Origin of the sequence: Streptomyces sp. NPDC047841 (genome assembly GCF_040704085.1) — a bacterium.
Classification (GTDB): Bacteria; Actinomycetota; Actinomycetes; order Streptomycetales; family Streptomycetaceae; genus Streptomyces; species Streptomyces argyrophylli.
In genome coordinates this window covers 451,507-508,067 of the sequence record NZ_JBEYRP010000001.1, presented here as the reverse complement: position 1 = coordinate 508,067, position 56,561 = coordinate 451,507, and the positions used below count along the sequence as shown (strand labels likewise).

Annotated in this window: 50 protein-coding genes, 1 pseudogene and 1 riboswitch (2 of these 52 only partly in view); of the genes and pseudogenes, 35 read left to right on the top strand and 16 right to left on the bottom strand. The window is 72.0% G+C overall.

Annotation, left to right across the window (positions count from 1 at the left end; all coding sequences use genetic code 11):
* Both AB0947_RS02090 and AB0947_RS02085 read left to right on the top strand, forming a co-directional pair.
* Positions 1-453, top strand: the 3' portion of a protein-coding gene (locus tag AB0947_RS02090) for a DUF485 domain-containing protein (RefSeq protein ID WP_366748351.1). The gene continues 96 nt to the left of window position 1, outside the view; the window shows 453 of its 549 coding nt (coding positions 97-549); the start codon falls outside the window, past its left edge; it ends in the stop codon at positions 451-453.
* Positions 450-2,042 carry a cation acetate symporter gene (locus AB0947_RS02085; RefSeq protein WP_366748350.1) on the top strand — a complete coding sequence of 531 codons (1,593 nt, stop codon included), beginning with the start codon at positions 450-452 and terminating at the stop codon, positions 2,040-2,042. Before AB0947_RS02090 ends, AB0947_RS02085 begins: the two co-directional genes overlap by 4 nt.
* 16 nt (positions 2,043-2,058) lie before the next feature.
* Here AB0947_RS02085 and AB0947_RS02080 read toward each other — a convergent pair whose 3' ends face one another.
* Positions 2,059-2,751: a response regulator gene (locus tag AB0947_RS02080; RefSeq protein WP_366748349.1), complete on the bottom strand. Its 693-nt coding sequence runs from the start codon at positions 2,749-2,751 to the stop codon at positions 2,059-2,061.
* 159 nt (positions 2,752-2,910) lie between these two features.
* On the opposite strand from AB0947_RS02080, the gene AB0947_RS02075 reads away from it, so the two are divergent.
* From AB0947_RS02075 to AB0947_RS02065, 3 genes are all read left to right on the top strand, one after another.
* Entirely contained in the window at positions 2,911-3,726 is an 816-nt protein-coding gene (locus AB0947_RS02075) for an ABC transporter ATP-binding protein (protein ID WP_366748348.1), read from the top strand.
* Positions 3,716-4,579, top strand: a complete 864-nt coding sequence (locus AB0947_RS02070) for an ABC transporter permease (protein WP_366748347.1) — start codon at positions 3,716-3,718, stop codon at positions 4,577-4,579. Before AB0947_RS02075 ends, AB0947_RS02070 begins: the two co-directional genes overlap by 11 nt.
* A 61-nt stretch (positions 4,580-4,640) precedes the next feature.
* Positions 4,641-5,699 (top strand): ABC transporter substrate-binding protein, encoded by a 1,059-nt coding sequence (locus AB0947_RS02065; RefSeq protein WP_366748346.1) that lies wholly within the window; start codon positions 4,641-4,643, stop codon positions 5,697-5,699.
* Between the two features lie 26 nt (positions 5,700-5,725).
* On the opposite strand, the gene AB0947_RS02060 is transcribed toward AB0947_RS02065, so the two are convergent.
* From AB0947_RS02060 to AB0947_RS02045, 4 genes are all read right to left on the bottom strand, one after another.
* Entirely contained in the window at positions 5,726-6,406 is a 681-nt protein-coding gene (locus AB0947_RS02060) for a response regulator (protein ID WP_366748345.1), read from the bottom strand.
* Positions 6,403-8,082: a sensor histidine kinase gene (locus tag AB0947_RS02055; protein WP_366748344.1), complete on the bottom strand. Its 1,680-nt coding sequence runs from the start codon at positions 8,080-8,082 to the stop codon at positions 6,403-6,405. The genes AB0947_RS02060 and AB0947_RS02055 overlap by 4 nt, the downstream gene beginning before the upstream one ends.
* 100 nt (positions 8,083-8,182) lie before the next feature.
* Entirely contained in the window at positions 8,183-9,124 is a 942-nt protein-coding gene (locus AB0947_RS02050) for a sucrase ferredoxin (RefSeq protein WP_366748343.1), read from the bottom strand.
* Positions 9,125-9,177: 53 nt separating this feature from the next.
* Positions 9,178-10,434, bottom strand: coding sequence for a citrate synthase (locus AB0947_RS02045; RefSeq protein WP_366748342.1), 1,257 nt, complete (start codon positions 10,432-10,434; stop codon positions 9,178-9,180).
* A gap of 122 nt (positions 10,435-10,556) precedes the next feature.
* Between AB0947_RS02045 and AB0947_RS02040 the strand changes: the two genes are divergently transcribed.
* Together AB0947_RS02040 and AB0947_RS02035 are read left to right on the top strand one after the other, a co-directional pair.
* Complete coding sequence (locus tag AB0947_RS02040) at positions 10,557-11,753, top strand: citrate synthase/methylcitrate synthase (RefSeq protein WP_366748341.1); 1,197 nt, start codon at positions 10,557-10,559, stop codon at positions 11,751-11,753.
* 172 nt (positions 11,754-11,925) lie between these two features.
* Entirely contained in the window at positions 11,926-13,035 is a 1,110-nt protein-coding gene (locus tag AB0947_RS02035; protein WP_366748340.1) for a GTP-binding protein, read from the top strand.
* 52 nt (positions 13,036-13,087) lie between these two features.
* Here the strand turns inward: AB0947_RS02035 and AB0947_RS02030 are convergent, their stop codons facing one another.
* On the bottom strand, positions 13,088-15,547 hold the full coding sequence (locus AB0947_RS02030) for a DNA topoisomerase IV subunit A (RefSeq protein WP_366748339.1): 2,460 nt from the start codon (positions 15,545-15,547) through the stop codon (positions 13,088-13,090).
* A 259-nt stretch (positions 15,548-15,806) separates the two neighbouring features.
* Here AB0947_RS02030 and AB0947_RS02025 point away from each other — a divergent pair, with 259 nt between their 5' ends.
* The 4 genes from AB0947_RS02025 to AB0947_RS02010 all read left to right on the top strand — a co-directional run bounded on the left by AB0947_RS02025 (position 15,807) and on the right by AB0947_RS02010 (position 20,642).
* Positions 15,807-17,210 carry a pitrilysin family protein gene (locus AB0947_RS02025; RefSeq protein ID WP_366748338.1) on the top strand — a complete coding sequence of 468 codons (1,404 nt, stop codon included), beginning with the start codon at positions 15,807-15,809 and terminating at the stop codon, positions 17,208-17,210.
* Complete coding sequence (locus AB0947_RS02020) at positions 17,207-18,595, top strand: pitrilysin family protein (protein WP_366748337.1); 1,389 nt, start codon at positions 17,207-17,209, stop codon at positions 18,593-18,595. Before AB0947_RS02025 ends, AB0947_RS02020 begins: the two co-directional genes overlap by 4 nt.
* A 234-nt stretch (positions 18,596-18,829) precedes the next feature.
* A riboswitch (cyclic di-AMP (ydaO/yuaA leader) is annotated at positions 18,830-18,990 on the top strand.
* A gap of 12 nt (positions 18,991-19,002) precedes the next feature.
* Positions 19,003-19,758: a M23 family metallopeptidase gene (locus AB0947_RS02015; protein WP_366748336.1), complete on the top strand. Its 756-nt coding sequence runs from the start codon at positions 19,003-19,005 to the stop codon at positions 19,756-19,758.
* A gap of 197 nt (positions 19,759-19,955) precedes the next feature.
* Positions 19,956-20,642, top strand: a complete 687-nt coding sequence (locus AB0947_RS02010; RefSeq protein ID WP_366748335.1) for a GntR family transcriptional regulator — start codon at positions 19,956-19,958, stop codon at positions 20,640-20,642.
* A gap of 205 nt (positions 20,643-20,847) precedes the next feature.
* On the opposite strand, the gene AB0947_RS02005 is transcribed toward AB0947_RS02010, so the two are convergent.
* Entirely contained in the window at positions 20,848-21,129 is a 282-nt protein-coding gene (locus tag AB0947_RS02005) for an HPr family phosphocarrier protein (RefSeq protein ID WP_030342958.1), read from the bottom strand.
* Between the two features lie 176 nt (positions 21,130-21,305).
* On the opposite strand from AB0947_RS02005, the gene AB0947_RS02000 reads away from it, so the two are divergent.
* The 4 genes from AB0947_RS02000 to AB0947_RS01985 all read left to right on the top strand — a co-directional run bounded on the left by AB0947_RS02000 (position 21,306) and on the right by AB0947_RS01985 (position 26,865).
* Positions 21,306-24,116: a GNAT family N-acetyltransferase gene (locus AB0947_RS02000; protein WP_366748334.1), complete on the top strand. Its 2,811-nt coding sequence runs from the start codon at positions 21,306-21,308 to the stop codon at positions 24,114-24,116.
* Positions 24,117-24,360: 244 nt separating this feature from the next.
* The gene (locus AB0947_RS01995) at positions 24,361-24,957 is read left to right on the top strand and encodes a DUF5998 family protein (protein ID WP_014675503.1); all 597 of its coding nucleotides are present in this window, start codon (positions 24,361-24,363) and stop codon (positions 24,955-24,957) included.
* Complete coding sequence (locus AB0947_RS01990; protein WP_366748333.1) at positions 24,957-26,153, top strand: nucleotide pyrophosphatase/phosphodiesterase family protein; 1,197 nt, start codon at positions 24,957-24,959, stop codon at positions 26,151-26,153. The genes AB0947_RS01995 and AB0947_RS01990 overlap by 1 nt, the downstream gene beginning before the upstream one ends.
* A 52-nt stretch (positions 26,154-26,205) precedes the next feature.
* Entirely contained in the window at positions 26,206-26,865 is a 660-nt protein-coding gene (locus AB0947_RS01985; protein WP_366748332.1) for a thymidine kinase, read from the top strand.
* Between the two features lie 4 nt (positions 26,866-26,869).
* Here the strand turns inward: AB0947_RS01985 and AB0947_RS01980 are convergent, their stop codons facing one another.
* The gene (locus tag AB0947_RS01980; protein WP_366748331.1) at positions 26,870-27,661 is read right to left on the bottom strand and encodes a VOC family protein; all 792 of its coding nucleotides are present in this window, start codon (positions 27,659-27,661) and stop codon (positions 26,870-26,872) included.
* 318 nt (positions 27,662-27,979) lie between these two features.
* On the opposite strand from AB0947_RS01980, the gene AB0947_RS01975 reads away from it, so the two are divergent.
* On the top strand, positions 27,980-28,828 hold the full coding sequence (locus AB0947_RS01975) for a sulfurtransferase (RefSeq protein WP_366748330.1): 849 nt from the start codon (positions 27,980-27,982) through the stop codon (positions 28,826-28,828).
* Between the two features lie 55 nt (positions 28,829-28,883).
* Here AB0947_RS01975 and sepH read toward each other — a convergent pair whose 3' ends face one another.
* Complete coding sequence (gene sepH, locus AB0947_RS01970) at positions 28,884-29,924, bottom strand: septation protein SepH (RefSeq protein ID WP_366748329.1); 1,041 nt, start codon at positions 29,922-29,924, stop codon at positions 28,884-28,886.
* Positions 29,925-30,424: 500 nt separating this feature from the next.
* On the opposite strand from sepH, the gene AB0947_RS01965 reads away from it, so the two are divergent.
* Entirely contained in the window at positions 30,425-31,204 is a 780-nt protein-coding gene (locus AB0947_RS01965; protein ID WP_366748328.1) for a hypothetical protein, read from the top strand.
* Here AB0947_RS01965 and AB0947_RS01960 read toward each other — a convergent pair.
* A complete protein-coding gene (locus AB0947_RS01960) occupies positions 31,128-32,447 on the bottom strand; it encodes a D-arabinono-1,4-lactone oxidase (protein ID WP_366748327.1) in 1,320 nt (439 codons plus the stop codon). The genes AB0947_RS01965 and AB0947_RS01960 overlap by 77 nt on opposite strands.
* On the bottom strand, positions 32,407-33,645 hold the full coding sequence (locus AB0947_RS01955) for an MFS transporter (RefSeq protein ID WP_366748326.1): 1,239 nt from the start codon (positions 33,643-33,645) through the stop codon (positions 32,407-32,409). Before AB0947_RS01955 ends, AB0947_RS01960 begins: the two co-directional genes overlap by 41 nt.
* Positions 33,646-33,818: 173 nt before the next feature.
* Between AB0947_RS01955 and AB0947_RS01950 the strand changes: the two genes are divergently transcribed.
* On the top strand, positions 33,819-34,946 hold the full coding sequence (locus AB0947_RS01950; protein ID WP_366748325.1) for a ferrochelatase: 1,128 nt from the start codon (positions 33,819-33,821) through the stop codon (positions 34,944-34,946).
* Positions 34,947-34,954: 8 nt separating this feature from the next.
* Entirely contained in the window at positions 34,955-35,770 is an 816-nt protein-coding gene (locus AB0947_RS01945) for an inositol monophosphatase family protein (RefSeq protein WP_366748324.1), read from the top strand.
* A 76-nt stretch (positions 35,771-35,846) separates the two neighbouring features.
* On the opposite strand, the gene AB0947_RS01940 is transcribed toward AB0947_RS01945, so the two are convergent.
* The gene (locus tag AB0947_RS01940) at positions 35,847-36,020 is read right to left on the bottom strand and encodes a hypothetical protein (RefSeq protein WP_366748323.1); all 174 of its coding nucleotides are present in this window, start codon (positions 36,018-36,020) and stop codon (positions 35,847-35,849) included.
* Between the two features lie 425 nt (positions 36,021-36,445).
* Here AB0947_RS01940 and AB0947_RS01935 point away from each other — a divergent pair, with 425 nt between their 5' ends.
* From AB0947_RS01935 to AB0947_RS01920, 4 genes are all read left to right on the top strand, one after another.
* Complete coding sequence (locus tag AB0947_RS01935; RefSeq protein ID WP_130438183.1) at positions 36,446-37,099, top strand: response regulator transcription factor; 654 nt, start codon at positions 36,446-36,448, stop codon at positions 37,097-37,099.
* A 5-nt stretch (positions 37,100-37,104) separates the two neighbouring features.
* Positions 37,105-38,361, top strand: a complete 1,257-nt coding sequence (locus AB0947_RS01930; protein ID WP_366748322.1) for a HAMP domain-containing sensor histidine kinase — start codon at positions 37,105-37,107, stop codon at positions 38,359-38,361.
* A gap of 393 nt (positions 38,362-38,754) precedes the next feature.
* Positions 38,755-39,051, top strand: a complete 297-nt coding sequence (locus AB0947_RS01925) for a DUF4193 domain-containing protein (protein WP_171152140.1) — start codon at positions 38,755-38,757, stop codon at positions 39,049-39,051.
* 13 nt (positions 39,052-39,064) lie between these two features.
* The gene (locus tag AB0947_RS01920) at positions 39,065-39,979 is read left to right on the top strand and encodes a hypothetical protein (RefSeq protein ID WP_366748321.1); all 915 of its coding nucleotides are present in this window, start codon (positions 39,065-39,067) and stop codon (positions 39,977-39,979) included.
* A 71-nt stretch (positions 39,980-40,050) separates the two neighbouring features.
* Here AB0947_RS01920 and AB0947_RS01915 read toward each other — a convergent pair whose 3' ends face one another.
* A complete protein-coding gene (locus tag AB0947_RS01915; protein WP_366748320.1) occupies positions 40,051-40,515 on the bottom strand; it encodes a DUF3093 domain-containing protein in 465 nt (154 codons plus the stop codon).
* 112 nt (positions 40,516-40,627) lie between these two features.
* Here AB0947_RS01915 and AB0947_RS01910 point away from each other — a divergent pair, with 112 nt between their 5' ends.
* The 8 genes from AB0947_RS01910 to AB0947_RS01875 all read left to right on the top strand — a co-directional run bounded on the left by AB0947_RS01910 (position 40,628) and on the right by AB0947_RS01875 (position 48,045).
* Positions 40,628-41,212: a PaaI family thioesterase gene (locus tag AB0947_RS01910; protein ID WP_366748319.1), complete on the top strand. Its 585-nt coding sequence runs from the start codon at positions 40,628-40,630 to the stop codon at positions 41,210-41,212.
* Positions 41,209-41,760, top strand: a complete 552-nt coding sequence (gene dut, locus AB0947_RS01905; protein WP_189814050.1) for a dUTP diphosphatase — start codon at positions 41,209-41,211, stop codon at positions 41,758-41,760. The genes AB0947_RS01910 and dut overlap by 4 nt, the downstream gene beginning before the upstream one ends.
* A 1-nt stretch (position 41,761) precedes the next feature.
* Entirely contained in the window at positions 41,762-42,523 is a 762-nt protein-coding gene (locus tag AB0947_RS01900; protein WP_366748318.1) for a DUF3710 domain-containing protein, read from the top strand.
* Between the two features lie 188 nt (positions 42,524-42,711).
* Positions 42,712-43,407 carry an ABC transporter ATP-binding protein gene (locus AB0947_RS01895; protein WP_366748317.1) on the top strand — a complete coding sequence of 232 codons (696 nt, stop codon included), beginning with the start codon at positions 42,712-42,714 and terminating at the stop codon, positions 43,405-43,407.
* Positions 43,408-43,541: 134 nt separating this feature from the next.
* A complete protein-coding gene (locus AB0947_RS01890) occupies positions 43,542-46,100 on the top strand; it encodes a sensor histidine kinase KdpD (protein ID WP_366748316.1) in 2,559 nt (852 codons plus the stop codon).
* Positions 46,094-46,813, top strand: a complete 720-nt coding sequence (locus AB0947_RS01885) for a response regulator (RefSeq protein ID WP_366748315.1) — start codon at positions 46,094-46,096, stop codon at positions 46,811-46,813. The genes AB0947_RS01890 and AB0947_RS01885 overlap by 7 nt, the downstream gene beginning before the upstream one ends.
* A gap of 80 nt (positions 46,814-46,893) precedes the next feature.
* Positions 46,894-47,292, top strand: a complete 399-nt coding sequence (locus AB0947_RS01880) for an OB-fold nucleic acid binding domain-containing protein (protein WP_171152122.1) — start codon at positions 46,894-46,896, stop codon at positions 47,290-47,292.
* A gap of 3 nt (positions 47,293-47,295) precedes the next feature.
* The gene (locus AB0947_RS01875; protein WP_366748314.1) at positions 47,296-48,045 is read left to right on the top strand and encodes a DUF3159 domain-containing protein; all 750 of its coding nucleotides are present in this window, start codon (positions 47,296-47,298) and stop codon (positions 48,043-48,045) included.
* Positions 48,046-48,147: 102 nt separating this feature from the next.
* Here the strand turns inward: AB0947_RS01875 and AB0947_RS01870 are convergent, their stop codons facing one another.
* Positions 48,148-48,816, bottom strand: coding sequence for a TrkA family potassium uptake protein (locus AB0947_RS01870; RefSeq protein ID WP_014675525.1), 669 nt, complete (start codon positions 48,814-48,816; stop codon positions 48,148-48,150).
* Positions 48,816-49,487 carry a TrkA family potassium uptake protein gene (locus tag AB0947_RS01865; protein ID WP_196943819.1) on the bottom strand — a complete coding sequence of 224 codons (672 nt, stop codon included), beginning with the start codon at positions 49,485-49,487 and terminating at the stop codon, positions 48,816-48,818. Before AB0947_RS01865 ends, AB0947_RS01870 begins: the two co-directional genes overlap by 1 nt.
* A 374-nt stretch (positions 49,488-49,861) precedes the next feature.
* On the opposite strand from AB0947_RS01865, the gene AB0947_RS01860 reads away from it, so the two are divergent.
* Both AB0947_RS01860 and AB0947_RS01855 read left to right on the top strand, forming a co-directional pair.
* Positions 49,862-51,910, top strand: coding sequence for an APC family permease (locus AB0947_RS01860; RefSeq protein ID WP_366748313.1), 2,049 nt, complete (start codon positions 49,862-49,864; stop codon positions 51,908-51,910).
* Between the two features lie 256 nt (positions 51,911-52,166).
* Positions 52,167-53,495, top strand: coding sequence for a TRAM domain-containing protein (locus AB0947_RS01855; RefSeq protein WP_366748312.1), 1,329 nt, complete (start codon positions 52,167-52,169; stop codon positions 53,493-53,495).
* Between the two features lie 245 nt (positions 53,496-53,740).
* On the opposite strand, the pseudogene AB0947_RS01850 reads toward AB0947_RS01855, so the two are convergent.
* A pseudogene (locus tag AB0947_RS01850) lies at positions 53,741-54,085 on the bottom strand (IS5/IS1182 family transposase); the annotation flags it as partial.
* A 316-nt stretch (positions 54,086-54,401) separates the two neighbouring features.
* Between AB0947_RS01850 and AB0947_RS01845 the strand changes: the two are divergent.
* Together AB0947_RS01845 and AB0947_RS01840 are read left to right on the top strand one after the other, a co-directional pair.
* Positions 54,402-54,830, top strand: a complete 429-nt coding sequence (locus tag AB0947_RS01845; protein WP_366748311.1) for a hypothetical protein — start codon at positions 54,402-54,404, stop codon at positions 54,828-54,830.
* Between the two features lie 19 nt (positions 54,831-54,849).
* On the top strand, positions 54,850-56,561 hold the 5' portion of the coding sequence (locus AB0947_RS01840; protein WP_366748310.1) for a hypothetical protein. 637 nt of this gene lie beyond the right edge of the window; 1,712 of the gene's 2,349 nt are visible here — the first part of the coding sequence; the start codon lies at positions 54,850-54,852; its stop codon lies beyond the right edge, outside the window.

The window sequence follows — 56,561 nt, the reverse complement described above, 5'->3', positions numbered from 1 at the left end:
GCGTACGAGGACCCATGGCATGGCACATCGGCCTCGGGCTGGGGCGAGCTGGACGGCGCGGGCATGCCGGCGCCTGCCGTGCCGTCCGCGCGCGCTGAGCCCGGCGCGGCGGCGGCGCGTGCCCGCGACGTGTACGTCGAGGTGCAGCACAGCGAGGCGTTCCAGGAGGTGCGCGGCAGGTACCGGCGGTTCGTGGTGCCGGGGGTCACGGCCTTCCTGGCGTGGTACGTGGCCTATGTGGTGGCCGCGACGACCGCGCCGGGACTCATGGCGCGGCCGGTGGTGGGGGCGGTGAACGTGGGGATGCTCGCGGGGCTCGGGCAGTTCGTCACCACGTTCGTGTTCACCTGGGCGTATGCGCGGCACGCGCGACTGCGCCGGGACCGGGCCGCGCTGGAGTTGCGCTGGGACACCCAGGAACTGGCCCGCGGAGCGCAGGGAGGGAACCCGTGACCGGTGATCATCAGACGCTGGCCCTGCTGCTGTTCAGCGGGTTCGTGGCGGTCACTCTCGCGATCACGACGTGGGTGAGCCGCAGGCGGCACGGTTCGGCGGAGGAGTTCTACGCGGGCGGGCGGCTGTTCTCCCCGATGGAGAATGGTTTTGCCATCGCGGGGGACTACATGTCGGCGGCCTCCTTCCTGGGGATCAGCGGGCTCATCGCGCTGTACGGGTACGACGGGCTGCTGTACGGGGTGGGGTTCCTTGTGGCGTGGCTGGTCGTGCTGTTCCTGGTGGCCGAACTGGTGCGCAACTGCGGGCGGTTCACGCTGGCCGACGTGGTGGCCGCCCGGATGAGCGAGCGGCCGGTGCGGATCGCCGCGGGAACGTCCTCGGTCACGGTGTCCGTGCTGTACCTGGTGGCGCAGATGGTCGGCGCGGGCAGTCTGGTGGCGTTGCTGCTGGGGCGGACGAGCGGCGCGGCCCAGGCATGGACGGTCATCGGTGTCGGCGCGCTCATGGTGATCTACGTGTCGTTGGGAGGGATGCGGGCCACCACCTGGATCCAGATCGTGAAGGCGGTCCTGCTGCTGAGCGGGACGGTCGTGCTGACCGTCCTGGTCCTGCTGCGCTTCCACGGCGACGTCGACCGGCTGCTGCTCACGGCGGCGGAGCGCAGCGGCCGGGGCAGGGCGTTCCTGGCGCCCGGGCTGAAGTACGGCGGGGACTGGAACTCCCGGTTGGACTTCATCAGCCTGGGGCTCGCCCTGGTGCTGGGCACGGCCGGGCTGCCGCACATCCTGTCCCGCTTCTACACCGTGCCGACCGCGCGGGCCGCCCGCCGCTCGGTGGTGTGGTCCATCGGCCTGATCGGCGGCTTCTACCTGATGACGATCGTCCTCGGCTTCGGGGCGGCGGCGGTGGTCGGGCCGCAGGCCGTACGCGGATCCAACGCGGCCGGGAACACGGCGGTGCCCCTCCTCGCCCTCGACCTGGGCGGCGGAGCGGGCTCGACCGGGGGCACCGTGCTGTTCGCGGTGGTCGCCGCCGTAGCCTTCGCCACGATCCTCGCGGTGGTCGCGGGCATCACGCTCGCCTCCTCCGCCTCGGTGGCCCACGACCTGTACGCGTCACTGCGCCGCCCAAGCGGCACGCCCCGCAGCGAGGTGGCCGTGGCCCGGTGCGCGGCGGTCGGCATCGGCGCCGTGGCGATCGGACTCGGCCTGCTGGCCCGCGATCTCAATGTCGCCTTCCTCGTCGGCCTCGCTTTCGCGGTCGCCGCCTCGGCGAACCTGCCGGTCCTGCTCTACTCGCTGTTCTGGTGCGGCTTCACCACGCGGGGCGCGGTGTGGGCGGTGTACGGCGGGCTGCTCCCGGCGGTCGGGCTGGTGCTGCTCTCCCCGGTGGTGTCCGGCAGCCCGGACTCCCTGTTCCCCGGCGTCGACTTCCAGTACTTCCCGCTGGAGAACCCGGGCATCGTCTCCATCCCGCTCGGCTTCCTCGCCGGCTGGCTGGGCACGGTGACCTCGGACGAGGTCCCGGACGAGGCCAAGTACGCCGAGACGGAGGTGCGTTCGCTGACCGGGGCGGGAGCCGTGTAACCGGACCGTGGGCGGGTCATGGCGCCACCCAGGCGTACCGGTGTTCCGGGCGGCCGGTGTCGCCGTACTTCAGCGAGAGGCGCAGACGGCCCGCCTGTTCGAGGTGGCGGAGGTAGCGCTGGGCGGTGGAGCGGCTCAGGCCCGTGCGGGCGGCCACCTCGTGGGCCGAGAGCGGATGGCCGGCGCGGTGCAGGACACCGCAGATGAGGTCGGTGGTGGGCTCGGAGTGGCCGGTCGGCAGGCCGGGTGCGGAAGGGGCGGGGGCGGTGCGCAGGGCGCCGAAGATCCGGTCGACCTGTTCCTGGCCCGTCAGGCCCCGCCCGCCCACCCGGTCGACGGTGCGGCGCAGGGCGGCGTAGGAGTCCAGGCGGGTGCGCAGCGCGGCGAAGGTGAAGGGCTTGACCAGATAGTGCAGGGCGCCCAGGCGCATCGCCTGCTGGACGGTCGTCACATCGCTGGCCGCCGTGATCATGATGACGTCGGTGCCATGGCCCTGCTCGCGCATGCGGTGCACGAGTTCGAGGCCGGTCTGGTCCGGCAGATAGTGGTCGAGCAGCACCAGGTCGATGGGACCGCGTTCCACCGCGGCCAGGGCCTGAGCGGCACTGTGCGCGCGGGCGGCCACCCGGAAGCCGGGAACCTTCCCCACGTACTTGGCGTTGATCTCAGCGACACGGAAGTCGTCGTCGACCACCAGGACGTCAATCATCAGGCCTCTCCTAACAAGGCCGGCGAGCGTTAAGCCCGTGTTTCGGCTCCGCAGTTGTAGCGCGAGCAAAAAGAGCACAACAGGTGCTTGCGAGCAAAAGAACGGCTTGTGCTCACAAGACTCCTGCTGGGCCCGGGGCCACACCTACCGTCCCGGCCCATGAGCGCACACACCAGCCCCGCCATCGAGCTGCGGGGCGCGAGCAAGACCTTCAGAACCCCGTCCGGGGGACTGCACACGGCGGTGCGCGGCCTGGACCTCACCGTGGAGCGCGGCGAGTTCGTGGCCGTCGTAGGACCGACCGGATGCGGCAAGTCCACGACGCTGACCCTGGTCAGCGGCCTGGAGGAGCCCACCGAGGGCGAGGTGCTGGTGGCCGGGGAACCGGTCGACGGCGTCGGCGACAAGGTCGGCTTCGTCTTCCAGCAGGACGCCACCTTTCCCTGGCGGACCGTGCTGTCGAACGTCATGGCCGGCCCGCGGTTCCGGGGCGTGCCCAAGGCGGAGGCCAAGCAGAGGGCCCGCGACTGGCTGGCCCGGGTCGGGCTCGCCGCCTTCGAGGACCGCTATCCGCACCAGCTCTCCGGTGGTCAGCGCAAGCGGGTCGCCCTGGCGGCCACGTTCGTCAACGACCCCGAGATCCTGCTGATGGACGAGCCGTTCTCGGCGCTCGACGTGCAGACCCGCGCGCTGATGTCGGACGAGCTGCTGGAACTGTGGGAAGGCACCGGCGCCTCCGTCGTCTTCGTCACCCACGACCTGGAGGAGTCCATCGCGCTGGCCGACAAGGTCGTCGTGATGACCGCCGGGCCCGCGACCGTGAAGCAGGTCTTCGACATCGACCTGCCCCGCCCGCGCAAGGTCGAGTCGGTGCGGCTGGAGCCGCGGTTCATCGAGATCTACCGCGAGATCTGGGAGTCCCTCGGCGAAGAGGTCCGCATCACCCGCGAGAGGGGCGCCGCCAATGTCGCCTGAGGTCCTCAGCACCCCGGTCGTGGACACCGTCAAGACACCCGATCGCGCGCGGAGCCGCGCCAAAGCCGCACGCCGGCGCAGGCTCCTCGTCAACGTCGTGCGCGTGGTGCTCCTGGTGGCCGTCCTCGGACTGTGGGAGGTGTTCTCCCGCGCCAAGGTCATCGACCCGTTCAACTTCTCGATGCCCTCGAAGATCTGGGACCAGATCTGGACCTGGGTGACCCACGGGACGGCGCTCGGCTCCCTGGGCGAGCAGATCTGGTACACGCTGTACGAGGCACTGCTCGGCTGGATCCTCGGCGTGGTCGCCGGTGTGCTGCTCGGCATCGCGCTCGGGCGGATCAGGTTGCTCGCCGAGGTTCTTGGTCCCTACATCAAGGTGCTCAACTCGATCCCCAGGATCGTGCTGGCGCCCATCTTCCTGATCTGGTTCGGTCTCGGACCGTCCTCCAAGGTGGCATCCGCCGTGGTGCTCGTCTTCTTCCCGGTGTTCTTCAACGCCTTCCAGGGCGCCCGCGAAGTGGACCGCAACCTGGTGGCCAACGCCCGCATCCTGGGCGCGAGCGACCGCAGGGTGACCCTCCAGGTGGTCATCCCGTCGGCCACCTCCTGGATCTTCACCAGCCTGCACGTCAGCTTCGGCTTCGCGCTCATCGGCGCCATCGTCGGCGAGTACATCGGCGCCACCAAGGGCATCGGGTTGCTCGTCTCGCAGTCGCAGAACACCTTCAATGCCGCCGGCGTGTACGCCGCGATGGTCATCCTCGCCGTCGTCGCCCTCGTCGCGGAGGGGCTGCTGACCTTCGCCGAGCGCCGCATCTTCCGCTGGAAGCCCACCGGTTCCGACAGCTGACCGGCTTCCCCGCCACTCCCCGCCCTTCCCGCACCGCCCACTCACAAGGACGTGAACCCGCATGCGCAAGACCGCCAGACACGCCTCCCTGGCAGCCGCCGGACTGCTCGCCCTCTCCTCGCTCACCGCCTGCGCCAACGACGCGGCAAGCTCCACGGCCGACACCGGCAGCGGCGGGGGCGGCGGAAAGGGGGAGAGCGTCAAGATCATGGTCGGCGGCCTGGACAAGGTCATCTACCTGCCCGCGATGCTCACCCAGCGCCTCGGCTACTTCCAGGCGGAGGGGCTGAACGTCCAGCTCCTCAGCGAGCCCGCCGGGGTACAGGCCGAGACCGCGCTCGTCTCCGGCCAGGTGCAGGGGGCGGTCGGGTTCTACGACCACACCCTGGACCTTCAGGTGAAGGGCAAGTCGGTGGAGTCGGTCGTGCAGTTCTCGCACGCGCCCGGCGAGGTCGAGGTCGTCTCGAACAAGGCCGCCGGCGACCTCGCCTCGCCCAAGGACTTCAAGGGCCGCAAGCTGGGCGTGACCGGGCTCGGTTCCTCGACCGACTTCCTCACCAAGTACCTGGCGGTCAAGAACGGAGTGAAGGTCAGCGACTTCACGCCGGTCGCGGTGGGGGCCGGACCCACGTTCATCGCGGCGCTCCAGAAGGGCGCGATCGACGGCGGCATGACCACCGACCCGACCGTCGCGACGATCCTGGACAAGAAGGCCGGCAAGATCCTCATCGACATGCGCACCCCCGAGGGTTCGCAGGAGGCACTGGGCGGGCCGTACCCCTCGTCAAGTCTGTACATGCAGACGGACTGGGTGAACGGACACAAGGAGACCGTTCAGAAGTTGGTCAACGCATTCGTCAAGACGCTCAAGTGGATGTCCACGCACAGCGCCGACGAGATCGCCGCCAAGATGCCCGCCGACTACTCCCAGGGCAACAAGGCGCTGTACGCGCAGGGCATCAAGAGCACCCTTCCGATGTTCACCGACGACGGCGTGATGCCCCAGAACGGTCCCGAGACCGTAGAGAAGGTCCTCAAGGCGTTCAACCCCAACATCAAGAACGCGAAGGTCGACTTGAGCAAGACGTACACGACGGAGTTCGTCAACGCGGTCAAGTGACCATTGCCGCGTCAATGTGAACGCGCTCAGGCGCGGGTCGCCCACACGTAACGGTGTTCCGGGCGGCCCGCGTCGCCGTACTTCAGGGTCAGCCGCGCCCGGCCCGTGCGCTCCAGGAGCTTCAGATACCGCTGGGCGGTCTGCCGGCTCACCCCCGTCCGCTCGGCGATCTCCTGGGCGGACAGGGGCTGTTCCGCGTTCAGCAGCGCCCGGCGCACCAGCTCGGCCGTCGTGGGGGAGTGCCCCTTGGGCAGCCCGGGCTCCGACGAGGCGGACAGGGCGCCGAAGATGCGGTCCACCTCCGCCTGCTCGGCCTCGCCGCCGCCGTCCAGGGTGCGCCGCAGCTCGGCGTACGCCTCCAGCTTCGCCCGCAGACCGGCGAAGGCGAACGGCTTCACCAGGTACTGCAGCGCGCCGTGCCGCATGGCGGCCTGCACGGTCGACACGTCCCGCGCGGCCGTCACCATGATCACGTCGGTCTGGTGGCCGCGCCTGCGCATCTCCTGGACCACCGACAGACCCGTGTCGTCGGGCAGGTAGTGGTCCATCAGGACGAGATCCAGCCGGGGCAGCGCCTCGACCTGGCGCAGCGCCTCCGCCGCGTTGTGCGCCTCGCCGGCGACGCGGAAGCCGGGCACCTTCTCCACGTAGGCGGCGTTGACCCGGGCCACGCGGGTGTCGTCGTCCACGACCAGGACCTCGATCATCGGGCTTCCTCCTCGGCGGCGGCAGCGGTCCCGACGGACCCCCCGGGCAGCGCCAGTTCCAGGTCCGGCTCGGTCAGCGCCTCCGGCAGCACCACGGTGAACTCCGCGCCACCGCCGGCCGCCGCGCCTACGGCCGCGCTCCCGCCCTGCCGTTCGGCGAGCCGGCGCACCAGGGAGAGCCCGATGCCCCGCTTGCCGTGCGCGGGCGGCTTCTTGGTGGACCAGCCCTCCGTGAAGACCAGCTCCCGCTGGTCCTCGGGGATCCCGGGACCCGTGTCGCACACCCGGAGGACGACCGTACGGCCCTCCGCGCGCAACTCGACCTCCACGCGCGCGTGCGGTGTGCCCGCGACCGCGTCGAGGGCGTTGTCCACGAGGTTGCCCACCACCGTGACCAGCCCCCGGGGATCGATCAGCCGGTCCGGGAGCCGGGTGCGCTCCGACACCCACAGGGCGACCCCGCGCTCGGCCGCCACGGTCGCCTTGCCCACCAGCAGCGCCGCCAGCAGCGGGTCCTGGATCTTCTCCGTGACCTGCTCGGCGGTGGCCCGGTGGTCCCCGACCACCTCGCCGACGAACTCCACGGCGTCGTCGTACATCTCCAGCTCCAGCAGCCCCAGCAGGGTGTGCATGCGGTTGGCGTGTTCGTGGTCCTGGGCGCGCAGGGCGTCGATCAGCCCGCGCGTGGAGTCGAGTTCGCGTCCCAGCTGTTCCAGTTCGGTGCGGTCGCGCAGGGTCGCCACCGCGCCGCCGTCGTCGGTGGGCATGCGGTTGGCGACCAGGACGCGATGGCCGCGCACGGTGAGCAGATCGGTGCCGGTCACCCGGCCGGCCAGCACGTCCGTCGTGCGGCCCGCGCCGAGCGCTGCGTCCGGGGTGCGCCCGACGGCCTCGTCGCCGATGCCCAGCAGCCGCCGTGCCTCGTCGTTCAGCAGGCGGATACGGCCGCCCCGGTCGAGCGCGACCACACCCTCCCGGATGCCGTGCAGCATCGCCTCGCGCTCCGCTAGCAGCGCCGAGATGTCGGAGAAGGCCAGGTCCCGGGTCTGCCGCTGCACCCGGCGCGAGATCAGCCAGGCGGCCAGCGCGCCCACCGCGAGCGCACCGCCGGCGTACGCGAACAGGCCCGGGATCGCGCTGATCAGCCGCGCCCGCACGCTGTCGTAGGCGATGCCGACGGAGACCGCGCCGACGATGCGGTGGTCGGTGTCGTACAGCGGCACCTTGCCGCGCGCCGAACGTCCCAGGGTGCCCCTGTCGATCTCCATGACCTCCTGGCCGCCCAGGGCGTCGGTCGGGTCGGTGGAGACGCGCCGGCCGATCTCCGAGACGGTGGGGTGCGACCAGCGCACCCAGTTCCGGTCCAGCACCACGATGTACTCGGCGTGCGTTGCCCGCCGGATCCGCTCGGCCTCCTCCTGCACGGGGCCGTCCCTGGTCGGCGGGGTGGTCAGCACGCCCTCGGCGATGTGCGGGTCCTGGGCCGTGGTCTCGGCGATGGCCAGCGCGCGGCGCATCGCCTCCTGGTCCAGCTGCTTGCTCAGCGGGGCGAGGAAGAGCCCGGTCGCGAGCACCGCGACCCCCGCGGCGATCGCCACCTGCATCAGCAGCACCTGGGAGAACATCCGCCGGGGCAGACCGAGGCGCAGCCGGCGGGCGGGGGAGGCGGGGCTCATACCCAAGACGGTACGTGGGGCCGCCGGACGCACCCCAGCGAGTGTGGCGTGGATCTCTTGATCCATGTGTTGATCAGGAGGTGACGACACCTGTGCCCGGTCAGCTCGCCAGCGCCGTCGGCCGCAGTTCGCGCACCTCGACCACGTCCATCCGCGCGGGCGTACCGAGCACCGCCGCGCCACAGCTCTCCGGGCGGGGCGGCAGCGACGTCCCCCGCGCCACGCCGACCCGCCACCGGCGGCCGTCGGCGTGCCGGACGGTGACGGCCCAGCCGGAATCGGTGCCGTCGGTCCGTACGACGCTGAGCACACCCGCCCGGTACTCGCCCGCGGCGGACCGCACGGCCAGCTCCGCCGCCTGGCCCGGCCGGTCCCACGTCGAGCACCCCCGGCACCCCTCCACGACCACACGCCCCTCCTGGACGCCGTGCAGGGCCTCCTTGACGGTGTGCGCCTCGGCGCGGCCGTAGGCGTAGCCGTACGGCAGGACCAGCACCGTGGGAGCGAAGCGATGACCACCCAGATGGGTGACCTCCCAGACCCCGCGCACCCCGGAGTCGACCAGCTCCGTGGCGAGCGGACGGCCCAGCAGGGCGCAACAGCGGTCGCGCTTGCCGTTGGTGCACACGAGCGCCAGCGGATCTCCCCGGTGCGGCCGTCCGCCGAGCACCGTGCCGAAGGAACGGTGGTCGCCCGCTCCGAGACCGGCGAAGTCGAGGTCGAGCAGCCGCCGCGGATCGCGCGTGGCCGCGCCGTGCAGCCACACGCGCCCGGGAACGGTGTGCGCGGCGTACACCTGCCGGATCGGGGGCGTACCCGGGTCGGCGTGGCGCCCGGGGCGCCGGATGAGAGCGATCCGCACGCCGGTCCCGCCGGCGGCGGCCTCCAGCGCCCGGCCCAGGGCGGGGTCCAGGTGACTGGACGTGAGCGCCTTGGCACCCCAGGGGCCGGGCTGTTCCAGCAGCAGCCACGTCGTCGCCGTCGCCGCCGTGCCGGACAGCGGTTCCTCGAAACTCCGGGAGGCGGTCGCACACCTACTCACAGAGGTGAGCCTAACCTGACTTTCCCCGGGGTGACTTCCGGCCCGCCCGTGTCCTAGTCCGGCAGGGGCTGCGGCGGGCGCGGACCGACGTAGTGACCACTGGGCCGCATGCGCAGCGGACGCTCGCCGTACTCCTCCAGGGCGTGGGCGATCCAGCCCGCGGTCCGCGCGACGGCGAAGATCGTCTCACCGGCCGTCGCCGGCATGCCGCTGGACGCGGTGAACACCGCCAGGGCCAGGTCCACGTTGGCGTGCAGCGGGGTGTGCCGGGCGGTCGTCGCGACGATGTCACGGGCCGCGAGCAGCGCGGACTCCGCGCGCGGGACCTGCTCCAGGAGGTCGAACAGCACCCGCGCGCGGGGGTCCTCACCGGGGTACAGCCGGTGGCCGAGACCGGGCACGCGGCGGCCCGCGCGCAACTCGTCGGCGATCACCGGGACCGCCGTCCCCTGGTCGAGCACGTCCAGGAGCATCCGGTGGGCCAGGCCGCTGGCGGCGCCGTGCAGCGGTCCCTCCAGCACGCCGAGCCCGGCCGAGACGGCCGCGTACGCGTGCGCGCGGGCCGAGGCGGCGACCCGCACCGCCAGTGTGGACGCGGCCAGGTCGTGGTCGGCGAGCAGCGCGAGCGCGGTGTCCAGGACGCGCAGGGAGTCCTCGTCGGCCGGGTGGCCGGTCAGCCGCCCCCACAGCCGCTGCGCCAGTGCCCCGCCGTCCCTGTGGTCGGCCCGGACCGGCGGGAGCGCGGCGACGAGGGTCGGGATCAGGACCCGCGCCGTGTTCAGCACGGCGTCCTCGGACAGGTCGAAGCGCAGCGGGTCCTCGGCCGCCGCGGCGATCGCGGCGACCCGCAACCGGTCGACCGGGGAAGCGTGTTCGGACAGGGCGTCCACCGCGCGGCGGGCGACCTCGACGGTGGGCCCGGGCGCGGAGAACGCCGCCCCAGGGGTCAGCCGGCCGGTCCACAGCCACTCCGCGACCTCCTCGTAGGAGTGGCGGGTGGCCAGGTCGACGGCGTCCACGCCCCGGTAGAAGTACCGCTCCTGCTCGATGAGGGTGATCCGGGTGCGGACGGACAGGTCGCCGCCGGACCCCGGGGTCCCGGCCGCCTCGCGCCGGTTGCGGCGGGCGAGGGCCTCCACCTCCCCGGCCTCGAACGTGCTGGACCGGCCGCCGGGTTCGCGTCTGCTGCTGAGCAGGCCGCGGCTCACGTACGCGTAGACCGTCTCGGGCTTCACGCCGAGCAGTTCGGCGGTCTCCTTGGTGCTCAGCCGGCGCCCGGGACGGTGGGGAGCGGTGTCGTGATCGCGCATGGGGTCACCGTAGTGGCAGCACATATGTTGATGCGCTTACATTGATTGAATCAACGTTGACAGGGAAAGCGTCAAGCATGGACAGTCGGATCAAGCACCGGGGGACCCCAAGGAGGAGATCCATGGCCGTCAACGCGTCCGCCCCACCGCTCAGCGCCACCCCACTCGGCGAGACCCCGCTCATCGACGCCCCGCGCGGCCTCGCCGGCGTCGTCGTCGCCGAGACCGAGATCGGCGACGTCCGGGGCCGGGAGGGCTTCTACCACTACCGGCAGTACTCGGCCGTCGACCTCGCGCGCACCCGGAGCTTCGAGGACGTCTGGCACCTGCTGGTCCACGGCACCCTGCCGGACGCCCGGCGCGGTGCCGCCTTCACCGCGCAGACCGCCGCCCTGCGGCGCCTGCCCGAGGACGTCCGCGCGGCCCTCCCGGCCATCGCCGCGGCCGGGCGGCGCTCCGGACCGCTGGCCGGGCTGCGTGCGGCGCTGTCCCTGCTGGGCGCGGCCCAGGGCTTCCAGCCGGTGTACGACACCGACGCCGACCGGCGCCGCGCCGACACCATGGCCGCCTGCGCGGCCGTACCCACCCTGCTCGCGGCGCTCTACCGGCTCGGCCGCGGCCTTGACCCGGTCGAGCCGCGCGAGGACCTCTCGTACGCGGCCAACTACCTGTACATGGTGACGGGTTCGGAACCGGAGCCGCGCCGGGCGCGGGCGATCGAGCACTACCTGATCTCAACCATTGATCACGGATTCAATGCGTCAACCTTCACCGCACGCGTCATCGCCTCCACGGGCGCCGACGTGACGGCCTGCCTGACCGGCGCCGTCGGCGCCCTGTCCGGGCCGCTGCACGGAGGCGCGCCCAGCCGGGCCCTGGACACCCTGGACGCGATCGGCACGCCCGACCGGATCGACGCCTGGATCCGCGAGAGGGTGCTCGCCGGTGAACGGATCATGGGCTTCGGGCACGCCGTCTACCGCACGGAGGACCCGCGGTCCCGGATGCTGCGCGAGATCGCCCTCGGCTTCGGCGGCCCCCGGGCACAGTTCGCGGTGGAGGTCGAGCGCCGCGTGGAAGCGATCCTCGCCGAGCTGAAGCCCGGCCGCGAACTCCACACGAACGTCGAGTTCTACGCCGGTGTGGTCATGGAACTGTGCGGCCTGCCCCGGGAGATGTTCACCCCCACCTTCGCGGCGGCACGGGTCGTGGGCTGGAGCGCCAACATCCTGGAACAGGCCGCCGACTCGAAGATCATCCGTCCGGTGGCGCGGTACGTGGGCCCGGAGCCGGAGGCCGCGGTGCCCACCGCCGGGTGAGCGCGGCGTTCCGGTGCCGCTCGCCTTGCCGCCCCCGCCCGCTGTGGCCTCCCGCGCCTGTGCCCGAGGGCCTCGGGCCCCCGGCCCGCTCGTATCCTTGACGCGCAGTCCACGCCCGTCCGCGCATCGGGCCGCGAACCGGTGCGCTCTGGTACGTCAGAGAGGTCGCCCGTTGGGGAACAGCCTGGCTCGCGGGGGCAGTCCGCAGCAGATCCCGGTCGTCGTGCTCGCCGGCTTCCTGGGATCCGGGAAGACCACGCTCCTCAATCATCTGCTGCACCGCAGCGGAGGCAGCCGGATCGGGGCCATCGTCAACGACTTCGGGGCGATCGAGATCGACGCGATGGCCGTCGCCGGCGCCCTGGGCGACTCGACCGTCTCCCTCGGCAACGGCTGCCTGTGCTGTGCCGTCGACGCGAGCGAACTCGACCTCTACCTCGACCGGCTCGCCGCGCCCGGCACCGGGATCGACGTGATCGTCATCGAGGCCAGCGGGCTGGCCGAGCCCCGGGAACTCGTGCGCATGGTGCTCGCCAGCGAGCACCCGGGCATCGTGTACGGCGGCCTCGTCGAGGTCGTCGACGCCGCCGAGTTCGGCGAGACGCGGGCGAAGCACCCCGAGATCGACCGGCACCTGGCACTCGCCGACCTGGTCGTCGTCAACAAGCTCGACCGCACGGACGACGCCGAGCGGACGCTGGGCGCCGTCCGCGCGCTCACCGGCCGCGCCGCCGTCGTCCCCGCCACCTACGGCCGGATCGACCCCGAGCTCCTCTTCGACTGCCGGCCGGGCGAGGAGCGCCTCGGGCAGCTGTCCTTCGACGACCTGCACGACCACGACGCCGACGGCCACGGATCCGACGGCCACGAAGGCGACGAGCATGCCGGGCATCTGCACACCGGCTACGACAGCCTGTCCTTCACCTCGGACGTGCCCCTGGAGCCCCGTCGGCTCATGCGGTTCCTGGACAGCCGGCCCGAGGGGCTGTACCGGATCAAGGGGTACGTCGACTTCGGGCCCTACGACCCGCTCAACCGCTACGCCGTGCACGCCGTCGGCCGGTTCCTGCGCTTCTACCCGGAGCCCTGGGCGCCCCGCGAGGACCGCCTCACCCAGCTGGTGCTGATCGGCGCCGGCATCGACGCGGACACCCTCGGCAAGGAAATGGAGGCGTGCAGGGACGACGCCCCGCACGCCGACGAACACGGCATGTGGGGCGTCCTGCGCTACGTGCGGGGCCCGGACGAAGCGGATGCCGACGTGGAGGACCCGCCCGCTTAGAGTCAGCGGGGCCCGGCCGGGCGAGCCCCCCGGGGGCCCGCCCGGAGCCCGGCTACAGCACCGGGCCCGCCACCACCGCCACCGTCTTCGCCAGCGACGTGCCCGAGCCGTCGCGGCGCGGGTCCGGCTCCGGCAGGTCCGCCGGGGTGCCGTTCTTCTGCGCCGCGAGCGCGGGCACCGGGCCCGCCCAGGCCAGCGACAGGCAGTCCTCGCCCTTCAGGAACCGCTGACAGCGCACGCCGCCCGTCGCCCGGCCCTTGCGCGGGTACTGGTCGAACGGGGTGAGCTTGGCCGTCGTCTGCACCGAGTCGTCCAGCGTGCCGCGCGAGCCCGCGACCGTGAACACCACCGCGTCCACGGCCGGATCGACCGCGGTGAAGGAGATCACCTTCGCACCCTCGGTGAGCTTGATGCCCGCCATGCCGCCCGCCGGCCGGCCCTGCGGGCGGACGATGGAGGCCTGGAAGCGCAGCAGCTGGGCGTCGTCCGTGATGAACACCAGGTCCTCCTCGCCGGTGCGCAGCTCCACCGCGCCGACGATCCGGTCGCCCTCCTTCAGTGTGATGACCTCCAACTCGTCCTTGTTGGACGGGTAGTCGGGCACCACGCGCTTGACGACGCCCTGCTCGGTGCCGAGCGCCAGACCCGGGGACGACTCGTCCAGCGTGGTCAGGCAGACCACCGTCTCGTCGTCCTCCAGGGAGACGAACTCCGCCAGCGGGGCACCTCCGGAGAGGTTCGGCGCGGTCGTCGGCTCGGGCAGCTGCGGCAGGTCGACCACGTTGATCCGCAGCAGCCGGCCCGCCGAGGTCACCGCGCCGATCACCCCGCGCGCGGTCGCCGGCACCGCCGAGACGATCACGTCGTGCTTGACGCGCTTGGCGCCCGCCGCCGCGGGGAACGGCTCATCGGTCGCCGTACGGGCCAGCAGCCCCGTCGAGGACAGCAGCACCCGGCACGGGTCGTCGGCCACCTGGAGCGGGACGGTGGCCGCCGGGGCACCCGCGGACTCCAGCAGGACCGTGCGCCGGTCGGTGCCGAACTTCTTCGAGACAGAGGCCAGTTCGGCCGAGACCAGCTTGCGCAGCTCGGCGTCCGACTCCAGGATCCGGGTCAGCTCCTCGATCTCCGCGGTGAGCTTGTCCTTCTCCGCCTCCAGCTCGATCCGGTCGTACTTGGTGAGCCGGCGCAGCGGCGTGTCGAGGATGTACTGCGTCTGCACCTCGCTCAGCGAGAAGCGCTCGATCAGACGCTCCTTGGCCTGCGCGGAGTTCTCGCTGGACCGGATGATCCGGATGACCTCGTCGATGTCGACCAGAGCGGTCAGCAGGCCCTCGACCAGGTGCAGCCGGTCGCGCTTCTTGCCGCGGCGGAACTCGCTGCGGCGCCGGACCACGTCGAAGCGGTGGTCCAGATAGACCTCCAGCAGCTCCTTCAGGCCCAGGGTGAGCGGCTGGCCGTCGACCAGGGCGACGTTGTTGATGCCGAAGGACTCCTCCATCGGGGTCAGCTTGTACAGCTGCTCCAGGATCGCCTCGGGCACGAAGCCGTTCTTGATCTCGATGACCAGGCGCAGGCCGTGCTCGCGGTCGGTGAGGTCCTTGACGTCGGCGATGCCCTGGACCTTCTTCGCGTTGACCAGGTCCTTGATCTTCGCGATGACCTTCTCGGGGCCGACCGTGAACGGCAGCTCGGTGACCACCAGGCCCTTGCGGCGGGCGGTGACCGGCTCGACCGAGACCGTCGCGCGCATCTTGAAGGTGCCACGGCCGGTCGCGTACGCGTCCCGGATGCCGTCCAGGCCGACGATCCGGCCGCCGGTGGGCAGGTCCGGGCCCGGGACGTGCTTCATCAGCGCGTCCAGGTCCGCGTTGGGGTTGCGGATCAGGTGGCGGGCGGCGGCGATCACCTCGCGCAGGTTGTGCGGCGGCATGTTCGTCGCCATGCCGACCGCGATGCCCGAGGAGCCGTTGACCAGCAGGTTCGGGAAGGCGGCGGGCAGCGCCACCGGCTCCTGCTCCTGGCCGTCGTAGTTCGGCGCGAAGTCGACCGTGTCCTCGTCGATCGACTCGGTCATCAGGCTCGTCGCCTCGGCCATCCGGCACTCGGTGTACCGCATGGCGGCCGGCGGGTCGTCGTTGCCCAGCGAGCCGAAGTTGCCGTGGCCGTCGACCAGCGGCACGCGCATGGAGAACGGCTGCGCCATGCGCACCAGGGCGTCGTAGATCGACGCGTCGCCGTGCGGGTGCAGCTTGCCCATGACCTCGCCGACGACACGGGCGCACTTCACGTAGCCGCGCTCGGGGCGCAGGCCCATCTCGTTCATCTGGTACACGATCCGGCGGTGCACCGGCTTCAGGCCGTCACGGGCGTCCGGCAGGGCGCGCGAGTAGATGACCGAGTACGCGTACTCCAGGTAGGAGCCACGCATCTCGTCCACGACGTCGATGTCGAGGATCCTCTCCTCGAACGAATCGTCGGGCGGCGGGGTCTTCGTGCTGCGGCGGGCCATCGCTGCCGGCTCCTTGCTGAAAGGATGGACGGAACTGACGCCGACCATTGTGGACCGAGGCAGTGACAACCCGTGCCACGACCCGGTTCAGCGGGCTGCGCCGGGAGCCGGGACCGGGTCCCGGGCGGGTCCCGGGATCCGCTGTGGGCGTACGCCCCGCGGGAACTTCGCCGAGGCCCCGCACGCTTTGCATACAGTGGCAGGAACGGCAGGAAAACCGCGGTTTCCATCAACCGCCTCCGCTCGCGAAGGGACGTACATGCCCATGGGTCACACGACCACAGCCGAGGCAGGCTCCGGGGGCCTGACAGCGACCGAGCACCGCCTGGCCAACGGTCTGCGCGTGGTGCTCTCCGAGGACCACCTGACCCCGGTGGCGGCGGTCTGCCTCTGGTACGACGTCGGCTCCCGCCACGAAGTCAAGGGGCGTACCGGCCTGGCTCACCTTTTCGAGCACCTGATGTTCCAGGGCTCGGCGCAGGTCAAGGGCAACGGCCACTTCGAGCTGGTGCAGGGCGCCGGCGGCTCGCTGAACGGCACCACCAGCTTCGAGCGGACCAACTACTTCGAGACCATGCCGGCCCACCAGCTGGAGCTGGCGCTCTGGCTGGAGGCCGACCGCATGGGCTCGCTGCTGGCCGCCCTGGACGACGAGTCCATGGAGAACCAGCGGGACGTCGTCAAGAACGAGCGCCGCCAGCGCTACGACAACGTCCCGTACGGCACCGCCTTCGAGAAGTTGACCGCGCTCTCCTACCCGGAGGGCCACCCGTACCACCACACGCCGATCGGCTCGATGGCGGACCTGGACGCGGCCACCCTGGAGGACGCCCGCCGGTTCTTCCGCACCTACTACGCGCCGAACAACGCGGTGCTCTCCGTGGTCGGCGATATCGACCCCCAGCAGACCCTCGCCTGGATCGAGAAGTACTTCGGCTCGATCCCGTCCCACGACGGCAAGCCCGCCCCCCGCGACGGCTCCCTGCCGGACGTCATCGGCGAGCAGAAGCGCGAGGTCGTGGTGGAGGAGGTCCCGGCGCGCGCCCTGATGGCCGCCTACCGGCTCCCGCACGACGGCACGCGCGCGTGCGACGCGGTCGACGTCGCCCTGACCATCCTGGGCGGCGGCGAGTCCTCCCGCCTGTACAACCGGCTGGTGCGCCGGGACCGCACGGCCGTCGCGGCCGGCTTCGGCCTGCTGCGCCTGGCCGGTGCCCCCTCCATGGGCTGGCTGGACGTGAAGACCTCCGGTGACGTCGAGGTGCCGGTCATCGAGACCGCCATCGACGAGGAGCTGGCCCGTTTCGCCGCGGAGGGCCCCACGCCCGAGGAGATGGAGCGCGCCCAGGCCCAGCTGGAGCGCGAGTGGCTGGACCGGCTCGGGACGGTCGCCGGCCGCGCCGACGAACTGTGCCGGTACGCGGTCCTGTTCGGCGACCCGCAGCTGGCCCTGACCGCCGTCCAGCGCGTCCTGGAGGTGACCCCGCAGGAGGTCCAGGAGGTCGCCGAGGCCCGCCTGCGGCCCGACAACCGCGCGGTCCTCGTCTACGAGCCGAAGTCCCCGCAGGACGCCCCGGACGCCGGGGTCCCCGAGGACCCGGAGCAGGAAGCGACCGTAGAGGCGGGCCGCGACGAGACCGAGAACGAGGAGACGGCCAAGTGACCGAGCTCGCCACCATGGACTTCCACCCCCAGCCGCGGCCCGGCGAGGCCAAGCCGTGGGCGTTCCCGGCGCCCGAGCGCGGCACGCTGGACAACGGCCTGACCGTGCTGCGCTGCCACCGCCCGGGCCAGCAGGTCGTCGCCGTCGAGGTGCTGCTGGACGCGCCCCTGGACGCCGAGCCGGCCGGCCTGGACGGCGTCGCCACGATCATGGCGCGGGCCTTCTCCGAGGGCACCGACAAGCACTCCGCCGAGGAGTTCGCCGCCGAGCTGGAGCGTGCGGGCGCCACCCTCGACGCGCACGCCGACCACCCCGGCGTCCGGCTGAGCCTGGAGGTGCCGGCCTCCCGCCTGGCCAAGGGCCTCGGCCTGCTCGCCGACGCCCTGCGCGCGCCCGCCTTCGCCGCGAGCGAGGTCGAGCGGCTGGTCCGCAACCGCCTGGACGAGATCCCGCACGAGCTGGCCAACCCCTCCCGCCGGGCCGCCAAGGAACTCTCCAAGGAGCTGTTCCCGGCGACCTCGCGCATGTCCCGTCCGCGCCAGGGCACCGAGGAGACGGTCGAGAAGATCGACGAGGCGGCCGTACGCGCCTTCTACGACCGCCATGTGCGCCCCGCCACGGCCACCGTGGTCGTCGTCGGCGACCTGACCGGCGCCGACCTGGACGCGCTGCTCGACGACACCCTGGGCGCGTGGACCGGTACCCCGGGCGAGCCCCGGCCGGTGCCGCCGGTGACGGCCGACGACACCGGGCGCGTGATCATCGTGGACCGGCCCGGCGCGGTCCAGACCCAGCTGCTCATCGGCCGGATCGGGCCCGACCGGCACGACCGGGTGTGGCCCGCCCAGGTGCTCGGCACGTACTGCCTCGGCGGCACCCTCACCTCCCGCCTGGACCGCGTCCTGCGCGAGGAGAAGGGCTACACCTACGGCGTGCGCGCCTTCGGGCAGGTCATGCGGTCCGCGCCGGACGGCACGGGCGCGGCGATGCTCGCCATCAGCGGCTCCGTGGACACCCCCAACACCGGCCCGGCGCTGGACGACCTGTGGAAGGTGCTGCGCACGGTCGCGGCGGACGGCCTGACCGACGCCGAGCGGGACGTCGCCGTGCAGAACCTGGTCGGTGTGGCGCCGCTGAAGTACGAGACCGCGGCGGCCGTCGCGAGCACGCTGGCCGACCAGGTCGAGCAGCACCTGCCCGACGACTTCCAGGCGACGCTGTACCAGCAGTTGGCGGCCACGGGCACGGTGGAGGCCACCGCGGCCGTCGTGAACGCCTTCCCGGTGGACCGCCTGGTGACCGTCCTCGTCGGTGACGCGTCGCAGATCAAGGCGCCGGTGGAGGCGCTGGGCATCGGTGAAGTGACCGTGGTGGCGGCCGAGTAGACGGCACCGCGGCGGCCGGACGACGGCACGCGCGCGTGGGGCCCTGGTGACCTACGGGTCGTCAGGGCCCCACGTTGTTCCACTCCCTTGCTCAGATGCCCGTTTTGGGGCGGAGGTTGCCTGTCTGCCCTGTGGGATGCGCTACAAAAGGCGGGATGCGTTTGAGGACTGACAGCGTGCTTGCGTAGCTTCGTCCGGGCTGTTCGTCAGGCAGTGCGCCGCACCCGCGGCACCGGACAGTCATCGCCGAGTCCCCGTACGGCGCGAGCCAGGGGAGCCGGGGACCCACCGTCCCTGGGGTGAATCGGGCGTCCGCGCGTGTGCGAGGGGGCCCGTAGGAGACCTTCCTGCTCCGAACCCGTCAGCTAACCCGGTAGGCGAGAGGGAAGGAAAGGACCAGCCACTTCATGGCGTTCATGTGCGCCACCGGGAAGCACCGCAAGCCCGGCCGGGTCAAGCGGACCACCGCCCAGGCGGCCGGCGTCGCGGCCCTCACCACCACCGGTGTGATCGGCACCCTCGCCGCCTCCCCGGCGCTCGCCGCAGGGAACACCGCGGAACAGACCGGCCTCACCCCGGTCGTCGCCGTGTCCGAGGGCGTCGCCGACGAGATCGACGCGCAGGCCGCCGCGCAGCAGCAGGCCGCCGAGCAGAAGGCGGCCGAGGAGGCCGCGGTGAAGGCGGCGGCCGAGCGGGCGCAGAAGATCCGCGCCGAGAAGGTCCGGGCCGCCCGTGAGGCCGAGCGCAAGCGGCTGAACACCTTCGTCGCCCCGATCGCGCACTCCTACGTCTCCACCGCCTACCAGGCGAGCAGCTCCCTGTGGAGCTCCGGAGCGCACACCGGGATCGACTTCCACGCGGCCGGCGGCACGGCCGTCCACGCGGTGGGCTCCGGCACGGTCGTCTCCGCGGGCTGGGGCGGCGCGTACGGCAACCAGGTCGTGATCCGCATGGCCGACGGCATGTACACCCAGTACGGCCACCTGTCGTCCATCGGCGTCGTGGTGGGCCAGAAGGTCGTCCCGGGCCAGCAGATCGGCCTGTCCGGGGCCACGGGCCACGTCACCGGCCCGCACCTGCACTTCGAGGCGCGCACGACCCCCGAGTACGGCTCGGACGTGGACCCCGTCGCCTACCTCCGCAAGCACGGCGTGAACGTCTGACACCGACCGCACGGCTGTCCGAGGCCCCGGCTCACCGAGCCGGGGCTTTCGCTGTTTTTCCCGGTGTCCGCCGGACCGCTGTCCAAAAAATAGCCATGAATTAGGGTCCGCCGTCGGAAATTCCGGCTCATTGGAATAGAGTCGCGGAACACACGTCCATCGTCGACGTTTCACCGGGATGAAGGCGGAGGTCGGTCATGCGTATTCCGGCGCACTCGGTGTGCACGGCCATCCGGGACGACATCGTCGCGGGGGTCCACGAGCGCGGCAGCCGCCTCACCGAGGAAGTCCTGGCCCGCCGCTACGGCGTCTCGCGCGTCCCCGTGCGCGAGGCCCTGCGCACCCTGGAGGCCGAGGGCTTCGTGGTGACGCGCCGGCACGCGGGCGCGTGCGTGGCCGAGCCGACCGAGCAGGAGGCCGCCGACCTGCTGGAGATGCGGACGCTGCTGGAGCCGCTGGGCGCCGCCCGGGCAGCCCAGCGGCGCACGGAGGCCCATCTGAAGGTGCTGCGCGGTCTGGTCCGGCTGGGCCAGGAGCGGGCCCGCAGGGGCGGCAACGAGGACCTGCGCTCGCTGGGCGGCTGGTTCCACGAGACGCTCGCCCAGGCCTCCGGCAGCGCCTCGCTGACCTCGGTGCTCACCCAGCTGCGGCACAAGATCGCGTGGATGTACACGGTGGAGGCGCCGGTCAGCCCGGTCGAGTCCTGGACGGAGCACGCTGCCATCGTGGACGCGGTGGCCCGCGGCGACGCCGAGCGCGCGCGGGCGCTCACGACGCTGCACGCCGAGCGCGCGACGGGCGCGCACCGGCTGCGGTTCTCTTTCGCCGTGGAGCGCGTGAGGACTTCGCAACCTGCCGTAAACATGTCGGGCCCGCGGCATTAACAAGCGCACCGTATACAAAGGAGAGCTATTTTTGGGCCGGGTAATTCCTGCTGCCCGAATTCGTCGTGCGAGAAATTCCCGGAAGGCGCCGGCCGGCGCGGCGGGGGGTAAACCGACGGCGCATCGGGTCGCGTGCGTCCGCATACGGCGAAGCCGCGCCGCCCCGGAAGGCGAACGCGGCTCCGGCGTTCTGTGCGGTGCCCGCTCAGACGGTCTCGGGCAGCTCTTCCAGGCCCTCGGAGACCAGCTTGGCCAGACGGTCCAGGGCGGCGTCGGCGCCCTCGGCGTCGGAGGCGAGGACGATCTCCTCGCCACCCTGGGCACCCAGGCCCAGGACGGCCAGCATGGAGGCCGCGTTGACGGGGTTGCCCCCGGCCTTGGCGATCGTCACCGGGACGCCTGTGGCCGTGGCGGCTCGGACGAAGATGGAGGCGGGGCGGGCGTGGAGGCCCTCGGCCCAGCCGACGTTGACGCGGCGCTCAGCCATGTGTTGCTGCCCTTCGGTGTTCAGGTTGTCTAGACCAGTTTCCCATACCGTGAAGCGTGTCCGGAGCGGACGTCCGTCCCCTCCGGTGTGGCACCGGACCGCGGCCTCGGTCCGGCGTCCCGTCCTCCACAGACTGCCTCGCGCCGTTGTCGGACGCGAGCCGTACTCTGGGGCCCATGCAGACCTCGGCGGACCGGCAGGACCGGCACCAGTACCCCGCCCACTGGGAGGCGGACGTGGTGCTGCGCGACGGTGGCACCGCACGCATCAGGCCCATCACCGTTGATGACGCCGACCGCCTGGTCAGTTTCTACGAGCAGGTCTCGGACGAGTCGAAGTACTACCGCTTCTTCGCGCCGTACCCGCGGCTCTCCGCCAAGGACGTCCACCGCTTCACGCACCACGACTTTGTGGACCGGGTGGGACTCGCGGCCACCATCGGCGGCGAGTTCATCGCCACCGTACGCTATGACCGCATCGGCACCGACGGCATGCCCGCGTCCGCGCCCGCCGACGAGGCCGAGGTCGCCTTCCTGGTGCAGGACGCCCACCAGGGCCGCGGGGTCGCCTCCGCCCTGCTGGAGCACATCGGGGCCGTCGCGCGCGAGCGGGGCATCCGTCGCTTCGCCGCCGAGGTGCTGCCCGCCAACACCAAGATGATCAAGGTGTTCACGGACGCGGGCTACACCCAGAAGCGCAGCTTCGAGGACGGCGTCGTCCGCCTGGAGTTCGACCTCGAACCCACCGACCGCTCCCTCGCCGTGCAGCGCGCGCGGGAGCAGCGCGCCGAGGCCCGTTCCGTACGGCGGCTCCTCGCGCCCGGCTCCGTCGCCGTCGTCGGCGTCGGCCGCGCCCCCGGCGGGGTGGGCCGCGGCGTCCTCGGCAACCTCCGCGACGCCGGCTACCCCGGCCGCCTGCACGCCGTGAACAAAGCCTTCCCGGACGGCCTCAAGGAGGTCGACGGGGTGCCCGCGCACCGCTCGGTGCGGGACATCGACGGGCCGGTCGACCTGGCCGTCGTCGCCGTACCGGCCGCGCACGTGCCCGCCGTGGTCGCCGAGTGCGGGGAGCACGGCGTCCAGGGGCTCGTCGTGCTCTCCGCCGGCTACGCCGAGAGCGGGCCCGAGGGGCGCGAGCGGCAACGGGCCCTCGTGCGGGCCGCGCGCGCGTACGGCATGCGGATCATCGGCCCGAACGCCTTCGGCATCATCAACACCGCCCGGGACGTCCGGCTGAACGCCTCGCTCGCCCCCGAGATGCCCCGCCCCGGCCCCATCGGACTGTTCGCCCAGTCCGGTGCCATCGGCATCGCCCTGCTCTCCCGGCTGCACCGGCGCGGCGGAGGGGTCACCGGCGTCACCGGCGTCTCCACCTTCGTGTCCGCCGGCAACCGCGCGGACGTCTCCGGCAACGACGTCCTCCAGTACTGGTACGACGACCCCGAGACCGACGTCGTCCTCATGTACCTGGAGTCGATCGGCAACCCCCGCAAGTTCACCCGCCTCGCCCGGCGGACGGCGGCGGCCAAACCGCTCGTGGTGGTGCAGGGGACCGGCACGGCACCGCAGGGACACGCGGTACGGGCCACCCGGCTGCCGTACGAGACCGTCTCCGCGCTCCTCCGGCAGGCCGGTGTGATCCGGGTCGACACGATCACCGAGCTGGTCGACGCGGGCCTGCTGCTCGCGCGCCAGCCGCTGCCCGTCGGACCGCGCGTGGCCATCCTGGGCAACTCCGAGTCGCTGGGCGTGCTGACCTACGACCGGTGCCTCGCCGAGGGACTGCGGCCCGCGCGGCCGGTCGACCTGACGACCGGGGCGACGGCGGAGGACTTCCACCGGGCGCTCGCCGCCGCGCTGTCCGACGGCACGAACGACGCCGTCGTCGTCACGGCGATCCCCGCGATAGGGGAGAGCTCGCCCGGGGACGCCGAACTGGCGGAGGCGCTGCGGTCGGCCGCGGCGGCGGTGCCGGGCAAGCCGGTGCTCGTGGTGCACGTGGAGCTGGGGGGACTGGCGGAAGCGCTGTCGGCGGCGGCGAGCACCGCACCGGGAGCCGTCGAGAAGGCGCCCGGCACCGAGGGCGCGGCTGCCCCCGCCCCGCTCACCACCCCGCCCGAGGGCACCCACCTCATCCCCGCCTACCCCGCCGCCGAACGGGCCGTCCGCGCCCTCGCCGAAGCCGTGAAGTACGCGCAGTGGCGGCGGGAGGCGGCCGATCCCGGGAAGGTGCCGGAGTACGACGACATCGACGAGAAGGGGGCCGCCCGGCTGATCGGCGAGCTCCTCGCGCGCGGGCAGGGGCTCACCATCTCCGACGCGGAGACCTGTGAGCTGCTCGCCAAGTACGGCATACCCGTGCGCCGGGCCCTGCCCGCGCTCACCCCGGACGCCGCCGTCGAGGCCGCCCGCGCGCTCGGCTACCCGGTCGCCCTCAAGGCCACCGCCCCGCACCTCAGGCACCGCGCCGACCTGGGCGGTGTCCGCCTCGACCTCGCGGACGAGGAGCAACTGCTGCGGGCGTACGCCGAATTGACCGAGCTGTTCGGGCAGCCGGAGGAGCTGCGGCCGGTGGTGCAGGGCATGGCGCCGCGCGGCGTCGACACGGTCGTACGGGCCGTGATCGACCCGGCGGCCGGCGCCGTGCTGTCCTTCGGCCTCGCCGGGGCCGCCTCGCAGCTGCTCGGCGACATGGCCCACCGGCTCATCCCCGTCACCGACCGGGAGGCGACCGCGCTGGTGCGCTCGATCCGGACGGCACCGCTGCTGTTCGGCTGGCGCGGCTCCACCCCGGTGGACACCCCGGCCCTGGAGGAACTGCTGCTGCGGGTGTCGCGGCTGGTCGACGATCACCCGGAGGTGGTCGCGGTCACCCTGGAGCCGGTCGTCGTCGCCCCCCACGGCGCCAGCGTGCTCGGCGCCACCGTACGGCTCGCGCCGCCGCCCGCCCGTGACGACCTCGGCCCGCGCACCCTGCCGGCCTACTGAGCGGGGCGGGGGCCACATGGACACCGCCGCAGCGGGTGGGACGGGGACCATCGCCTGCGCACGCGGGGTGGCCGCACCCGCCCGCCGGATACGACAGACGGCCCGCGGACGCCGGGAACCGGGAGGCCGTGCCGGCGAAGCGCTGGGGTTCCGGCCGGGGCCCGTGCCGACGCCCCCGCGCGCCGACGTACGGGCCGGCACCGGTTGTGCGACTGGCCCGGACTCCCCTTGCCCACGGATTAGGATGGACGCCATGGCCAAGACCAGTACGACGACCCAGGGGCTGCGCGCGGCGATCGAGCGCAGCGGCTACTACCCGGCCCTCGTGGCCGAGGCGGTGGAGGCCGCAGTGGGCGGCGAGCCCATCCGGTCGTACCTGGTCCACCAGGAGACCACGTTCGACCAGAACGAGGTGCGCCGGCACGTCACCGTGCTGGTCCTGACCGGCAACCGCTTCATCGTCAGCCACACCGACGAGCAGGCCGCCGACAGCACCTCCCCGACGCCGTACGCCACCACCTCCACCGAGTCCGTGAAGCTCGACCGGATCTCCTCGGTCGTGGTCAGCCGGGTCGTCGCGAACCCCGAGCAGTACACGCCGGGCACCCTGCCCCGCGAGGTCGTGCTGACCATCGGCTGGGGCGCGGTCAGCCGCATCGACCTGGAGCCCGCCGCCTGCGGCGACCCCAACTGCGACGCCGACCACGGCTACACGGGCAGCTCCACGGCGGACGACCTCAGCCTGCGCGTCAGCGAGGCCGGGGACGGCCCGGAGACGGTGCGCCAGGCGCTCGCCTTCGCGCAGGCCATCTCGGAGGCGACCGCGGACGTCACGCGCTGATGTCCCAGCTCTCCGCCTGGGACCACCCGGAACCCCTCGCCCTCGACACCGCGCCGCTGCCCGAGTACGGCAGCGGCTCCCTCGCCGACCTGCTGCCCACCCTGGCCGCCGGCATGGGCGTGCCCGGCCTGACCGCCACGATCGGGGAACTGACCCCCGCCGACCGGGTCTGCGTCTTCCTGGTCGACGGCCTCGGCTGGGAGCAGCTGAGGGCGCACCCGGACGAGGCCCCGTTCCTGACCTCCCTGCTCGGCAGCTCACGCGGCGGCACCGGCCGCCCGCTCACCGCCGGCTACCCGGCGACCACCGCGACCTCCCTCGCCTCCGTCGGCACCGGCCTGCCGCCCGGCGCCCACGGCCTGCCCGGCTACGCCGTGCGCAACCCGGACACCGGCGCGCTGATGAACCAGCTCCGCTGGCAGCCGTACACCGAACCGCACACCTGGCAGCCGTACCCCACCGTCTTCGAGCTCGCCCACCGGGCCGGGGTGCACGCCGCCCAGGTGTCCTCGCCCGCCTTCCAGCACACCCCGCTCACCAAGGTGGCGCTCAGCGGCGGCAGCTTCCACGGACGGCTCACCGGCGAGGAGCGCATGGACCTCGCGGCCGGGCAACTGGCCGCCGCGGACCGCGCGCTGGTGTACACGTACTACGCCGAACTGGACGGTTCCGGACACCGCTACGGCATCGCCTCCGACACCTGGCGCGGCCAGCTGATGTACGTCGACCGGCTCGTCCAGCGCCTCGCGGAACAACTGCCGCCCCGCAGCGCCCTCTACGTCACCGCCGACCACGGCATGGTCGACATCCCGTTCGACGAGCGGCACCGCATCGACTTCGACGAGGACTGGGAACTGCGCGCCGGGGTCGCCCTGCTGGGCGGCGAGGGCCGCGCCCGGCACGTGTACGCGGTGCCGGGCGCCGAGAACGACGTGCTGACGGTGTGGCGCGAGGTGCTCGGGGAGCAGTTCTGGGTGGCCTCGCGGGACGAGGCCGTCGCGGCCGGCTGGTTCGGACGGCCCGGCGAGTGCGACGAGCGCGTGTACCCGCGGATCGGGGACGTGGTCGCCGCCGCGCACGACGACGTCCTGATCATCGCGTCCGAACGGGAGCCCAAGGAGTCGGCGCTGGTCGGCAACCACGGCTCGATGACCCCGGCCGAGCAGCTGGTCCCGCTGCTCGAAGTACGCTCCTGAACCGTCCCCGCCCCCCGTCTTCCGCGACTCGCCGAAAGGTGCTCAACTCCTCATGCCCGAGCTGGTGTTCTTCTCCGGAACGATGGACTGCGGGAAGTCGACGCTGGCTCTGCAGATCGAGCACAACCGTTCCGCGCGCGGCCTGGCCGGCATGATCTTCACCCGGGACGACCGCGCCGGCGAGGGCAAGCTGTCCTCCCGGCTGGGCCTGGTGACGGACGCGGTGGAGGTCGAGGACCGCCAGGACCTGTACGCCTATCTGGTGGACCACCTCTCGCGCGGCGGCCGGGCCGACTACGTGATCGCGGACGAGGCGCAGTTCCTCGCCCCCGAGCAGATCGACCAGCTCGCGCGCGTGGTGGACGATCTCGGCCTGGACGTCTTCGCCTTCGGCATCACCACCGACTTCCGCTCCAAGCTGTTCCCCGGCTCCCAGCGGCTGGTGGAGCTGGCCGACCGGATCGAGGTGCTCCAGGTGGAGGCGCTGTGCTGGTGCGGCGCCCGCGCCACGCACAACGCCCGCACGATAGACGGTGAGATGGTGGTCGAGGGCGCCCAGGTGGTCGTCGGCGACGTCAACCAGTCGGCGGGCCAGGTCGGCTACGAGGTGCTGTGCCGGCGCCACCACCGGCGCCGGATGACCGCGGCGACGGCCCGCGCGGCGGCCCTGTCCCCGGACGTGCTGCCCGTGGCGCCCTCCGGAGCCCCCTGACCGCTCAGCGCGGCTCCTGGACCACCGAGAACTCGGCGCCCTCCGGGTCCGCCACCGTCGCCAGCCGCCCGTGCGGGCCGTCGTGGGCCGGCTTGAGGATGCGGCCGCCCAGGCCGGTGACCTGCCGGAGCGTTTCGGCGAGGTCGGCCACCTCGAAGTACGTCCGCCAGTACGGCCCCCGGTCCCGGGGCAGCGCGTGGCCCACGCCGTGCAGCCCCGCCACCGGACGGCCGTCGAGGCGCAGGGTCAGGTAGTCGAAGTCGGCGGAGACCACCGGCTCCTCCTCGTAGCCGAACACGCTCCGGTAGAACTTGGCGACGCTCTCCGTCTCCAGGGTGACCAGTTCGTTCCAGACGGGCGTGCCGGGGACGCCGGTGACCGGCGTGCCGAGGTGCACGGAGCCCTGCCAGATCCCGAACACCGCGCCGGAGGGGTCGGAGGCGATGGCCATCCGTCCGGCCTCGGCGGCGTCCAGCGGCCCGACGGCCAGCGTGCCGCCGCACAGCCGTACGGTGTCCGCGGTGCGGTCCACGTCGTCCGAGGCGAAGTACGGCGTCCAGGCGACCGGCAGCCGGCGGTCCGGCGGCAACTGGCCCATGCCGGCGACCTCGTGTCCGTCCAGCAGCGCCCGCACATACGGCCCGAGCTGCTGCGGGCCCGGCAGGAACTCCCAGCCGAACAGCTCACCGTAGAACTCCTCGGTGGCGTCCAACGCGTGCACCATCAGGCTCACCCAGCAGGGTGTGCCGGGCACACGCCGCGCGTGCGGACCGGCCGGCTCCCGTGCCTCGGTCATCGATCACTCTCTCCCCGGCCCCTCGTGGTGGCCGTGTCGCTTCCGCTCCCCGGAAGGGTGTCCGCGCTGGTGGCGCGTACGCCCGTGCCGGCGACCGCGTCCTTCGGGGTGCCGCGGGGCCGTACCGCGCCGCTCGCCCGTACCTCCGGAAGGATGCCCGGTCTGCCGTCTTTCGCCGTTTCTTGACGATGGCCGGCGGGTGTCCGTCGGCAGTACAGCACGTGCACGATCACCTACGTGCTGTGATCGAGGCTGTCCGGCCGAGCAGAGTAGCGGGACCTGGACGCCGCGGCCACCCCTGGCGTAAGGATGGACGCCATGACAGCCATCATCACCGCATCCGAACTCGCACACGAGCTGACCGCCGGCGACCCGCCGGTGCTGCTGGACGTGCGCTGGCAGCTGAGCACGGCGAAGGCGGGCGCGCCGCCCTTCGACGGGCGGGCCGAGTACGCGGCCGGTCACCTCCCCGGCGCGGTCTTCGTCGACCTGGACCGCGAGCTGGCCGCCGCGCCCGGCGTGCACGGCCGGCACCCGCTGCCCGATCTGGCGGAGTTCGGTGCCGCGATGCGCCGCGCGGGCGTGTCGGCGGGTCGGACGGTCGTGGTGTACGACGCCGGCCAGGGCTGGGCCGCCGCGCGCGCGTGGTGGCTGCTGCGCTGGACGGGTCACCCGGACGTGCGGGTGCTCGACGGAGGGTTGCCGTCCTGGGAGGGCGAGCTGTCCACCGAGGTGCCGGCCCCTGCCGAGGGCGACTTCGAGCCGGTGCCGGGCGCGCCGGGGCTGCTGGACGCGGACGGTGCCGCGGCACTCGCCCGCACGGGTGTGCTGCTGGACGCGCGCGCGGGGGAGCGGTACCGCGGTGAGGTCGAGCCGATCGACCGGGTCGGCGGGCACATTCCGGGCGCGGTGTCGGCGCCGACTGCGGAGAACGTGGGCCCGGACGGCCGTTTCCTGCCCGCGGCGGAGCTGAGGGACCGCTTCAAGGCCCTGGGGGTGTCCGAGGACACCGAGGTGGGCGTGTACTGCGGTTCGGGCGTCTCCGCCGCCCACGAGGTCCTCGCGCTGGCGGTGGCGGGCATTCCGGCCGCCCTGTACGTCGGTTCCTGGTCCGAGTGGTCCGCGGACCCGTCCCGGCCGGTGGCGGTGGGGGCGGACCCGCAGTAGCCGGACAGCCGGGAGAGGGGGCACGCGCGCGTGCCCCCTCTTCGGCGGAACCGTCCTACTCCTGCTTCTTGCGGCGCGTGCCGAACACGATCTCGTCCCAGCTCGGGACGGCGGCGCGGCGGCCGGGGCGGACGCCGTCGGCCTCGGCCTGGCGGTCGGTCGCGCCGATGAGCCGGTCGCGGTGGCTGCCGACGGAGCGCGGCATCAGGACGTCCGCGTAGGCGGAGCCGGCGGACGCGGCGGGTGCCGGCGGTTCCTCGGCGGCGGGCTCCTCCTCGGCGTCCTCCGAGGGCTCCGACGGGCGTTCCGGGACCACCAGGTCCCCCCGGAAGCTCGGCACGGCCTCCAGCAGGCTGGTCAGCGAGTCGCGTTCGCCCGTGCTCTCCTCGGCCGGCTCCGGCGACTGCGCGGGCAGACTGGGCCGTTCCCGGTCGCTGCGTTCGAGAGCGCGGTCCATGGTGCGCTCGCGCGGCAGCCGGGCGATCCGCGGGACGAACGGGAAGCTCGGCTCCGGCACGGCGAGGTCGTCGGACTCGCCGATCAGCGACCGCGCCTCGTCGTCGACGGCCTGGACGAGCCGCCGGGGCGGGTCGTACGTCCAGCTCGCCGAGTGCGGTTCACCCGCGACCCGATAGACGAGGAGCACTTCCCAGGTGCCGTCGTCGCGGCGCCAGGAGTCCCACTGCACGGTGTCCTTCTCGGCGCCGCGCAGCAGCAGCCGCTCCTGCACGGCCTCGCCGAGCAGCGGGCCGGAGTTCTCGCCGGGGCGGCGGACCGGGGTCTTGCGGGCCCGCTCGGCCATGAAGGCGCGTTCGGCCAGCACCGGCCCCTCGAAGCGCCGTACCCGGTCGACGGGGATGCCGGCGAGCTGCGCGACCTCTTCCGCCGTGGCACCGGCCCGTATCCGCGCCTGGATGTCGCGCGGCCGCAGATGGCTCTCGACCTCGATCTCGATCTGGCCGAGGCGGGGCCGGTCGCCGCGGACGGCGGCGCGCAGCCGTTCGTCGATCGGAAGCGTGTACTCCGTAGAGTCGGCAGCCTTCAGCACCAGCCGTGTGCCGTCATTCGAGACGGCCACGACACGCAGTTCGGGCATGGGGACCTCCCGGGTGGTGCCTGCCGACGTCACGTGCGTCGCTGCTTCCGCTAGTCGAGTGTGGCCTGCCCGGGTGCAGCCTGCCACAACCTTGCCGAGTTGCCCGGCGTGTCGGGCACGGGCCCTGGACCGCCGTTATGGCACGGTTACCTGTTCGCAACGCTAAGTGACCAACTGCGTCACCCTGTGCAACTAGCCCCCTCCCGGCGATCCTGCAAGGCCGCGGGCACCCTGACGGGAGACCGGACCCAGGGCTCGCAACAGTACTCCATTCGGACCACGTGCGTGGATTGGCGCGCCGCCCAACTTCTGGCAAGGGGTGCGACTTGGCCGTCCGCAAGCGGTTTTGTGGATCATGAACGTGGCGAACTTCACGCAATCGCCAGAAACGGAACTAATGGTTTCGTTCGTACGTCCCTTTCTCGTGTGGTCGGCCGGCCAATGTCGGCAACTGCGGCAAGTGCTCCAAGAGGTGCGGGAAAGGCAGGCAAGTCCCGGGTATGCGTGAGACGCCCGATACGGGTCGGAAGCGGATCGACCTGAACGTCCCCCAGGTCGCGGGCAGCGCCCTCGCGGCGGTGGTGGCGGCCAAACTGGCCTCGTACTTCGGGGTGTACGGCACGATCCTCGGCGCCGGCGTCGTCAGCATCGTCGCCACCTGCGGCGGATCGGTCTTCCAGCACTTCTTCAAGCGGACCGGGGAGCAGCTCCGGGAGAAGACCGTGGTGGCGGCCCGGCCGCAGGAGGACCGGGGAGCGCGGGTACCGGGGCGGCGGAGGTCCCTGCCGCCGGGCGAGTTCACCGAGGGCACCGTCTACCGCGCGCGGGCCACGGGCCGCCGCCGGCCGCTGGTCGCCGCCGCTCTGGTCTTCGGGGTCACGCTGGCCGGCATCACGGCGTACGAGCTGGTCTCCGGGAACAGCTTCAGCGGCGGTACGGGCACGACGGTCAGCGACGCGGTCACCGGCCGGGGCTCCTCCGGCGCCGCGTCCGGCCGGACGCCGGCCCCTTCGCGCACCACCTCCCCGGAGCACACGCCGTCCACCGGCGACGGCACGGGTCACGGCACGTCCCCGGCGCCCGGCGGCTCACCCGGCGGCCGGCCGACCGGGCAGCCGGACGCCGAGCGGAGCGGGGAACCGGGCGGCGGCCCGGCGACTCCGGTCCCCACGCCCAGTGCCCCCAGCGCGTCCGCCACGACGCCTACGCCCCCAGAACCCTCCGCAGATAGTCGTTCTGGAACAGCCTCTCCGGGTCCAGACGGTCCCGCAGCGCCGTGAACTCGCCGAAGCGCGGGTACACCCGGGAGAAGTACTCCGCGTCCCGCGTGTGCACCTTGCCCCAGTGCGGGCGCCCTTCGTGCGCGGTGAAGATCCGCTCGGCGGCCGTGAAGTACGCCTGGTACGGCGTGCCCCGGAACATGTGGACGGCGATGTAGGCGCTGTCCCGGCCGGAGGCGGTGGACAGGGTGATGTCGTCGGCCGGCGCGGTGCGCACCTCGACCGGGAAACTGACGCGCAGCCCGGAGCGGTCCACCATGGCCTTCAGTGCGCGCAGCGTCTCCACCAGGGCCGCGCGCGGGACGGCGTACTCCATCTCCACGAAGCGCACCCGGCGCGGTGAGGTGTAGACCCGGTACGGGATGTCCGTGTACGTCCGCGCGGACAGGGCCCTGCTGGAGACCTGCGCGATCGCCGGAACGGTCGCCGGGACCGCGCGGCCGACCCACTGGGCCACCTGGAAGACGCCGTTGGAGAGGAACTCGTCCTCGAACCAGCCCGCGAGCCGGCCCACCGGCTGCTCGGGGCCGGCGCTGCGGTTGTTCCGCTTGGTGTTGGTGTTGCCGGTGTGCGGGAACCAGTAGAACTCGAAGTGTTCGTTCTCGGCCCACAGCTGGTCGAACTCGGCGAGGACCCGCTCGAAGGACATGGGTTCCTCGCGCGCGGTGAGCAGGAAGAGCGGCTCCACGGCGAAGGTGATCGCGGTGACGACGCCCAGGGCGCCGAGGCCGATGCGGGCCGCCGCGAAGACCTCCGGGTTCTCCTTCTCGGAACAGGTGAGCACCGAGCCGTCGGCCGTGACCAGTTCCAGTGCCTTGATCTGGGCGGCGATGGAGCCCGACGTGCGGCCGGTGCCGTGGGTGCCCGTGCTGGTGGCCCCCGACACTGTCTGCTCCATGATGTCGCCCATGTTGGTGAGCGAGAGGCCCTCGCGCGCGAGGGCGGCGTTGAGTCTCTTGAGCGGAGTGCCCGCCTCCGCCGTGACCGTCATGGACGCCCGGTCGATGGTGCGTATACCGGTCAACAGTTGAGGGCGTATCAACACACCGTCGGTGACGGCGATCGAGGTGAAGGAGTGCCCGGTGCCGACCGCCTTCACCTTCAGGCCGTCCTCCCGGGCCCGGAGCACCGCACCGGCCAGCTCCTCCACGGAGGCCGGCGTGACCTGCCGGGCGGGCCGGGCGGAGACAGTGCCGCCCCAGTTACGCCAGGTGCCGTTCTTCCCGCTCGCTGTGCTGCTCAACGGTGCCTCCCCGACCCGCGGCCGGCCTGCGCAGCCGGCGGTACCCGAGGAAACCGACCGCGACCGCGACGGCCCCGGACACGGCCGGAACCCCGTACCCGGCCCGTGCCCCGGCCGCGTCGATCACCCAGCCGGCCACGGAGGAGCCGGCCGCGATGCCGACGGCGAGGCCGGTGCTCACCCAGGTCATGCCCTCGGTGAGCTGCGCGCGCGGTACGTGCTCTTCGATGAGGGACATCGTCGTGATCATCGTCGGTGCGATGGACAGCCCCGCCACGAACAGCGCCACGGCCAGAAGCGGCAGGTTTCCGACCAGTAGGAGGGGGATCATACTCACGGCCATCGCCGCCACGCCCAGCAACCAGCGTCGCTCGGGCGCACCGCTCAGGCGCAGCAGTCCGAAGACCACGCCGGCGACGCACGAACCGGCCGCGTACAGCGCCAGGACCAGGCTCGCGGCGCCCTTGTGGCCGCGCTCGTCGGCGAAGGCGACGGTGACCACGTCCACGGCTCCGAAGATCGCGCCGGTCGCCGCGAAGGTCGCCACCAGCACCTGGAGCCCCGGCGCGCGCAGGGCGCTGCCGCCGCCCCGCCGCTCGCGCGGATGCGGTTCCGGCTCGGTGGCGCGCTGGGAGGTCAGCCACAGCACGCCGGCCAGCAAGAAGCAGGCGGCGAGCAGTGGGCCCGCCTCCGGGAACCAGGCCGTGGACAGGCCGATGGAGAGGATCGGCCCGAAGATGAAGCACACCTCGTCGACGACCGACTCGAACGAGTAGGCGGTGTGCAGCTTCGGGGTGCCCCGGTACAGCGCGGCCCAGCGGGCCCGGATCATCGCGCCCAGGCTCGGCACCGAGCCGATCCCGGCCGCGGAGACGAACAGCACCCAGTCCGGCCACCCGAAGTGGGCGGCGAGCAGCAGCCCGGCCGCCGCGAGCAGGGCCACCAGGGTCGCGGGGCGCAGCACCCGGCGCTGCCCGTGCCGGTCCACCAGGCGGGAGATCTGCGGGCCGATCGCCGCGGCGGACAGCGCGACGGTGGCCGACAGGGCGCCCGCCAGGCCGTAGCGCCCGGTGAGCTGGGAGACCATCGTGACGACGCCGATGCCCATCATCGACAACGGCATCCGCCCGATGAATCCCGCGGCGGAGAAGGCCTTGGTGCCGGGCTCGGCGAACAGGGCTCTGTAGGGGCTGGGCACGTGGTCTCCGAAGCGGATCAGTAAGGCGCGAATGCGGCTCATACAGCTTACGAGTTAGGGCAACCTAATCGCACTCGATATGACCGCTGGACAAACAGCAACGAATCGGCCGGTAGTCGACTTTTCACCCCCGCTGTTTCCCCGCTGTCGGTGCCTGGTGGGAGGATCGACCCATGCCAGACGCGCTCGATCCCACCCCGTACGACGCCCTGCTCCTGCTCTCCTTCGGCGGCCCCGAAGGGCCGGACGACGTGGTCCCGTTCCTGGAGAACGTCACGCGCGGGCGCGGTATCCCCAAGGAACGTCTCAAGGAGGTCGGGCAGCACTACTTCCTGTTCGGCGGGGTCAGCCCCATCAACGCCCAGAACCGCGCCCTGCTGGACGCCCTGCGCAAGGACTTCGCCGAGCACGGCCTGGACCTGCCGGTCTACTGGGGCAACCGCAACTGGGCGCCGTACCTGACGGACACCCTGCGCGAGATGGTCGCCGACGGCCGTCGCCGCGTCCTGGTCCTCGCCACCAGCGCCTACGCCTCCTACTCGGGCTGCCGCCAGTACCGGGAGAACCTCGCCGACGCGCTGGCCGCCCTGGAGGCCGAGGGCCTGGAGCTGCCGAGGATCGACAAGCTGCGGCACTACTTCAACCACCCCGGCTTCGTCGAACCCATGATCGACGGTGTGCTGCGCTCCCTCGCCGACCTCCCCGAGGACGTCCGCGCGGGTGCCCACATCGCCTTCACCACCCACTCCATCCCGACCTCCGCCGCCGACACCTCCGGCCCCGTCGAGGCCCACGGCGAGGGCGGCGCCTACGTCGAGCAGCACCTGGACGTGGCCCGGCTGATCGCCGACGCCGTCCGCGAGCGCACCGGCGCCGACCACCCCTGGCGGCTCGTCTACCAGTCCCGCTCCGGCGCCCCGCACATCCCCTGGCTGGAGCCGGACATCTGCGACCACCTGGAGGAGCGGCACGCCGCCGGTGTCCCGGCCGTCGTCATGGCCCCCATCGGCTTCGTCTCCGACCACATGGAGGTCCTCTACGACCTCGACACCGAGGCGACGGCCAAGGCCGCGGAGCTGGGCCTGCCGGTGCGCCGCTCGGCCACCGTGGGCGCCGACCCGCGGTTCGCCGCCGCCGTCCGCGAGCTGATCGTGGAGCGCGCCGCCGTGGAACGCGGCCAGGAGACCGCCCCCTGCGCCCTGGGCGCGCTCGGCCCCAGCCACCACGTCTGCCCGGTCGGCTGCTGCCCGGCCCGCGCCCCGCGCCCCGCCGCCGCGGGCGCCGACAGCCCCTACGCGTGAGGAGACCCGTGACCGACGCCCTGCACCGGGACCTGCTCGGACTGGCCCAGGAGGCCGCCCGCCGCGCCGGCGCGCTGCTGCGCGACGGCCGCCCCGCCGACCTGGCCGTGGCGAAGACCAAGTCCAGCCCCATCGACGTCGTCACCGAGATGGACATCGCGGCGGAGAAGCTGATCACCGATCTGATCTCCGGGCAGCGCCCCGACGACGGCTTCCTCGGCGAGGAGGGAGCCTCCGTCGAGGGCACGAGCGGCATCCGCTGGGTGATCGACCCGCTGGACGGCACCGTCAACTACCTGTACGGCCTGCCGACCTGGGCGGTGTCCATCGCCGCCGAGCAGGACGGCGAGACCGTCGTCGGGGTCGTCGCCGCTCCGATGCGCGGCGAGACGTACCACGCGGTGCGCGGCGGCGGCGCGTGGGCCACGGGCGCGTGGCAGGGCGAGCGGGCGCTCGCCTGCCGGCCCGCGCCCCCGCTGGACCAAGCCCTGGTCTCCACCGGCTTCAACTACGTCACCGAGGTCCGCGCCCACCAGGCCGGGATCGCCGCGCGGCTGATCCCCCTCCTGCGGGACATCCGGCGCGGCGGTTCGGCGGCGATCGACCTGTGCGACGTGGCCTGCGGCCGGCTCGACGGGTACTACGAGCGGGGGCTCAACGCGTGGGACTTCGCGGCGGGGGACCTCATCGCCCGGGAGGCCGGTGCGCTGACCGGTGGACGGCCCGGTGAGCGGCCGTCGCGGGATCTGACCGTGGCCGGGTCGCCGGGCGTCTTCGAGCCCCTCCAGCGGCTGCTGGAGGACTTCGGCGCCTGGCACGACTGACCCGGGTCGAGCGGGCACACGAAGGGACCCCGGCGCTGGATTCGCCGGGGTCCCTCCGCGTGCCCTGCCGGGCCGTTCAGACGCGTGACGCGCCGACCTCCACACCGTGTTCGGCGGCGAGGCGTTGCAGGTCTTCGAGTTCTGCCTGCTCCACCTCGGCGAGGAAGTCGTCGCCCTCGTCACGAGCCCGAGACAGGTCGGACTCGGTCGCCCTTATGCGCTGCAGAAGTCCTGCGGTGAAAGCGTCCATGCTGCGCCCCCTCGTCCAGGGTCGTGGGTCGGTGGCACGGGGGTGTGCCGTTCAGAAGGGGCGATCACGTCTCTCGCGGGTGCCCAGCGCTGCCCGGGCTGGGCGGCGACGGTGCCGGACATCCGCGCCCGCTCTGCGAAGCGGAGGCCGAAGTACCGCATGGTGCTGCGGCACATGCAGAGCGTGATCGCGGGGTGTAAAGCCGTCCTCCCCCCGCTCCCCTCTGGAGAAACCTCAACCTGAGGAGAAAATCTCGTATTCCCGCCCCGGACCTCCGTTCCCGCGGTCCGGTCCAGCGGTCCGGACACCGCCTTACAGCCGACTTATGGCCGAAAAGGGCAGGATGGGGGTCACATCCACGGACACCCCTGCCCGCACGCGCCCGCGGCGCGTCCTCGCGGGTGGACACAGGAAGGACAAGCGACGTGCGCGTACTCGTCGTCGAGGACGAGCAGCTGCTCGCCGATGCGGTGGCCACCGGACTGCGCCGGGAGGCCATGGCCGTCGACGTCGTGTACGACGGTGCGGCCGCTCTGGAACGCATCGGCGTCAACGACTACGACGTGGTCGTCCTCGACCGCGACCTCCCGCTCGTCCACGGCGACGACGTCTGCCGCAAGATCGTCGAGCTGGGCATGGCCACGCGTGTGCTCATGCTCACCGCCTCCGGCGACGTCAGCGACCGCGTCGAGGGCCTGGAGATCGGCGCCGACGACTACCTGCCCAAGCCGTTCGCCTTCAGCGAGCTGATCGCGCGCGTCCGTGCCCTCGGCCGCCGGACCAGCGTGCCGCTGCCGCCGGTCCTGGAGCGCGCCGGCATCAAGCTCGACCCCAACCGCCGGGAGGTCTTCCGCGACGGCAAGGAGGTACAGCTCGCGCCCAAGGAGTTCGCGGTGCTGGAGGTGCTGATGCGCAGCGAGGGCGCCGTCGTCTCGGCGGAGCAGCTGCTGGAGAAGGCCTGGGACGAGAACACCGACCCGTTCACCAACGTGGTGCGCGTGACGGTGATGACCCTGCGCCGCAAGCTGGGCGAGCCGCCCGTCATCGTCACCGTCCCCGGCTCCGGCTACCGGATCTGATCCCCGTGGCCACGACACCCGCACCGCCCCACGCGCCCCCGAAGCCCACCTGGGACCCCAGAAGGCCGCAGCCGCCGTTCCCGTGGCTGCGCCCCACCATCCGCATACGGCTGACGCTGCTCTACGGCGGCATGTTCCTGATCGCCGGCATCCTGCTGCTGTCGATCATCTATCTGCTGGCCGCACAGGCGATCAGCACCGGCAACCAGCCGCTGTTCAAGATCGTAAGCGGTTCGGCGATCAAGGTCACCAGCGACAACTGCCCCGCGGTCACCGCGATCAACTCCGGGCCGGTGCCGCTGTCGGACTTCAACGACGCCATCGCCCACTGCGTGGACCAGCAGCGCCAGGCGGCCCTGGACAACCTGCTCAGCCGCTCCCTGCTGGCGCTCCTGGGCCTCGCCGTGATCGCCTTCGCGTTCGGCTACGCGATGGCGGGCCGTGTGCTCTCCCCGCTCGGCCGGATCACCCGTACCGCCCGCCAGGTCGCCGGCTCGGACCTCTCCCGCCGGATCGAGCTGGACGGCCCGGACGACGAGCTGAAGGAGCTGGCCGACACCTTCGACGACATGCTGGAGCGGCTGGAGCGGGCCTTCACCGCCCAGCAGCGCTTCGTCGGCAACGCCTCGCACGAACTGCGCACCCCGCTCGCGATCAACCGCACGCTCCTCGAAGTGCACCTGTCGGACCCGAACGCGCCGGTGGAACTCCAGCAGCTCGGCAAGACCCTGCTCGCCACCAACGAGCGCAGCGAACAGCTGGTCGAGGGGCTGCTGCTGCTCGCCCGCAGTGACAACCAGATCGTCGAGCGCAAACCGGTCGACCTGGCCGAGGTCGCCACGCAGGCCGTCGACCAGGTGCACGCCGAGGCCGATACCAAGGGCGTGAAGATCCGCGGTGAGCGCAAGCCCGCCGTGGTCCAGGGCAACGGCGTGCTGCTGGAACGGATCGCGCTGAACCTCGTCCAGAACGCCGTGCGGTACAACGTGCCGGAGGACGGCTGGGTCGAGGTGGACACCGAGATCGAGCACGGGCAGGCCGTGCTGACCGTCACGAACACCGGGCCGGTCGTGCCGGCGTACGAGATCGACAACCTCTTCGAGCCCTTCCGGCGGTTGCGTACCGAGCGGACGGGCAGTGACAAGGGGGTGGGTCTCGGCCTGTCCATCGCCCGGTCCGTGGCCCGTGCGCACGGCGGTCACATCCTGGCCCGGCCACGGGAGGGCGGTGGTCTGGTGATGCGCGTCACGCTGCCCCTGTGATCAGGCACGACACACGCGGGGGATGTTCGCTCCGCGCGGAATTTTCTGACCGCCGTCCATGGTTCTTCCTGTGTGATCGATCACATGGGCGGATTTCCGGTCATGTACGCACAGTGATCATGACAGAAGGTGGAAAGCCGGGAAAGTCCGGGTTTTCAGGGCTCTTGATCACGGGAAGTACACGGTGAGGCGCCTTTGAGGTGCGGCATTCGAACCGTGTACGGTCCTCACCGCCATCCAAGCCGGTCACTCTTGAGGGGCCGGGTTGGGTGTCGATTGAGTAACAGACCTTGATGTGAGGCAAAATCTCCGCCTCAGGTCGGGCACAAGTCCGGCCTCTCACGCGTTACGTGCGCTGGAGACACCGCAGACACCCAGAGGGGGAGAGCGACTATGGCAACCGATTACGACACTCCACGCAAGACCGACGACGACGTCGACTCGGACAGCCTTGAAGAGCTGAAGGCCCGGCGGAACGACAAGTCCACCTCGGCGGTGGACGTCGACGAGTTCGAGGCCGCCGAGGGCCTCGAACTGCCCGGCGCCGACCTCTCGAACGAGGAGCTGGCCGTCCGGGTGCTGCCGAAGCAGCAGGACGAGTTCACCTGCTCCAGCTGCTTCCTGGTGCACCACCGCAGCCAGCTGGCCAGGGAGAAGAACGGCCAGCCGATCTGCCGCGACTGCGACTGAGGACGGGTCGGCCGTGTCTGGCTCGACCCCTCCCCGGAAGCGCCGCTTCTCCCTGCGGAAAGCGGACCAAGGGCCGATCGGCGGCCCGCACGGCGCGCGTGACGGCGAGCGGGGCTCACCCTTGACGGGAGCCCCGCTCGAACCGGAAGCCGGCCGGGAGGACTCGCCCGCGCCGGCGCAGCACCCCGCACCCGTCGCCCGGCGGCGGGCGGCGGTCGTCCGCGACAAGGCCCGGGACATGGCCCGGGAAGGCGCCCGTAAGGGCGGCAGCCGGGCTCGCGCGGGCCTGGCGTACCTCGCGGACCGGATCATCGAGATCGCCCCGCGCATCCCCGTACGCGACCTCGCGACCCTGCGCGGGCAGTTCCCCGGCCTCGGGCCCGAGGAACTGGCCGACAAACTGGTGGCGGGCGCGGCGGCCGGCACCTCGACGGTCGGAGCCGGGATCGGGGCGGCGGCCATGCTGCCGGTGCCGCCGGCCATGCCGACCGAACTGGCCGCGGAGATCACCGGGGTCGCCGCGATCGAGCTGAAGCTCATCGCCGAACTCCACGAGGTCTACGGCGTACGCCCGCCCGGGAACCTCAAGACCCGCTCCGCCGCGTATCTGTCCTCCTGGTCGGGGGAGCGCGGCATCGACGTGCTGAAGCCGTCGACGTACGACACGGCCATGGGCGGCCACATGAAGCGCCGCATGCGCCAGCAGATCATGAAGCGGATGGTCCGCGACCTGCCCAACCTGATGCCGTTCATGGTCGGGGCCGCGGTCGGGGCGGTCATGAACCGCCGGGACACCAGGAGACTGGCGGCCCGCATCCGGGCCGACCTGCGCAAGATCCAGGTGCCCTGGGACGAGCTGCCGGAACTGCCGCCGCTGGAGAAGCCGGCGGAACCGCTGGACCTGCGCGGCCTGCCCGACGGACCCTAGGTGTGCTGTCCTCGGCAGCGCTCCTGTCCGGCCCGGTCCGGGCTGATCCGGCCTGATCCGAACGAAAGACCTTAGGCGTGCGCCGTGCGCGCCGCCTCGATCGCCGCGGCCAGCCTCTCCGGCTCCCGCGTCGACAGGTACAGGTACGGCGTCGGGTCCTCAGGGTCCGTGACCTCCACGCGCAGCGCCGTCGGGATGTAGGCGCGCAGCAGCAGGAACGCCCGGGTGTCGGCCTTGTACGTCCGCCAGGCGCGGGCCTCCTCCGCGTCCATGATCTGTGCCTCGCCCAGCGCCGCCACCGGGATCTTCGCCTCGCCCGCGATCAGCGAGTCCCCCACGACCCGGATGCGCGGGGAGCCGTAGGCGCTGGCCACCACCGCCGCCGCGGCCGTGCCGCCGACCAGTCCGCCGAGCAGCGGCAGCGTGCCGAAGGGCAGCAGTATCAGGGCGAACGAGACGCCCACCAGGAAGCTGATCAGCCACCACGAGCGGGGGGCGGTGAGGCGTTCTTCGTACGGGGTGGCGGAGAGCTGCATGCAGCCAAGCTTGGCACGGGATCCGCACGGCGCCGGAGCCGGGGCGTCCGGCGCGCAGCGCTGTCGTGCGGGGCGGTGGCGGGGGACGGGCGGCCGGGTAAGGTCTGCGGCTGTGAGTGGTAGTTCCGCAGCTCTTCAGCCCCCTGCCGACGCGGTGAAACCGGTACGGCACCCCGACGCGCCCGCGCCCGGGGAGCTCCTCGGCGCCCACTACGAACACTGTTTCGGGTGCGGTCCCGGACAGCCGCACGGACTGCACCTGGAGGCCCGGGCCGGCGAGGGCGTCTCGCTGACCGCCGAGTTCACCGTGCAGCCCGCCCACCAGGGCGCCCCGGGCCTCGCGCACGGCGGAGTGCTCGCCACGGCCCTGGACGAGACCCTCGGCTCGCTGAACTGGCTGCTGCGCACCATCGCCGTCACCGGACGGCTGGAGACCGACTTCGTGCGGCCCGTGCCCGTCGGCACCACGCTGTACCTGGAGGCCGAGGTCACCGCCGTCGCCGGGCGGAAGATCTACTGCACGGCCACCGGGCGCCTCGGCGGCCCCGGCGGACCGCTCGCCGTACGCGCCGACGCCCTCTTCATCGAGGTCAAGGTCGACCACTTCACCGACCACGGCCGCGAGGAGGAGATCCGGGCCGCGATGAACGACCCGGACCAGATCCGGCGCACCCGCGCCTTCGAGGTGAACCCGTGAGCCGAGACCCGCTGAACGTCCTGATCCGGCGCGTCGACGCGGACGTACCGCTTCCGGCGTACGAGCACCCCGGGGACGCCGGGGCCGATCTGCGCACCACCGAGGCGTGCGAGCTGGCGCCCGGAGAACGGGCCGTCCTGCCCACGGGTGTGTCGATCGCCCTGCCCGAGGGGTACGCGGCCTTCGTGCATCCGCGTTCCGGTCTCGCCGCCCGCTGCGGTGTCGCCCTCGTGAATGCCCCGGGGACGGTTGATGCCGGGTACCGTGGGGAGATCAAGGTGATCGTGGTGAATCTCGACCCGCGCGAGAGCGTGCGGTTCGAGCGCTTCGACCGGATTGCCCAACTGGTCGTCCAGCAGGTCGAGAGGGTCCGCTTCCAGGAGGTGGCGGAACTTCCCGGCTCCGCGCGGGCCGAAGGGGGCTTCGGGTCCACCGGTGGCCATGCCGCGGTGGGCGGCGAGAGCGGCACAAGCGGTCAGGCCGCCGAGGGCGGTCCGACGGGTGGGAATCGATACGCTTCGGTCGTATCCGACCGGGAAGGACAGTGACGTGTTCGGACGTCGCAAGAAGAAGGGTGCCGCCGAGGACGCGGCCGGCGAGGCCGAGCAGGTCGTCGACAGCGTCGACACCGAGGCGGACGAAGTGGAGGCCGGGCGCGAGCGCGTCCGGCTGGAGCCCGAGCCCAGGCCCGACGGGCCGTGGGACAGCAGCGAGGTGCGCGACCCGGCCGAGGGCCGCGTGGACCTCGGCGGTCTGTTCGTACCGGGTGTCGACGGCATGGAGCTGCGGGTCGAGGTCGCCGGGGACGCCATCGTCGCCGCGACCGTCGTGCTGCGCGACAGCGCCGTCCAGCTCCAGGCGTTCGCCGCGCCCAAGCGCGAGGGCATCTGGGGCGAGGTCCGCGAGGAGATCGCGTCCGGCATCACCCAGCAGGGTGGCATCGTCGACGAGGTCGAGGGCCCGCTCGGGTGGGAGCTGCGCGCCCAGGTTCCGGTGCAGCTGCCCGACGGCACCGGCGGCTTCCAGGTCGTCCGGTTCGTCGGCGTGGACGGCCCGCGGTGGTTCCTGCGCGGGGTGATCTCCGGCCAGGGCGCGGTGCAGCCGCAGGCGGCCGGGCTGCTGGAGCAGATCTTCCGGGACACCGTCGTGGTCCGCGGCGAGGGCCCGATGGCCCCGCGCGACCCGATCGTCCTCAAGCTGCCCAACGACGCGCAGATGGTTCCCGAGGGGGTCCAGCAGGAGGAGGGCTCGCGGTTCTCCGGGGGGATGGGGCAGTTGCAGCGAGGCCCCGAGATCACCGAGGTCCGCTGACGGCTTCGGCAGCGATACACGGGCCGTGCCCCTCGGGGGTGCGGCCCGCTTTGTGCGCGGTCGCGCCGTCGGGGTGCCCGGCCGCTACCGGGCGCGGGTCCGCCGTGGTCGCTCGCGCAGGTCCCCGCGCCCCTTCCGGGGCGCCGTCCCCTCCGGTGATACTGGCGGCCGGTCGATGGGGGAGGGGCATGAGCGGTCAGGTCGTCACCGAGACCATGGTGCGGGTCGAGGGCGTGCACAAGTCGTACGGCGCGGGGGCCGCCGCCGTGCACGCGTTGCGCGGGGTGTCCTTCGAGGTGCCCCGCGGGGAACTCGTGGCCCTGAAGGGGCGGTCGGGGTCCGGAAAGACCACCCTGCTGAACATCGTCGGCGGGCTGGACACCCCCGACCGCGGCCGGGTGGAGGTCGAGGGGCGGGACCTCGCCCGGCTCGGCGAGAGCGAGCTGCTGCGGCTGCGGCGGGACCGGGTCGGGTTCGTGTTCCAGTCCTTCGGGCTCATCCCGATCCTGAGCGCCGCCGAGAACGTCGGCGTACCGCTGCGGCTGCGCCGGGCCGACCCGCGCGAGCGCGAGGAGCGGGTCGGACTGCTGCTCTCCCTGGTGGGGCTCGCCGGGCACGCGGCCCAGCGGCCCGGTGAGCTGTCCGGCGGCCAGCAGCAGCGGGTCGCCATCGCCCGCGCCCTCGCCAACCGGCCCGCCCTGCTCATCGCGGACGAGCCCACCGGCCAGCTCGACGCCGAGACCGGGCACGCCGTCATGGAGCTGCTGCGGGCCGTCGTCCGCAGCGAGCAGGTCACGGCGCTGGTCGCCACGCACGACGCGACCCTGCTGGACCTGGCCGACCGGGTGCTGGAACTGCGCGACGGGGAGATCACCGAGCACTGAGCCGCGCCGCCCGGCGGGGCCATCAGGGTTGCGTCAAAGTTGCGGGCCGCTCCCGCTCCCCGTCCCGTTCGCCGTGGTCGTGGGCCGTAGGGTCGACGCTGCGTAAGCGACAGGCACGGGAAGACAATGGGGCCATGGCACGCGGCAAGCTTCGGATCTACCTCGGTGCGGCACCGGGCGTGGGCAAGACCTACGCGATGCTCGCCGAGGCGCACCGCCGGGTCGAGCGGGGCACCGACTGCGTGGTCGCGCTCGTGGAGAGCCACGGCCGGCCGCGCACCGAGGTGATGCTGCACGGCCTGGAGCAGGTGCCGCGCAGACGGCTGGAGTACCGGGACGCCGTCTTCGGCGAGATGGACGTCGAGGCCGTGCTGCGCCGGGCGCCCGCCGTCGCCCTCGTGGACGAGCTGGCCCACACCAACATCCCCGGCTCCCGCAACGCCAAGCGCTGGCAGGACGTGGAGGAACTGCTGGCCGCCGGCATCGACGTGGTCTCCACCGTCAACATCCAGCACCTGGAGTCACTCGGCGACGTGGTCGAGTCGATCACCGGGGTGCGGCAGCGGGAGACCGTCCCGGACGAGGTCGTACGGCGGGCCGACGACATCGAGCTGGTCGACATGTCCCCGCAGGCCCTGCGCCGCCGCATGGCGCACGGCAACATCTACCAGCCGGACAAGGTCGACGCGGCCCTGTCCAACTACTTCCGCCCCGGCAACCTCACCGCCCTGCGCGAGCTGGCGCTGCTCTGGGTGGCCGACCGGGTCGACGCGTACCTGAACGCCTACCGCAGCGAGCACCGGGTCTCGGCGATATGGGGCTCCCGGGAGCGCATCGTGGTGGGCCTGACCGGCGGTCCCGAGGGCCGCACCCTGATCCGCCGGGCCACCCGGCTCGCCGAGAAGGGCGCCGGCGGCGAGGTCATGGCCGTCTACATCGCCCGCAGCGACGGGCTGTCATCGGCCTCCCCGAAGGAACTGGCCGTCCAGCGCACCCTGGTCGAAGACCTCGGCGGAACGTTCCACCAGGTGGTCGGCGACGACGTCCCGGCCGCCCTGCTCGACTTCGCGCGCGGGGTGAACGCCACCCAGATCGTGCTCGGCTCCTCCCGCCGCAAGGCCTGGCAGTACGTCTTCGGGCCCGGCGTCGGCGCCACGGTCGCCCGGGACTCCGGCCCCGACCTGGACGTGCACATCGTCACCCACGAAGAGGTCGCCAAGGGTCGGGGACTGCCCGTGGCCCGGGGCGGCCGGCTCGGGCGGGCCCGGATCATCTGGGGCTGGGCGGTCGGCCTGGCCGGTCCCGCGATCCTCGCGGTGCTGCTGAACACCGTCGACCTCGGCCTCGCCAACGACATGCTGCTGTTCCTGGCCGTCACCGTCGCGGCGGCCCTGCTCGGCGGCCTGCTGCCCGCGCTGGCCTCGGCGGCCTTCGGCTCGCTGCTGCTGAACTACTTCTACACCCCGCCGCTGCACCGGCTGACCGTCGCCGACCCCAAGAACATCGTCGCCATCGCGATCTTCTTCGGGGTGGGGATGGCGGTCGCCTCGGTGGTCGACCTCGCCGCCCGGCGCACCCACCAGGCCGCCCGGCTGCGCGCCGAGTCCGAGATCCTCTCCTTCCTCGCGGGGAACGTGCTGCGGGGCGAGACGAGCCTGGAGGAGCTGCTGGAACGGGTCCGCGAGACCTTCGCCATGGAGTCGGCCGCCCTGCTGGAACGCGCGAGCGACGTGGCGCCCTGGACCTGCGCGGGCCGCGCCGGCTTCGGGCCGCCGCTGGAACGCCCCGAGGACGCCGACGTCGACGTGCCCGTCGGCGACCACATGGCACTGGCGCTCACCGGCCGGGTGCTGCCCGCGGCGGACCGCCGGGTGCTCGCCGCGTTCGCCGCCCAGGCCGCCGTCGTGCTCGACCGCAGGCGCCTGAAGGAGGAGGCCGAACAGGCCCGCACGCTCGCCGAGGGCAACCGCATCCGCACCGCCCTGCTGGCCGCCGTCAGCCACGACCTGCGCACCCCGCTGGCCGGCATCAAGGCCGCCGTGTCCTCCCTGCGCTCCGACGACGTCGCCTGGTCCGAGGAGGACCAGGCGGAGCTGCTGGAGGGCATCGAGGAGGGCGCCGACCGGCTCGACCACCTCGTGGGCAACCTCCTGGACATGTCCCGCCTCCAGACGGGCACGGTCACCCCGCTGATCCGCGAGATCGACGTCGACGAGGTCGTACCGATGGCCCTGGGCGGCGTACCCGAGGACAGCGTGGACCTCGACGTGCCCGAGACGCTGCCCATGGTCGCCGTCGACCCAGGGCTGCTGGAGCGGTCGGTGGCCAACCTGGTGGAGAACGCCGTCAAGTACAGCCCGCCCGGACGGCCCGTGCTGGTGGCCGCGAGCGCCATCGCCGACCGGGTGGAGGTGCGCGTGGTGGACCGCGGCCCGGGCGTCCCGGACGAGGCCAAGGACCGCATCTTCGAGCCCTTCCAGCGGTACGGTGACGCACCGCGCGGTGCCGGCGTGGGGCTCGGCCTCGCGGTCGCCCGGGGCTTCGCCGAGGCCATGGGCGGCACCCTCACCGCCGAGGACACGCCGGGCGGCGGGCTCACCATGGTGCTGAGCCTGCGCGCGGCAGGACCGCGCCCCGAGCCGCTCCCCGCCGGGGAGTCCCGTACCGAACCGGAAAGGCAGGCCACATGGTGAGCCCGGCTGGGGGGAGCCCCCAGACCCCCGTGAGGGTGCTCGTGGTCGACGACGAGCCGCAGATCGTGCGCGCCCTCGTGATCAACCTCAAGGCGCGCAAGTACGAGGTCGACGCGGCCGCCGACGGCAGGACCGCGCTGGAACTCGCCGCCTCCCGCCACCCCGACGTGGTCGTCCTCGACCTGGGGCTGCCCGACATGGACGGCGTCGAGGTGATCAGGGGGCTGCGCGGCTGGACCCGGGTGCCGATCCTGGTGCTGTCCGCCCGCCACTCCTCCGACGAGAAGGTGGAGGCGCTGGACGCGGGCGCCGACGACTACGTGACCAAGCCGTTCGGCATGGACGAGCTGCTGGCCCGGCTGCGGGCCGCCGTCCGCCGGGCCGAGCCGGCCGGGCCGGGCGAGGACGACGTGACGACCGTGGAGACCGAGGGCTTCACCGTCGACCTCGCCGCCAAGAAGGTCAACCGGGGCGGCAGGGACGTGCGGCTCACCCCGACCGAGTGGCACCTGCTGGAGGTGCTGGTCCGCAACACCGGCCGGCTGGTCAGCCAGAAACAGCTGCTCCAGGAGGTGTGGGGGCCGTCGTACGGGACCGAGAGCAACTACCTGCGGGTGTACATGGCCCAGCTGCGCCGGAAGCTGGAGTCGGACCCGTCGCACCCGAAGCACTTCATCACCGAGCCGGGGATGGGATACCGGTTCGAGACGTGAACCGCCCCGCGGGGGAGGAGGCGCGCTGTGGACGTGAGCTGCGCTACGGCCGTGTCGGCGCACCCCGGTACGCTTCAGGTATGACTGCTGTTCCTCGTTCGGAAAAGCCGGCCGGCCGGTTCCGGCGCATGCTCGACCGGCTCTCCTCGTCGCAGGAGGACCTGGAGTCCGAGGAGCTGCGCGAGGACGCGGAGACGGCCGGGTGCACCAAGATCGGTGACTGTCACGACCGGCAGATCGTCACCGTAACTGGTACCTTGCGCACGGTCACCCTGCGCCCGCGTGCCGGAGTCCCGGCCCTGGAGGCCGAGCTGTTCGACGGCACCGCCGCGCTGGACGTGGTGTGGCTCGGCAGGCGCTCCATCGTGGGGATAGAACCGGGGCGCAAGCTGATCGCATCGGGCCGGATCTCGATGAGCCGGGGCCGCCGGGTGCTGTTCAACCCGAAATACGAACTGCGACCCCTCGGACGGGAGTAGCCGGTGACGTCCCTCGACAAGCCGACCCAAGACACCGACCAGACTCAGCCCGACGCCCGCGCGGTGACCGAGGCGGCGCTGTTCGAGGCCTTCGGCGGGGTCCGCGGCATGGTCGAGACGGTCCTGCCGGGCCTGCTCTTCGTCGCGATCTTCACGGTCAACAAGAACCTGCACATGGCGGCCATCGCCGCGCTGGCCCTGTCGCTGATCCTGGTCGTCGTCCGGCTGGCGATGAAGGACACCGTCAAGCACGCCTTCAGCGGTGTCTTCGGCGTGGCCTTCGGCGTCGCGTTCGCGATGTTCACCGGCAACGCCAAGGACTTCTACCTCCCCGGCATGCTCTACACGCTGGGCCTGGCGCTGGCGTACATCATCACGACGCTGGCCGGTGTGCCCCTGATGGGCCTCATCCTCGGCCCGGTCTTCAAGGAGAACCTCTCCTGGCGCACCCGCAACCCCGGCCGCAAGAAGGCGTACGCCAAGGCCAGCTGGGCCTGGGGCCTGATCCTGCTCGCCAAGTGCGCGATCCTCTTCCCGCTGTACTGGTGGGCCGACACCGCGCAGCTCGGCTGGGTCCTGGTCATCCTCAAGATCCCGCCGTTCCTGCTGGCGGTGTGGCTGACCTGGGTCTTCCTCGCCAAGGCGCCCGCGCCGATCGACGTGTTCGCGGAGATGGAGGCGGAGGAGAAGGCGGCCGAGGAGAGGAAGGCCGCCGCCGAGGCGGCCGGCGGCCGGCACCGCCGGGAGGACTGAGCGGGCTCCGGAGGGGCCGGGCGGACCCCGCCCGGAGACTCAGCGGTTCCACGACGACGAAGGGCGCCCCTGTTGCCAGGGGCGCCCTTCGTCGTCGTGCGGTCAGTCCTCGCGCCGCACCGACAGCAGGTCCTCCAGCTGCTCCTCCCGGGCCTGCGCGGCCACGAAGAGGAGTTCGTCGCCGGGCTCCAGGGAGTCCTCCTTGGAGGGCGTCAGCACACGGGTGCCGCGGATGATCGTGACCAGGGAGGTGTCCTCCGGCCACTGCACGTCCCCGACCTGGGTGCCGGCCAGCGCCGACTCCTCCGGCAGGGTCAGCTCGACGAGGTTGGCGTCACCGTGGCTGAAGCGGAGCAGCCGGACCAGGTCGCCGACGCTCACGGCCTCCTCGACCAGGGCGGACATCAGGCGCGGGGTGGACACGGCGACGTCGACGCCCCAGGCCTCGTTGAACAGCCACTCGTTCTTCGGGTTGTTCACCCGGGCCACGACGCGCGGAACGCCGTACTCCGTCTTGGCGAGCAGCGAGACGACCAGGTTGACCTTGTCGTCGCCGGTCGCGGCGATCACGACGTTGCAGCGCTGCAGCGCCGCCTCGTCCAGGGAGGTGATCTCGCAGGCGTCGGCGAGCAGCCACTCCGCCTGCGGGACGCGCTCGACCGAGATGGCGGTCGGCGCCTTGTCGATCAGCAGGACCTCGTGGCCGTTCTCCAGCAGCTCGCCCGCGATCGAGCGGCCGACGGCGCCGGCCCCGGCAATGGCGACCCTCATCAGTGACCGCCCTCCTCTTCCGGGCCACCGGCGAACGCCGCCTCGACCTTGTCCACGTCGTCCGTCCGCATCATCACGTGCACGAGGTCGCCCTCCTGCAGCACCGTCTGCGAGGTGGGCAGGATCGCCTCGCCCAGGCGGGTCAGGAACGCCACCCGGACGCCCGTCTCCTCCTGCAGCCTGCTGATCTTGTGACCGACCCACTTCGGGGAGGCGTGCACCTCGGCCAGCTGCACCCCGCCGGTGGGATCGCGCCACAGCGGCTCGGCCCCGGAAGGCAGCAGCCGGCGCAGCATCTGGTCGGCGGTCCAGCGCACCGTGGCCACGGTGGGGATGCCCAGACGCTGGTAGACCTCGGCACGGCGGGGGTCGTAGATCCGGGCGGCCACGTTCTCCACGCCGAACATCTCGCGGGCCACGCGCGCGGAGATGATGTTGGAGTTGTCGCCGCTGGAGACGGCGGCGAAGGCGCCGGCCTCCTCGATGCCCGCCTCGCGCAGGGTGTCCTGGTCGAAGCCGACCCCGGTGACCCGGCGGCCCCCGAATCCCGGGCCCAGCCGACGGAAGGCGGTGGGGTCCTGGTCGATCACGGCGACCGTGTGTCCCTGTTGCTCCAGGGTCTGGGCAAGAGCGGAACCCACTCTTCCACAGCCCATGATGACGATGTGCACGACCGTCCTTCCGGTGTCCAAAAGCTACTGCTCAGCATCAGGGTCTCAGACCGACGCCCAAAGCTACACACGGGCGCCACGCGGCGGGCACCCCTGTGCCGCGGGCGGTGGCGGGAGCCGTCGGCGAGTGATGCTGCGCACGCTGCACAAGGTCAGGATTCCGAGGCCGCCGAGGGCGAGCAGCGCCCCGATCAGCTCCGCGGTCGCGGGCATGGAACCTCCGAAGTGCGATGACAGGCGGGGTTTGCCATCTAGGCACGGCGGGCACACGAAGCACGGATTCCGTAGTTCCGTGCGCCCCCGATTTCACTCGTGAGGCAGATCCAGCACGCCGGGTGGGCGGGTGCCAGTTCGAAGGCTTACGATCCTCTCTCGTGTCCAAACTGACCGACGTGCCCAAACGGATTCTGATCGGGCGCGCACTGCGCAGTGACCGGCTGGGCGAAACGCTCCTGCCGAAGCGCATCGCACTCCCCGTCTTCGCTTCCGACCCGCTGTCCTCCGTCGCCTACGCGCCGGGGGAGGTCCTGCTGGTCCTGTCCATCGCGGGCGTGTCGGCGTACCACTTCAGCCCCTGGATCGCCGTCGCGGTCGTGGTGCTGATGTTCACCGTGGTCGCCTCCTACCGGCAGAACGTGCACGCCTACCCGAGCGGCGGCGGCGACTACGAGGTCGCGACCACCAACCTGGGCCCCAAGGCGGGCCTCACCGTGGCCAGCGCCCTGCTCGTGGACTACGTCCTGACCGTCGCCGTCTCCATCTCCTCCGGCATCGAGAACCTCGGCTCCGCGATCCCCTTCGTGGTCGAGCACAAGGTCTTCTGCGCGGCCGCCGTGATCGTGCTGCTGACGCTCATGAACCTGCGGGGCGTGAAGGAGTCGGGCAAGCTGTTCGCGATCCCGACCTACGTGTTCGTCGGCGGTGTCTTCATCATGATCGCGTGGGGCGCCTTCCGGGGTCTGATCCTCGGGGACACCATGCGGGCGCCGACCGCCGCCTACCACATCAAGGCCGAGCACCAGGGCCTCGCGGGCTTCGCGCTCGTCTTCCTGCTGCTGCGCGCCTTCTCCTCCGGCTGTGCCGCCCTCACCGGCGTCGAGGCCATCTCCAACGGCGTCCCGGCCTTCCGCAAGCCCAAGTCCAAGAACGCGGCCAACACGCTCGCCCTGATGGGTCTGCTGGCCGTCACCATGTTCTGCGGCATCATCGCGCTCGCCATGACCACCAAGGTCCGCATGGCCGAGCGGCCGGCCACCGACCTGCTGCACAACGGCGTCCCGCTCGGCGCCGGCTACGTCCAGAACCCGGTGATCTCCCAGGTCGCCGAGGCGGTCTTCGGCAAGGGCAGCTTCCTGTTCGTCCTCCTCGCCGCCGCCACCGCGCTCGTGCTGTTCCTGGCCGCCAACACGGCGTACAACGGCTTCCCGCTGCTCGGCTCGATCCTCGCCCAGGACCGCTACCTGCCGCGCCAGCTCCACACCCGCGGCGACCGGCTCGCCTTCTCCAACGGCATCGTGCTGCTCGCGGGCACGGCGATGCTGCTGGTCTTCATCTACGGCGCCGACTCCACCCGCCTGATCCAGCTCTACATCGTCGGCGTGTTCGTCTCCTTCACGCTCAGCCAGACCGGCATGGTCCGGCACTGGAACCGCCACCTCCGGGTCGAGAAGGACCCGGCCAAGCGCAGCCACATGGTCCGCTCCCGGGCGATCAACGCGTTCGGCGCCTTCTTCACCGGCCTGGTGCTCGTCGTCGTGCTGGTCACCAAGTTCACGCACGGCGCGTGGGTGGCCCTGCTCGGCATGTGCATCTTCTACGCGACGATGACCGCGATCCGGAAGCACTACGACCGGGTCGCCGAGGAGATCGCCGCGCCCGAGGGCCCGGCCGACGACATGGTCCGCCCGTCGCGCGTGCACTCGGTGGTGCTGATCTCGAAGATCCACCGTCCGACGCTGCGCGCCCTGGCCTACGCCAAGCTGATGCGCTCGGACACCCTGGAGGCGCTGACCGTCAACGTCGACCCGGCCGAGACCAAGGCGCTGCGCGAGGAGTGGGAGCGGCGCGGGATCGACGTACCGCTCAAGGTCCTGGACTCGCCGTACCGCGAGATCACGCGGCCGATCATCGAGTACGTCAAGGGCCTGCGCAAGGAGTCCCCGCGCGACGCGGTCTCCGTGATCATCCCCGAGTACGTGGTCGGCCACTGGTACGAGCACCTGCTGCACAACCAGAGCGCGCTGCGGCTCAAGGGCCGTCTGCTGTTCACGCCGGGCGTCATGGTGACCTCGGTGCCGTACCAGCTGCAGTCCTCGGAGGCGGCCAAGCTGCGGGCCCGCAGGCGCCAGGAGTGGAACGCACCGGGCGCGGTCCGGCGCGGCCCGGCGGTGGAGCGGCCGAAGGAGCCGTCGGCCAGGGACTGAGCCACCAGGGACTGAGCCACCGGGAACCGGGGCAGGGCTCGGCGGAGGTCTGGGGGCGTCGGGGGAGCCCTTGGCGGCTGGCGGAGGCCGGGGGTGGCGTCGGGGGCGCCTTCGGTCAGGCCCGGGGTGGCGTCGGCGGAGCCCTCGGGTGCGGTCCGGGGTGGGGTGGGGAGGCCGTAGACTGGTGGGCTGTTGTCGGGCCCGCCGGTGCGGGCCGCCCCCAATCCCCGATTTCCCGGTCTGGAGTCACCCCACCATGCAGGCAGAACCGACCAAGTCTCTGGTGGGCGAGGAGTACGAGGTCGAGATCGGCCCCGTCGCCCACGGCGGCCACTGCGTCGCCCGCACCTCCGAGGGACAGGTGCTGTTCGTCCGGCACGCGCTGCCCGGGGAGCGGGTGGTGGCGAGGGTGACCGAGGGGGAGGAAGGCGCCCGCTTCCTGCGCGCGGACGCCGTACGGGTCCTGGAGGCGTCCAAGGACCGCATCGAGGCCCCCTGCCCCTTCGCCGGCCCCGGCCGCTGCGGCGGCTGCGACTGGCAGCACGCCAAGCCGGGCGCCCAGCGCCGGCTGAAGGCCGACGTGATCGCCGAGCAGCTCCAGCGGCTCGCCGGCCTCACCCCCGAGGAGGCGGGCTGGGACGGCACCGTGGTCCCGGCCGAGGGCGACAAGCTGCCCGCCGGCCAGGTCCCGCAGTGGCGCACCCGCGTCCAGTACGCCGTCGACGCCGAGGGCCACGCCGGTCTGCGCCGGCACCGCTCGCACGAGGTCGAGCGCATCGACCACTGCATGATCGCGGCGGCGGGCGTGAGCGAGCTGGGCATCGAGAAGCGGGACTGGACCGGCATGGACACGGTCGAGGCCGTCGCGGCCACCGGTTCCCAGGACCGCCAGGTGATCCTCACCCCGCGTCCGGGTGCCCGCCTGCCGCTGGTCGAACTGGACCGGCCGGTGTCCGTCCTGCGGGTCGACGAGAAGTCCGGCGGAGTGCACCGCGTCCACGGCCGCCCCTTCGTCCGCGAACGCGCGGACGGCCGTACGCACCGGGTGGGCAACGGCGGCTTCTGGCAGGTCCACCCGAAGGCGGCGGACACGCTCGTCACCGCCGTCATGCAGGGCCTGCTGCCCCGCAAGGGCGAGACGGCCCTGGACCTGTACTGCGGCGTCGGCCTCTTCGCCGGCGCGCTCGCCGACCGTCTCGGCGAGAAGGGCGCGGTCCTCGGCATCGAGTCCGGCAAGCGGGCGGTCGAGGACGCGCGGCACAACCTGGCCGACTTCCCGCGGGTCCGCGTCGAGCAGGGCAAGGTCGAGTCGGTCCTGCCGCGCACCGGCATCAGCGAGGTCGACCTGATCGTCCTCGACCCGCCTCGCGCCGGCGCCGGCCGCGACACGATCGCCCACCTGTCCTCCCTCGGCGCCCGCCGCATCGCCTACGTCGCCTGCGATCCCGCTGCGCTGGCCCGGGACCTGGGGTACTTCCGGGAGGGCGGCTACCGGGTGCGGACGCTGCGGGCGTTCGATCTGTTTCCGATGACGCATCACGTGGAGTGCGTGGCGATCCTGGAGCCCGCAGCAAAGGGCTCCTGACCTGCCCCTTCCTCTGGAGTGCCGGGTCTCTGCCGGTCCTGCCGACCTGTTTCCACGGGGGCATGACGTGGGGCAGGCAGCATGCCCGACGTACGGGCGTGACCTATGGTCCCGGTCGGTGACGAGGAGATGGACACGTCATACCGCGCGGGCGTCCATCGCCGCGCTCCAAGGTGGCATGGCGGCGCTGAGGCGGTCCGATGTCGACGGACCGAATGGCGGTTGCGCCCTCGTCTGCTAGCGCAGTTGCGGCTTCCCCCGGTCAAGATGATCGGGGGCGGGGTGCCGTGTCCGTCGGTGATCAGGTGGTGTTGGGAGCCGACTCTGCCCCGTTCGACCGGCGAGGGGCCGGTGAAGCTCCCTTTTCCGAGGAGTCGAGCACGCAGCGGGAGCAGTCCAGCTTCCGTTCCGCGTTCAGCTCGGTCAGCAGCACCTCGTGCGGTTGCTGCCAGCCGGCAACGGCTTCCGGCCCGGATACCGGAACCGACGCTCTCTTCCTCGGTAACAGCGGCTCGATCCGCTCCCACGACTCATCCGACGACCCACGGTGATACCCCCACGCACCCGCAACGGCTAAACCTGCCGCACAGACATGGCCCACGGCACGAACGCAGGGGCGTCTAACGGGCTGAGAGCGACAGGGGTGGGGTCGGCCGTGGACCGGTGGATCCGCCCTCACCACGGCAAGAAGCGGACTTGAGCCACTGGTCCGGGGGACCGGCGGGGTACCGCCGCGCCGCCGGCTCGGTCAGCGCACTTCGGTGGCCCGATCGGTGTGGCGTCCGGGCTTGGAGGGAGCGACTACCGTCCGCTCCGTGGGCTGGTGATGGTACAAGTGACAGCTGATCAGGTCGGTGGCCGCGCGAGTACGGTGGAATGGCCTGCCCGGATGGACTTGGGGGAATTATGACGTTCGAGCAAGAGTGGGCCGAACTGCGCGCGGCGGCGGCCGAACGAACTGCCCTGCGGATCGACAGCGTTCCGGCCGACGGTGGCGGAGGTGGTGGCGTCGGGGAGCTGGTGGTCAATCGGGACGACCTCGGTGCTATCGGCAATGACGCGTACGACCTGCTGGGCCGGCTGGGCAAGGAGGGCGACATCGCCCGTTCTTCCACGTTCGACGCGGCGACGGCACTGACCAACGGAAACTTCGTGAGCGGTTCGGCCGTGCTGAAGGTGCACGATTTCTGGCAGACGCACCTGAAGACGCTGTTGGATGCCTGCGCGCAGATTTCGAACCACCTCGATTACAGCAAGGCCCGGCACGCCGAGGATGAGGCGAAGATCGAGGGAGATCTGATGCGGATTTCCGTGCTTACGGAATACCTGAAATAGTGCTCGGGGGGCGCACCACATGCTGAAGTACGAGGACATCATCGACGCCCCGGTGGCGAAGCTGAAGGCCGCCGCCGACGACTGGTCCGAGATGGCGGGGAAGCTGGAAAAGCTCGCCACCGACGCCGCCGACGGGATGAAGGCGAAGGCGGACAGGGCGGCCTGGGAGGGCGTCAACGCAGGGGTCACCAGAGCGTTCATCGGTAAGACGGCCAAGGAGTTCACGGACGCCGCGGCCGAGGCCAGGGGTGTGAAGCTGATCCTGGAAGAGGGTCACGCGGCCATCAAGAAGGCCAAGGACGACCTGGTCAACATCCGGGACCACGAAGGGCCCGCGGCCGGCATCCGCGTGGACGGCAAGGGCAGGGTCACGGCGCGGAACCCGTTGTCCGAGATCCCCGCGGCGCGGCACGACCCCGACTACAGCGAACTTCTGCAGCAGGAGAGGCGGAACATCGAGTCGTGGCAGAAGAGGATCGACCTCATCGTCGACAACTGCAACGACACCGACCTTGCCCTGAAGAACACCCTCGAGGCCAACGTCACCGACCGTAAGGACTTCGGCGCTCCGACGTACACGAAGCTGGACCAGGAGGAGGCCGCCCGCGCCGCCGCTCTGGCGGCCAAGGGCCGGGACATCACCCACGCCGAACTGCAGCAGCTCAACGAGCTTCTGAAGGACAACAGTTCGTCGGTGGAGTTCTCCAAGGACTTCTACGAGAAGCTCGGCCCCGAGAAGTCGCTCGCGTTCTTCGGCCAGCTCTCCACGGACACGTACGAGTACGGCAAGGTCGACCCGGAGCGCCTCAAGGACGTCCAGGAGCTCCAGAAGAACCTCGGCCTCAACCTGGCCACCGCCTCCCACGACAAGGAATTCACCGACAAATGGGGCCCGGAGCTCCGCAAGTTGGGTACGGAGCGCATTCCGCTGGCCAAGAACGACTACGGCGGGCCGTTCGGATACCAGCTGCTCGGCGGGATCATGCGGTACGGGAACTACGACGCGAGGTTCCTCAACCCGATCGCCGAACACGTGGCACAGCTGCACGCGAAGGAGCCGTACATGTTCGCCGACAACAAGGTGGTGAACAGTCCGTTCAAGAACCCCTTCAACCCCTCCGGGGTGAACGGAGCCGGCTACGACCCGGCCACCGCCATGCTGGAAGCGCTCGGCAACAGTCCCGAAGCGGCGAAGAAGTTCTTCACCGACCCCCCGACCGCGTACAACGAGGACGGCACGGTCAACCACGGCGCCGCGGCCGGCCTCGGCAAGGACAAGGACGGCAAGGCGATCGACAACTACCTCGATTTCTTCAGCAACGAGAAGTGGGAGTCCTTCCCCGACGTCAACTCGCTTGATCAGAAGGAGTCCAAGGCGTCGCTCGACCAGATGCCCGACGCCCTCGGCCACGCCCTGGAGGCAGCGACTCTCGGTTACCCGGCCGGGCACCCGGACGCTGGCATGGTGCGGGACGCGGACAACGCCGCGGTCATGCAGAAGGTCATGGAGAAGTACGGTGCGGATCCGGGTCTGCTCAAGAAGCACCACGAGGCGATGGCCGACAGCCTGGGCGTCATGGGCGCCGGTTACATCGACGACATCAACTGGGCGCTGGACAAGAACGATCCGGACAGCGTGTTCGCGCCGGGCAGGAATCCGGACGGGCACCTCGACTTCGCGGACACCGCGGACGGGAACGGACGGAGCGTCGTCCGGGGCTTCCTCAGCAC

Coding starts and splice junctions, on each gene's coding strand:
- AB0947_RS02080 (WP_366748349.1), bottom strand. CDS start 2,751: ATGATTGACGTCCTGGTGGTCGACGACGACTTCCGTGTCGCTGAGATC.
- AB0947_RS02075 (WP_366748348.1), top strand. CDS start 2,911: ATGAGCGCACACACCAGCCCCGCCATCGAGCTGCGGGGCGCGAGCAAG.
- AB0947_RS02070 (WP_366748347.1), top strand. CDS start 3,716: ATGTCGCCTGAGGTCCTCAGCACCCCGGTCGTGGACACCGTCAAGACA.
- AB0947_RS02065 (WP_366748346.1), top strand. CDS start 4,641: ATGCGCAAGACCGCCAGACACGCCTCCCTGGCAGCCGCCGGACTGCTC.
- AB0947_RS02060 (WP_366748345.1), bottom strand. CDS start 6,406: ATGATCGAGGTCCTGGTCGTGGACGACGACACCCGCGTGGCCCGGGTC.
- AB0947_RS02055 (WP_366748344.1), bottom strand. CDS start 8,082: ATGAGCCCCGCCTCCCCCGCCCGCCGGCTGCGCCTCGGTCTGCCCCGG.
- AB0947_RS02045 (WP_366748342.1), bottom strand. CDS start 10,434: ATGCGCGATCACGACACCGCTCCCCACCGTCCCGGGCGCCGGCTGAGC.
- AB0947_RS02040 (WP_366748341.1), top strand. CDS start 10,557: ATGGCCGTCAACGCGTCCGCCCCACCGCTCAGCGCCACCCCACTCGGC.
- AB0947_RS02030 (WP_366748339.1), bottom strand. CDS start 15,547: ATGGCCCGCCGCAGCACGAAGACCCCGCCGCCCGACGATTCGTTCGAG.
- AB0947_RS02025 (WP_366748338.1), top strand. CDS start 15,807: ATGCCCATGGGTCACACGACCACAGCCGAGGCAGGCTCCGGGGGCCTG.
- AB0947_RS02015 (WP_366748336.1), top strand. CDS start 19,003: ATGGCGTTCATGTGCGCCACCGGGAAGCACCGCAAGCCCGGCCGGGTC.
- AB0947_RS02010 (WP_366748335.1), top strand. CDS start 19,956: ATGCGTATTCCGGCGCACTCGGTGTGCACGGCCATCCGGGACGACATC.
- AB0947_RS02005 (WP_030342958.1), bottom strand. CDS start 21,129: ATGGCTGAGCGCCGCGTCAACGTCGGCTGGGCCGAGGGCCTCCACGCC.
- AB0947_RS02000 (WP_366748334.1), top strand. CDS start 21,306: ATGCAGACCTCGGCGGACCGGCAGGACCGGCACCAGTACCCCGCCCAC.
- AB0947_RS01995 (WP_014675503.1), top strand. CDS start 24,361: ATGGACGCCATGGCCAAGACCAGTACGACGACCCAGGGGCTGCGCGCG.
- AB0947_RS01990 (WP_366748333.1), top strand. CDS start 24,957: ATGTCCCAGCTCTCCGCCTGGGACCACCCGGAACCCCTCGCCCTCGAC.
- AB0947_RS01985 (WP_366748332.1), top strand. CDS start 26,206: ATGCCCGAGCTGGTGTTCTTCTCCGGAACGATGGACTGCGGGAAGTCG.
- AB0947_RS01980 (WP_366748331.1), bottom strand. CDS start 27,661: ATGACCGAGGCACGGGAGCCGGCCGGTCCGCACGCGCGGCGTGTGCCC.
- AB0947_RS01975 (WP_366748330.1), top strand. CDS start 27,980: ATGACAGCCATCATCACCGCATCCGAACTCGCACACGAGCTGACCGCC.
- sepH (WP_366748329.1), bottom strand. CDS start 29,924: ATGCCCGAACTGCGTGTCGTGGCCGTCTCGAATGACGGCACACGGCTG.
- AB0947_RS01965 (WP_366748328.1), top strand. CDS start 30,425: ATGCGTGAGACGCCCGATACGGGTCGGAAGCGGATCGACCTGAACGTC.
- AB0947_RS01950 (WP_366748325.1), top strand. CDS start 33,819: ATGCCAGACGCGCTCGATCCCACCCCGTACGACGCCCTGCTCCTGCTC.
- AB0947_RS01940 (WP_366748323.1), bottom strand. CDS start 36,020: ATGGACGCTTTCACCGCAGGACTTCTGCAGCGCATAAGGGCGACCGAG.
- AB0947_RS01925 (WP_171152140.1), top strand. CDS start 38,755: ATGGCAACCGATTACGACACTCCACGCAAGACCGACGACGACGTCGAC.
- AB0947_RS01915 (WP_366748320.1), bottom strand. CDS start 40,515: ATGCAGCTCTCCGCCACCCCGTACGAAGAACGCCTCACCGCCCCCCGC.
- AB0947_RS01895 (WP_366748317.1), top strand. CDS start 42,712: ATGAGCGGTCAGGTCGTCACCGAGACCATGGTGCGGGTCGAGGGCGTG.
- AB0947_RS01890 (WP_366748316.1), top strand. CDS start 43,542: ATGGCACGCGGCAAGCTTCGGATCTACCTCGGTGCGGCACCGGGCGTG.
- AB0947_RS01885 (WP_366748315.1), top strand. CDS start 46,094: ATGGTGAGCCCGGCTGGGGGGAGCCCCCAGACCCCCGTGAGGGTGCTC.
- AB0947_RS01880 (WP_171152122.1), top strand. CDS start 46,894: ATGACTGCTGTTCCTCGTTCGGAAAAGCCGGCCGGCCGGTTCCGGCGC.
- AB0947_RS01870 (WP_014675525.1), bottom strand. CDS start 48,816: ATGAGGGTCGCCATTGCCGGGGCCGGCGCCGTCGGCCGCTCGATCGCG.
- AB0947_RS01855 (WP_366748312.1), top strand. CDS start 52,167: ATGCAGGCAGAACCGACCAAGTCTCTGGTGGGCGAGGAGTACGAGGTC.
- AB0947_RS01845 (WP_366748311.1), top strand. CDS start 54,402: ATGACGTTCGAGCAAGAGTGGGCCGAACTGCGCGCGGCGGCGGCCGAA.